The following is a 54504-nucleotide window of genomic DNA, read 5'->3' as shown; positions in this document are numbered from 1 at the left end:
TTCGAGAACCCGCCCATCTGGTGCGTGACCAGCCCGTTCTCGACCGCCTGCAAGGTCAGGTTCGCCACCGCCAGGCCCACGCCGTACTCGGTGTTCGGCATCGGCCCGCGATCATCGGCGGTCACCCGGCACGCCACCAGCAGCACCGAAGCCCGCCCCGCCCACGCCTGGTTGCCCGGCCGCAACGCCTCGAAGATCCGGGTGAACACGGAGTCGCCCCGGAACCCGACGAGGAACCGCGCCGGCTGGGTGTTGCCGTGCGAAGGGGCCCACCGGGCGGCCTCCAGCAACGGCCGCAGGTCGGACCCCGTCAAGATCGCAGCGGGGTCGAACGCGCGAGGGCTCCAGCGCTGGGCGATGTTCGGGTTGAGGTCCATCAGATCGCATACTGCCAAGCCGTGATGGCGTAAGCGCCGAACCACGCGCTGAACACCGCGATCCCCACCAGCACCGCCACCACCGTGGACGTCCGCCGCCGCGCCAAGGCCAGTGCGATGGGCACGAGCAGCGTGAACGCCGGCAGCAGCAGCCTGGCCTTGGAGTTCATCAGCCCGTTCGACCCGAGGTCCATCGCCAGCACCCCGGCCCCGTAGACCACCAGCGGCCACTCCAGCCCCCGCCGGATGCCCAGCACGACGAGGGCGATCGCCACGACCAGGAACCACACGGTCGCCAGTTCCAGCACCGACCGCGGCTCACCCAGGATGAGCAGCGCGAACTTCCAGGTGGCCGCCCCGCCGTCGAACCGGGAGTCCCACCCGCGCTGCTGCACGGCGAACCACCCGTCCCACTGCCCGGTCCGCACGGCCGCGTACGCCAGGTACCCGAGCAGCCCGAGCGGCGCGACCAGGCCGCCGACCCACGGCCGCCACCCGTCCCACCGCCGCACGACCGCCACCACGGCCGCCAGGCACACGGCCAGGATCAGCGCCCCCGCCGTCGGCCGCACCAGCCCCGCCGCCGCGCAGCACAGCCCGGCCAGCACCCACCGCCGCTCGACCACGCCCACCAGCGACCACGCCGCCAACGCGCAGAACGTGGCCTCCGAGTACGCCATCGACAGCACGACCGCCATCGGCGAGGCCGCGAACAGCACCACCAGCACCAGCCCGGCCCGGTCGGACCCGCCGAACACCCGCGACCCCAGCCGCCGCAGCCCGTACGCGCAGAACACGCCGCTGACCAGGCTCACCGCGAACGCCGCGCCGACCGACTCGACGCCGGGCAGCCCGTCCACCCACCGCACCAGGGCCGGGTAGCCGGGGAAGAACGCCAGCGGCGTCTCCGCGCTCCGCCGCCCGAACGCGTCCACCAGGCCCGGCGGCACGCTGTCGTACCCGCCCTCGGCGATGCCCAGGAACCACTGCCCGTCCCACGACGTGAGCACGCGCGTGACGTCCTTGTCCCACCGCGCGGCCATCAGCGCCAGCACCAGCAGCCCGAACTCGCGGACCAGCAGGTAGGCGACGGCCGGCGCCAGGGCCAGGGTGACCCGGTGTCTGGCCGCGCGCGCCAGCCGGTCACGCGCGCTCGGCGCGTCCTCGGGCTCCACGCGAACCGCCTCCAGGGTCGACACAGCAGGAGAGGGTAGTGCCCGTCACGGTGCCCGCTGTCCACTCCTTGGGCCAGGTAGTCTGCCTGCAAGCTGGGGTTTCACGCCCGCGTAACCGGCTCGTGGAACTCCCCTCGCCCGTTGTCGGCTCGGAGGGAGAAGGATCAGTGGCGCTCGTCGTCCAGAAGTACGGCGGTTCCTCGGTCGAGAGCGCCGAGCGGATCAAACGGGTGGCCGAGCGCATCGTCGCGACCCGGAAGGCCGGCAACGACGTCGTCGTGGCCGTCTCCGCGATGGGTGACACGACCGACGAGCTGCTCGACCTCGCGCGCCAGGTGTCCCCGGTGCCGCCCGCCCGCGAGATGGACATGCTGCTGACCTCCGGTGAGCGCATCTCCATGTCGCTGCTGGCGATGGCGATCCACTCGCTGGGCGCCCAGGCGCGTTCCTACACCGGCTCGCAGGCCGGCGTGATCACCACGTCCGTGCACGGCAAGGCGCGCATCATCGACGTGACGCCCAGCCGCATCCAGGACGCGCTGTCCGAGGGGGCCATCGCGATCGTCGCGGGCTTCCAGGGCGTGAGCCAGGACAGCAAGGAGATCACCACGCTGGGCCGCGGCGGCACCGACACCACCGCGGTGGCCCTGGCGGCGGCGCTCAAGGCCGACGTCTGCGAGATCTACACCGATGTGGACGGCGTGTTCACCGCCGACCCGCGCATCGTGCCGAACGCCAAGCGGCTGGAGACCATCACCTACGAGGAGATGCTCGAGATGGCGGCGTGCGGCGCGAAGGTGCTCATGCTCCGCTGCGTCGAGTACGCCCGTCGCTACGGCGTCCCGGTGCACGTCCGATCTTCGTTCAGCAACAAGCCCGGGACCATCGTGTCCGGGTCAGTGGAGGACCTTCCCGTGGAACAGGCGATGATCACCGGCGTCGCGCACGACCGGTCGGAGGCCAAGGTCACCGTGACCGCCGTGCCGGACCACCCCGGCGTCGCGGCCCGCATCTTCCGCGTCGTGGCCGAGGCGGAACTCGACATCGACATGGTCGTGCAGAACGTGTCGCAGGCCGTGTCGGGCCGCACCGACGTGACCTTCACGCTGTCCAAGGACGACGGCCCGCGGGCCGTGGCGGCGCTGAACAAGGCGCGCGAGGAGATCGGCTTCGAGCAGGTCCTCTACGACGACCACGTGGGCAAGGTGTCGCTGATCGGCGCGGGGATGCGCTCGCACCCCGGCGTGACGGCGACGTTCTGCGAGGCGCTCGCGTCGGCGGGCGTGAACATCGAGATCATCTCCACTTCGGAGATCCGCATCTCCGTGATCTGCCGGGACACCCAGCTCGACGACGCGGTCCGTGCGCTGCACGACGCGTTCGAGCTGGGTGGGGACGAAGAAGCCGTGGTGTACGCCGGGAGTGGACGATGAGCCCTGTTCTTGCCCTCGTGGGGGCCACGGGTGCCGTGGGCACCGTCATGATCGACATCATCAACGGCCGGCCGTCCGTGCCGTGGGGTGAGATCCGGCTGATCGCGTCCGCGCGTTCGGCGGGCAAGAAGATCACCGTGCGCGGCGAGGAGCTGACCGTCGTCGCGCTGTCGCCGGAGGCGTTCGACGGCGTCGACATCGCGATGTTCGACGTGCCGGACGAGGTGTCCGCGGAGTGGGCCCCGATCGCGGCGGCGCGCGGCGCCGTGGCGGTGGACAACTCGGGCGCGTTCCGCATGGACCCCGAGGTGCCGCTGGTGGTGCCGGAGGTCAACGCGGACCAGATCTCGGTGCGCCCCAAGGGGATCATCGCGAACCCGAACTGCACGACCCTGTCCATGATGGCCGCCTTGGGCGCGCTGCACCGGGAGTTCGGGCTGCGCGAGCTGGTCGTGGCGTCCTACCAGGCGGCGTCGGGCGGCGGCCAGGCGGCGATCGACCGGCTCTACGGCGAGCTGGAGGCGTTGGCGGGCAAGGAGGTCGGCGTCCGCGCGGGCGACGTGCGGGAGGTGCTGGAGGCCGCGGGCCTGCCGGTGTCGGACTCGCCGTTCCCGGCTCCGCTGGCGCTGAACGTGGTGCCGTGGGCGGGTTCGCTGAAGGACGAGGGCTGGACCAGCGAGGAGCTGAAGGTCCGCAACGAGTCCCGCAAGATCCTCGGCATCCCGGACCTCCGCGTCTCGGCCACCTGCGTGCGCGTCCCGGTCGTGACGACGCACTCGCTGGCCGTGCACGCGACCTTCGCCCGCGAGGTGACCGTCGAGCAGGCGCACAAGATCTTCGAGGCGCAGCCGTCGATCGTGCTCGTGGACGACCCGGCGGCGAAGGAGTTCCCGACGCCGGCGGACGTCGTGGGCGAGGACCCGACCTACGTGGGCCGGGTGCGCCAGGCGCTGGACTTCCCGAACACGCTGGACTTCTTCGTGTGCGGCGACAACCTCCGCAAGGGCGCGGCGCTCAACACCTACGAGATCGCCGAGGAACTGGCCGACCGCCTGTAGGTTCGCCGTCATGGCGGACGTGGTGCTCGCGATCGACCTCGGAACGACGGCGACCAAGGTCATCGCGGTAGACCGGAACGCGGGCGTGGTGGCATCGGCGGAGCACGGCTACCCGATGCGCACCACGCCCTCCGGCGAGGCCACGCACGACCCGGTCGAGGTGTGGGACGCGGCCGTCCGCGCGTTGCGGGAGGTCGCGTCCGCCGGGCACACCGTGCGCGCCCTGTCGTTGACGGGCGCGATGCACACGTTGATGGGCTTGGACGCCTCTCTTTCGCCCATCACGCCGTCCCTGAGCTGGGCGGACAACCGGGCGGTCGCCGAGGTAGCCCGCCTGCGCCGCACCCCCGAGGGCATCGCGCTGCACCGCGCGACCGGCACCCCCGTCCACACCATGTCGCCGCTGGTGAAGCTGGCGTGGTTCGCCGCACGGGGGTTCACGGCGGCGAAGTGGTGCGGCCTCAAGGACTACGTGACCCATCGCCTGACGGGCGTCCTGGCGACCGAACACTCCTCGGCCTCCGCGACGGGCCTCCTGGACCTGGCTTCCCTGTCCTGGCACCCGGACGCCCTGGCCTTCGCCGGCGTGACCGCCGCCGACCTGCCGGACCTGCACGCACCGACCGACACGTTCCCGCTGACGTTCGAGATCCCCGGCATCCCGCTGGGCACCCCGGTGGTCCTGGGCGGCGGCGACGGCCCGATGGCGAACTTGGGCGTCGGTGCGGTAGTGCCCGGCGTGGCGGCGGTGTCGTTGGGCACCAGCGGCGCCCTGCGCGTGGTGCGCGACCGGCCCGCCGTGGACGAGGACGGGCAGGTGTTCTGCTACGCCATCGGCAGCGGCCTGTGGGTGCTGGGCGGGGCGGTCAGCAACGGCGGCGTGGTGGCCCGGTGGGCGTCGGAAACCTTCTCCACGGACCTGCCCACCCTGCTCGACGAGGCCGCGCAGGTCCCCATCGGAGCCTCCGGCATCACCGCACTGCCGTACCTACTCGGCGAACGCGCCCCTTGGTGGGACGCCGACGCGACTTCAGCCCTGATCGGCGTCCGCCGCGACCACGGCCGCGCCGAGATCACCCGAGCGCTGATCGAGGGCGTCGCCCAACAACTGGCCCTGGTCCTGGACGCCGTCCGCTCGGTAGCCGACGTGGAAGCCATCCGCGCGACCGGCGGCGCGTTCCGCAGCGACCTGTGGGCCACCGTGCTGGCGGCGACCCTGGCCCTGCCCTTGGAGATCGCTGAGGACAGCGAGGGCTCGGGCGTCGGCGCGGCCCTGCTGGCGTGGCACGCCCTGGGCGACCTGCCGGACCTGACCGAGGCGTCCCGCCTCATCCGCCCGACCAAGCGGATCGCGGCCAACCTCGAGGCCATCGAGCACTACCACCGCACCCGCCCGCTGGTCGCCAAGCTCTACCGGGCGCTACACGAGCTGCGGTGACCGGCTCGTCTTGAGGGACACCGCCGCGATGACCACCGCGCCGGCGCCCGCCACGACGAATCCCCACCCCGGTGCCGAGTGGTCGATGACGAAGCCGGTGATCGGTGCGCCCAGTGCCGCGCCCAGCGTGAACGCCGAGCCCTGGAGGCCCAGGGCCTCGCCGCGGGCGTTGGGTGGGGTGAGGTCGGCGATGGCGTCGCCGGTGCCGGCGATGGTGGGTGCGCACAGGAAGTTCGTGGGGACCAGCGCGATCGCGAGCGCCCACACCGACCCGGTGAACAGCCCGATCGGCACGGCCAGCAGCCCCATCGCGCCCATCAGCGCCCACACCGGCGGCACGCGGTCCAGTGCGCCGTAGACGAAACCGCCCGCCAGCGACCCGAGGCACATCACGACGACCACCGCGCCCGTCCACGCGGTCAGGTCGAGCCCGCGCATGGACGCCACCACCGCCACCTCGACCCCGGACAGCACGAACGTCGCCCCGCCCGCGGTCACCAGCACGCCGACCAGCCGCCCGGACAGCCACTCCCGCCGCGGCACGCGGTCGCCGGACTCGGTGCGGACCGGCGGGTTCACCGCGTACAGAACCAGTCCGAACAGGACCATCAGCGCGCCGATCGTCCACATGGCGACCCGGCTGGTCCAGTGCGTGGTCAGGAACACCCCCAGCGCCGGCCCCGCCATGAACGCCACCTCGACGGCCATCGAGTCCAGCGCCAACGCCGTGCGCCGCCCCGACTTGTCGACCAGCGCGGTGAGGACCTGCCGGCCCAGCGACATCACCGGGATCGTGCTCAGCCCCGCCAGGAAGCACGTGACCAACAGCACCTCGAAGGGCAGCAGAGGCGCCACGAACCAGAACACACCCTCGGTGACCAGCGACAACGCCAACATCGCGCGCAGCCCCCGCGCGTCGCTGAGCCGCCCCATCAACGGCGACCCGACCGCGATCCCGATCGTCGACATCGCCCCGACCAGCCCCGCCGCGCCGTACCCGCGCTCCAACCCCAGCAGGACGTGCATGGTGATCGTCATGCCCGCCGCCGTGGCCGGTATCCGCGCGAACAGCATCAGGACCAGCGACGACGGGACCCGGGGCGTGCGCAGGACGGCCAGGTAGGGGGCGAGGTTCACACGTCCTATCTTCACCTGTCCGGGCAACGGGTTTACGGGCTGTCAGTCCCGCTGCCACGGGTAGCGGGGCGCGACGATCTCGAACGAGTCCACCAGCCACGTCGTGCGGGCCTCGGGTTCGTCGTCGCGGGGGGCGGGTTTGCTGCCCGACGCGCGGACCCAGCGCGGTTCGCCCGGGTCGGGCAGGCGGACCGCGGGTGGTGCGTCGCCGAGGCGCACCCGGACCCAGAACCCCGATTCCACGGCACCGAGACTACGTTGATCCATAACACGATCGGGTGACCGGGGGAGGGTCGGATGAGTGCGCTGGAGGACATGGCTGCCCGTGCCGAGCGGCGCGAGCAGGCCCGGGACGCCCTCAAGCGGGAGCTGGCCGGCCGGGTCGTCGCCGGGCGGGACGGCAACGGGCTCGTCGAGGTCGGTGTGGACACCTCCGGAAAAGTCGTCGAAGTTGCCGTGAACGCGACGCTCGTCGCGCGCGTCGATCCCAAGGTGCTGGCGAACGCGATCTTGGAGGCCGCGACCACCGCCCAGCGCTCCGCCCGCGACCTGGTCGCGGAGCGGCGGTCCTACTACTTGGGTTCCTGAAGGGGGAGCAGGTGTTCACAGCCGACACCGGGCGCATGCGCGCCTCGGCGAAGCGGTTCCGGCAGGCGGGTGACCGCGTGGAGGTCGCGTCGGGTGCCCTGGCCGGCACGGAGGTGCGCGGCGGGGCGTTCGGCGAGTCCGGCCCCGGCCCGCGCACGGCGGCCGTGCTGGACGCGGCCGTCGCCCGCCGCACCGAGGGCCTGCGCCGCCGGCGGCACGGCCTGGCCGACATCGCCGACCGCATCGAGCGCGACGCCGACAACTACGACAACACCGACAATGCCAACTCCGGCGACATCACCCGGGCAGGTGCGCAGTGAGCCACCCCGCGATCCGCGCGGCGATGGACGCGTGCCGCGACCTCGACGCCGCCGCCGGCAAGTGCGGCGCGGACAGCCCCGTGAAGGCGTTGTCCCTGGTCGACTACGAGCCCGAGGCCGTGCGCGACTACCAGCACCAACTCGCGTCCGCCCGGGACGAGCTGGACAAGGCCATCGCCGAAGCCGAGGCCGCCCGCGCCGAACAGGGCGAGGCGTCCTCCGGCGAGGCTGCCGACGAGGCCGCCGCCGCCACCGACCGCGACCTGAACGAGCTGCGCGCCGAACGCGACCGCCTGGAAAAGATCATCGGCGAGGTCGAGCAGTTGGCGGCCGACCTGGACGGCCTGGCCGTCGCGACCGGCGCGGCGGCGACCGACGTCGCCCGGCGGCCGGAGGTGGTGGACGCGGTCCGGACCGTGCTGGACGGGAGCTGGGTGGAGGACACCTACGGGGCCGAGGAACTCGAGCGGGCCGAGGGGGTCGTGCACGCGGCGGTCGGCGAGATCGTGCGGCTGTGCGTCGAGAACGAGCGCCAACGCGACGCCCTGACCGACCAGCTCGAAAGCAACCTGGAGTCCGCGGAGTCCGGCGTCGGCAGCGGTGGGGCCGAGGCCGGCGGCGCTGAAGCCGGTGTCGGCAGCGGTGGGGCCGAAGCCGGTGCCGGGAGCGGCGGCGCGGAAGCGGGGGTCGGCAGCGGTGGCGCTGAATCCGGTGGCGCGGTGGGCGGCGACCGCGGCCCCCAGCAGGCCAACTGACCAGAGGGGCCGCCCCCACGGGATCGGGGGCGGCCCCTCGCCGGTCCGTCAGGCCGTCTCGGGCACGTCCTGGCGGGCGTTCGCCAAGGCCAGGCCCGTGCGCAGCGCGCCGACGGCCTCCGCCACCGCCTCCCGGAACACCCCGCCCACGCCGAGGATGTTCGCGTACCCGTGGAACAGGCCCTCGTGCCGCCGCAGCACCACCGGCACGCCCTGCTCCGCCAGCTTCGCCGCGAACGCCTCGCCCTCGTCGCGCAGCGGGTCGAAGCCGGCCGTCGCCAGGTACGTCGGCGGCAGGCCGCTGAGGTCCTCGGCCAGCAGCACCGACAGCCGCGGGTCGGCGTGCGAGTCGCGCGAGGGCGCGTAGTGGTCCAGGAACCAGTCCATCTTCTCGTCGGTCAGGAAGAACCCCCGGCCGAACAGCTCGCGCGAACGCCGCCGCACGGTCGCGTCCACCGCCGGGTAGAACAGCAGCAGGAACACGGGCCGGACCTCGCGCGCGTGCAGGGCGGTCACCGCCGCCAGGTTGCCGCCGGCGCTGTCGCCGCCCAGCGCGATCCGCGCCGGGTCCACCTTCAACTCCGAAGCGTTCGCCACGGCCCACGCGAACGCGGTCTGCGCGTCGTCCGCCGCCGCCGGGAACGGGTGCTCGGGTGCCAGCCGGTAGTCCGCCGACAGCACCCGCACCCCGGCCTCCACGGCGAGGAACCGGCACAGGTTGTCGTGGCTGTCCAGGTCGCCGCTGACCCACCCGCCACCGTGGTAGAAGACCAGCAGCGGCGAGCCCTCGGCCAGGCCGTGCGGCGTGTAGAACCGGCCGCGCACGCCGTCCATGTCCACCGCGCGGACCGTCACGCCCTCCACGACCGGGCCGCTGACCAGTGCGGTGCTCCTGGTCAGGGCGCTGCGGTTGGCGGCGGGGGTGGTGGTCGTCCACTCCTCGCCGGACAGCCGCTGCAACCGCAGGATCAGCTGGGCCTCGGGGTGCAGGCGCTGCCCGTCCAGCACGATCGGGCGGCCGATGACCAGGTTGCGCAACGGCCGTGGCAGGGCGAACGCGAACCGCAGGGCGCCGGCGACCAGACCGGTGGGAACCGACTCGGCGAGCTTCGACATGCAACGCACGTTACTAGCGGGTAGGTCCCGAAGCCAGGATTGGACCTCGACCTAGGTCGAGGTGGCAGGATCGGACACCATGACGGTCACGGTGGTGGGCATCGGCGGGTCGCTCCGCCCCAACTCGCAGTCCGAGCGCGCGATGCGCATCGTCCTGGGTGCGGCGGCCGACGCGGGCGCCAAGACCATCGAGGTCGCCGGACCCGACCTGGTGCTGCCGTTCTACGACCCCGCCGTCCCGGACCGCCCCGACAACGCCCGCCGCCTGATCGACGCCCTGCGCATGGCGGACGGCGTGGTGCTGGTCTCGCCCGGCTACCACGGCACGGTGTCCGGCCTGGTCAAGAACGCCCTGGACTACGTCGAGGACCTCCGCGAGGACGAGCGCCCTTACCTGCACGGCCGCGCGGTGGGCTGCGTGGCCGCCGCGCACGGCTGGCAGGCGGCGGTGACCACCCTGACCGCGCTGCGCTCGATCGTGCACGCCCTGCGCGGCTGGCCCACCCCGTTGGGCTCGGCGATCAACTCCCGCCAGGTCGACTTCGACCTCGAAGGCGGCTGCTCGGACGCCACGGTCGCGGACACTTTGCGCACGATCGGGCGACAGGTGGCGGAGTTCGCCGCGTCACAGACCCGTTAAGCGGTTCTACTGGACGGGTACTTCTGCGAGGGGCGTGAGCTGCCACACGAACGGGTGTGGTTCGGCCTCGGCCGGGTGTTGGGGAGATCAGGAAGCCTCAACCACCAGCTCAAAGGAGAGCGTTCACCATGCAGGTGCTCTACACGGCGGAAGCCACCGCGGCGGGCGACGGGCGCAACGGCGAGGTCCGGTCCTCGGACGGCGTGATCGACGAGCAGCTCGCCACGCCCAAGGAGCTGGGCGGCCCCGGCGGCGACAAGACCAACCCGGAGCAGCTGTTCGCGGCCGGCTACGCGGCGTGCTTCCACAGCGCGCTGAAGGTCGTCGCACGGCACGACAAGGTCGCGCTGGGCGAGACCACCGTCACCGCCAAGGTGAACCTCGGGCCCAACGGCAACGGCGGCTACCAGCTGGCCGTCGACCTGCACACGCACATCCCGGGCGTGCCGCAGGACGTCGCCGAGGACCTGGTCGCGAAGGCGCACCAGGTGTGCCCGTACTCCAACGCCACCCGCGGCAACATCGAGGTGGCTCTCACCGCCACCGTCTGAAGGAGGCGTCCATGAGCAAGTCCCCGATCACCAGCCCGCTGACCGAGGCCGACAAGAAGTCCGTCGGCGCGGTCCTCCAGGCGACCCTGGTCGACTTGGTCGACCTGTCCCTGGTGGCCAAGCAGGCGCACTGGAACGTGGTCGGCAAGAACTTCCGCAGCGTCCACCTCCAGCTCGACGAGCTGGTGACCACGGCCCGCACCTACGTCGACGAGGTCGCCGAACGTGCCGCCGCCCTCGGCGTCTCGCCCAACGGCAAGGCGAAGACCGTGGCGGCGGGTTCGGGCGTGCCGGAGTTCCCGGACAACTGGCTCAAGGAGGAGCAGGTCGTGTCGGCGGTCGTCGGCGCACTGGCCAAGCTCATCGAGCGGCTGCGCGCGCGCATCGACGAGACCGACAAGTCCGACCTGGTCACGCAGGACCTGCTGATCGAGATCACCAAGCAGCTCGAACAAGCGCACTGGATGTGGCAGGCCCAACAGGCCTGACCCACCCGCTGGAACGCCCCGCCTCGCAGGACGCCGAACCCGGCGCCCGGCGAGGCGTTCCCGTTCCCTGCTCCGAGTTCCCCGTCCCGAGTTCCGCGCCCCGATCAGCCCCGACTGTCGTACCCCCGTGGGACGATGGAGACGGGGGCCGGAGGCCGCGCCCGAGCGCGCCGCGCCGAGCGCCACGCGCCTGTCGGACGAGCCTCCCGCGCCTGTTGGACGAGCCTCCCGCGCCTCCCACACGAGCCTGCCGCGTCCCTCACACGAGCCACCCGTGCCCTCTCACACGAGCCACCCGTGCGGTCCGACCAGCCCGCCGCGCTGGTCAGAGCACCCGCTGGGCGAACCTGACCTCCGCCGCCGTCTGCCGGATGGTCTCCGCCACCACGAGCGACCCGTGCCCGGCGTCGTACCGGTACACCTCGTACTCCGCCCCGCGCGCGGCCAACCGGTCCAGGTAGTTGTCGATCTGCCGGATCGGGCAGCGCGGGTCGTTCTCCCCGGCCAGCACCAGCACCGGCGCACGCACCGCGTCCACGTAGGTCAGCGGCGAGCACTCGCGGTACCGGTCGGGCACCTCCTCGGGCGACCCTCCGAACAGCGCCCGGTCGAACGCCCGCAGCGGCTCCATCTCGTCCTCGTACGCGGCCAGGTAGTCCGCCACCGGCACGCCCGCGATGCCCGCCGCCCACAGCGACGGCTGCGTGCCCAGCGCGAGCAGCGTCAGGTACCCGCCCCACGACGCGCCGTTGACCACGCACTTCGCCGGGTCGGCGAACCCGGAGGACACGGCCCACTCGTGCACCGCGGCCACGTCCTCCAGCTCGGTCAGCCCCGGCCGGCCCTCGATCGCGTCCCGCCACTTCGAGCCGTACCCGGTCGAGCCGCGGTAGTTCACGTGCACCACGGCGAACCCGGCGTCCAGCCACACCGCCCGGTAGGCCGAGAACCGGTCCTCGTCGGCCGCGTGCGGACCACCGTGCAGGCTGAACACCGTCGGCAGTGGACCGTCACCGGCGCCTTCCGGGCGTGCGACCAGCGCGTGGACGTCACCGACGAACACGTCCTCGAGCCCCACCGACGGCGGCGCCTTGTGCCCCTGCGGCGACAGCAGCACGCGCTCGTCGCCGTCGACGTCCAGCACCCGCACCACGCCGGGCTGCGCGGCGGAGGACCACGAGTACTCCACAGCGCCATCCGGGCGGACGTTCGCCGAACCGACCGTCCCGTGTGGAGTGTCCAAAGCGGACAGCGTGCCGATGGTCAAGTCGTAGCGGTGCAAGGTGTTCCGGGCCTGGAACGTGTGCACGACCAGCAGTGCCGACGCGTCCTCGTACCAGTCGGCGCTGATCTCGCCGGGCAGGTCGATCGCGATCTCGGTCTCGGTGTCCGCCGCGACGTCCCAGATCAGCAGCTCCTCCCGGCCGCGCCGCTCGTGCAGCACCAGCAGCCGGTTGTCCCCGCGCACCGGGCTGAACGCGATCGCGTCGAGGCCCTTGCCCGGCCCGTCCCACTTCTCGGCGACCTTGGTGCCGTCCGGGGTGACGACCCGCAGCGCGGCGTGCCGGTTGTCGCCGTGCTCGGAGTGCGCGAGCGCGACCAGCGTCTCGTCCTTGGACAGCGCGGCCACGCCGCCGTCGTTCTCGTGCTGGTAGATCACGGCCGCCGGCCCGCCGGACCGGGACACGTACACCGTGGTCCCGTCGTCGGTGGACGTGCCGACGACGACCACCTCGTGCCCGATCTCCAGCCCCGCCGGGTACGCGGCGGGCACGCCCTCGACGGCGTTCTCGGCGGTCCCGCCGGGCTTGAACGGCTCCCGCACCCAGACGCCGAACTCGTCGCCGTCGGTGTCGTTGAACCACCAGATCTGCTCGCCGTCCGGGCTCAGCGCCGCGTGGGACGTGCCGTTCGGGCGGTCGGTGACCTTGCGGTGGGTGTCCGCGCCGCGGTCCCACGCGTAGATCTCCCACACGCCGCTGGAGTTCGACAGGTACAGGCTGCGGTCCGGCGCGTCGTCCGCCCAGCCGGGCAGGCTCACGCGCGGCGCGGTGAAGCGGTCCCGCCAGCGGGTCTCGGCTTCGGGGTCGTCGAACAGCGGCTCGGGGACTTCGGCGGTCGGGTGCGTCGTCACCCCTCCGATCCTGCCGGCTGCCGCGCGGTGACCAGGTGGTAGTCCAGGAGACCGCGCCGCGCGGCACGCAGCCAGTTGCGGTCCCAGTGGTCCCGGTGCGGCCCTTGCGCGAGCCACCGGTCCAGGCCTTCCCACACGTGCGCGCCGATGCTCTCCGCCCGCACGTCCACGAACCCGGCCGCCCGGAGGTCGTCCAGGAAGCCCTCGACGGTGTGCGCGAGGTCCATCCCGTTCTCGAACGTCACCAGCAGCTCGCGCAACTCGGCCTCGGCACCGGGGGCGGCGAAGAACGTCGTCACCGCGAGCCGCCCACCCGGCACCAACACCCGCGCGCACTCCCGCGCGAACCCGGCCAGGTCCTCGAAGTGCTGCGCCGCCTCCACGGACAGCACGCGGTCGAAGGTGTCGTCACCGAACGGCAGGTCGTCCGCCGCGCCGACGGAGAAGAGGGCTTCGGCGTTGTTCCGCTTCGCGCGCTCGACCTGCTCCGGCACGAGGTCCACACCGTGCACGAGCCGCGGCCCGCGTCCGGCGATAGCCCGCGCCCCGATCCCCTGGCCGCAGCCGACCTCCAGGACGCGGTCGGTCGGGGTGACATGCAGGGTGTCCAGGACGGTGTCGTAAAGGGCCTGTTGGGCCGCGATGCGCTGGTCGACGGTCAGGGGGCCGTCGAGCGGGACGTCCCGCCAGTACCCGAAGTTGATGAACCCGCCCGCGAAGACGTGCAGGGCGGCGAGGTCACGCTCTCCGTAGGTCCGGCGGCGGACCTCGGCGCGGGTCGAGTGGTCTCCCATGCCACCGATCGTGCCGGGGTTTCAGTCCAGCTCTTCGGTGAAGATTCGGTCCAGGGTGCGGGACGCGCGCCCGAGGGCGTTCAGCGCGACCCCCAGGACGGCGACGGCAAGCCCGGCGACCACCCCGACCACGGCGTTCGAGACCACGGCCACGAGCCCGACGACGAGGAGGCAGACAACGGTCGAGGCGACGAAGCGCACCCAGCCGGTGGAGGTCGGTTTGGCCGCGGAGACGGTGCTCATGGGTGACTCCTCGCTGGAAGCGTCCGGGACCGATGCGTTGTCTCGGTGTCGCGTCGCCCCCGGCGGGTTGTTACGTTCCGTGAGTTGAACCGTCAACCTTCACTCGTATGGATTAACAGAAAGTGACCGATGCTCGGATAGTCACTACTTTACGTCAGTATGCGGCTACTAGGCCGAAAGTTCACTCCATCGCGTGGCCGTACCCCAGCGACCGCCTTGCGTTGTAACGCGATTACGGAGGGTCTCGACGCCGAAGTCAAAACCAAAAGGATCTCTTCCCGAGCTTCGCCACCACCGGGAACGACAAAAGGGCTGCCCGATGATCTCGGACAGCCCCTTCGACTGGTCGGGGTGACAGGATTTGAACCTGCGACCTCTTCGTCCCGAACGAAGCGCGCTACCAAACTGCGCCACACCCCGGTCTCGCCCGGCCTCCCGTGGGGGCCGAACGAGGAGAACTCTACCTGACGTTCCCACCCACTCCGAACCGGGTATCCCTTTCCGCCGCCGAACCGCTCTGACCTGCGTCGACAGGGCGCGGCACGAGGGTGAGCAGGCTGGCCTCCGGTGGGCACGCGAAGCGGACCGGGGCGTACGGGGACGTGCCCAGGCCGGCGGAGACGTTGAGCCACATGTGCGCGCCCCAGCGGGAGACGCCGCGGGCTCGGGAGCGGTCCAGGTCGCAGTTGGTCACGATCGCCCCGTAGCCGGGCAGGCGGAGTTGGCCGCCGTGCGTGTGGCCGGCGAGGACCAGGTCGTAGCCGTCGGCAGCGAACGGGTCCAGGACGCGCGGTTCCGGTGAGTGCGTGACGCCCAGGCGCAGGGCCGCCTCCGGGGCCGGGCCGGCGATGTCGGCGTAGCGGTCGCGCTTGAGGTGCGGGTCGTCCAGGCCGGCGGCGAAGATCTCCTGGCCGGCCACGGTGAACGTGTGGCGCTCGTGCGTCAGGTCCAGCCAGCCCCGCTCCACCATCGCGGCGCGCAGGTCGCGCCACGGCAGCGGGATGCCGTGGATGCGCTTGGTCTTCGCCGACGGCAGCAGGTAGCGGGCCGGGTTCTTCGGGCGCGGCGCGTAGTAGTCGTTGCTGCCGAACACGAAGACGCCCGGGCGGTTCAGCAGCGGGCCGAGTGCGCGGATCACCGCGGGGACGGCCTGCTTGTGCGCCAGGTTGTCGCCGGTGTTCACGACGAGGTCCGGTTCCAGCTCGTCGAGCGCGGCGACCCAGCGCTGCTTGGACCCCTGCCCCGGCATCATGTGCAGGTCCGACAGGTGCAGCACCCGCAGCGGCGCGGAGCCGGGCGCGAGGACCGGCACGGTGGCCTGGCGCAGCGTCCAGTGCCGGCGCTCGATGCCCGCCGCGTAGGCGAGCGTGGCCGTGCCGAGGGCGGTCGTGGCGAGCAGCGTTCGGCCGAGCTTGTTCACGACGTCGAGGGTAGGGGGTTGACCGGTTCGGGGTGCAGACCGGTGCCCGGTAACGTTTGCGCACATGGCGGAGCTCAAGGCGCGGTTGCAGGCGGATCTGACGGCGGCGATCAAGAACCGGGAGACGGTCCGGGCGGGTGCGCTGCGCATGACGCTGGCCGCGATCACCACGGAAGAGGTCTCCGGCAAGGCGGCGCGCGAGCTGTCCGACGACGAGGTGCTGAAGGTCATCACCCGCGAGGTCAAGAAGCGGCGCGAGGCGGCGGAGGCGTTCGCGGGCGCCGGGCGCGCCGAGCAGGCCGAGCTGGAGCGGTCCGAGTCGAAGGTGCTGGAGGACTACCTGCCGGCCCAGCTGTCGGACGACGAGCTCGCGGCGCTGGTGGCCGAGGCGGTCGCGGAGGTCGAGGCGGCGCTGGGCGACAAGCCGGGGCCGAAGCAGATGGGCCAGGTCATCAAGGCCGCCAACGCCAAGGTCGCCGGGCGGGCCGAGGGCGGCCGGGTGGCGGCGGCGGTGAAGGCCTCACTCGCCGGCTGAGCGTGAGGGCACGCAGCCTGCCGGCGCGGAGCCTGCCCGGCTGGGCGTGAGAGCTACGGAGCCTGCCGGCTGGGCGTGAGGGTCGAGCCGGGCTGCTGAGAGGCGAGCCCCCAGCTGGGTGGAGGTTGAGCCTGCCGGTTGATTCGCGGCGCCGGCCTCCGGCCCCCGGTTTCCATTGTCCCACGGGGGTACGACAAAAAGGGCACGACGGGAGCGGGGCGCGGCCAGTGGCTGCGCCCCCCTGTCATAGCCGGCGGACCGGGGTGGTCAGCGGCGTGGTGGGTCTGTGGGCAGGGTGATTTGGGGTGGGTCGGTGGGCCTGCCGTTGCCCGGTGGTTGTGGGTCGCCCGGGGCCGGTGGGTTTTGGGAGCTCGTCTCCGTCGGGGCCGGCGGCGGCACGTAGCCCGTCGACACCAGCAGGGTCACCACCGTCCCGCGCAGTGCCGAACCGCGTGGTGTCTGGCCGACCACCGTGCCCTTCGGCTGTTCCGAGTTCCGGTTCGACACCGTCACCTTGTAGCCGGCTTCCTCCAGGATCCTGGTGGCGTCGTTGACGTTGCGGCCGACCACCTCGGGGATCTGGATCTCCTTGCCGCCCTTGCGGTAGCGCTCGTCCACCGGGGGCAGCTCGCGGCGCGGCAGGCCCTCGTGGACCTTGGTCATGGTGGCGAACCACGTCCTCGCCGGGACCGTGCCGCCGTAGATGTCGCCCTCGCCGCACAGCCTGGGCGGGCCGCCGTTGACGCAGATGCCGCGGGGGGCGGTGCCGTCGTTGAAGGTCTGCACCGCGCCGGCGAAGTCGGGGGTGGCGCCGATGAAGGCCGCCGACTTGTAGTCCTCCGTGGTGCCGGTCTTGCCGATCACCGGGCGGTCCCACTTGACGCCCTTGGCCGCCGCCGCGGCGGTGCCCTGGCCCTGGTCGTCCTTGCTCAGGCCGACCGCCAGGCCGTTGGCCAGGCCCTCGGCCACGACCTGCTCGCACGGCGCCTCGTTCACCGGCACCGGCTGGCCGTTGCGGTCGGTCACCTTGCCGATCGGGGACGGCGGGCACCACATGCCGCCGCTGATGATCGTCGCCGCCACGTTCGCCAGCTCCAGCGTGCTCACCGGCGCGGGGGACAGGGTGAACGACGCGTTGCCGCCGTTGGCCTTGTAGAACTCCGTCTGCGACACCCGCAGCCCGTTCTCCTTGGCCTTCGGGTTGGGCCGCTCGCCGGCGAGGTTGGTCGCCATCGTCTCGCGCATGCCCAGCCGGGACGCCATGTCCACGACCGGGTCCATGCCCAGCTGCTCCTCCAGGATCACGAACCCGGTGTTCGGCGAGGTCTGCAACGCGGTCTGGAGGTTCATCTGAGGCGGGTAGTTCGACGACGCGTTGCCCAGGCAGTACCACCGGGTGCCGGGCTCGCCGGTGGACGGGCACTTGTCGCCGCCGCCCTTGAACACCCGCGACACGTGCGAGTTCGGCGTGGCCATCGTGTTCTCGATGCCCATGCCCTTCTCCAGCGCCGCCGCCGCGGTGAACACCTTGTAAACACTGCCCGCGCCGAACTTGTTCTCCACCCCGGACGGGAGGTCGTAGGTGGTCTGGAACTGGTCCGCCTTCAGGCCGTAGTCCCGGTTCGCGACCAGCGCCAGCACCTCGTGCCGCTCCCGGCCCGGCCGCACGACCGCCATCGTGTTGGCGATGCCCTCGGTGTCCTTGGCGACCTGCCCCTCGGCGGCGGCCTTGGCGTGCGAGGTGATCGTGCGGTCCAAGGTGGTCTGGATCGTGTAGCCGCCGGTCTTGAGCTGTTCGAGGCTGAAACCGTTGCGCTGCAAGTAGGTCACCACGTACGAGCAGAAGAACCCGTTCTCCGGGCCGGCCCCGACGCACCCGTTGGGCGGGGTGCGCACGGGCGTCGCCAGGCCCAGCGGCTCCTTCTTCGCGGCCTCGGCGGCGTCCTTGGACAGCTTGTCGTTCTCGACCATCTTGTCGATGACCTGGTTGCGCCGCTCCAGCGCCTTCTCCGGGTACGCCTCGGGGTTGAGCGCCGACGGGCTGTTGACCATGCCCGCGAGCACCGCCGCCTGCGGCACGGTCAACGCGTCCGGCGTGGTGTTGAAGTACGCCTGCGACGCCGCCGCGATGCCGTAGATCGTCGAACCGAACGGCACGACGTTCAGGTACCGGGCGAGGATCTCCTCCTTGCCCAGCTTGCGTTCCAACTGGAGTGAAATACGCGCCTCGCGGGCCTTGCGCGCAATGGTCTGCTCTTGGGCTTTTTGGGCCTCGACCTGGTTGTTCCGCGCGACCACGTGCACGAGGTAGTTCTTCACGTATTGCTGGGTGAGCGTGGAGGCACCCTGCGTGACCGCGCCGCTGACCTGGTTGGTCAACCCGGCCCGGATCGTGCCCCGCCAGTCGACGCCCTGGTGCTCGTAGAACCGCCGGTCCTCCACGGAGACCAGCGCGGCCTTCATCGTGGGCGAGATCTTCTCGGGCGGGACGAGCACGCGGTACTGGTCGTAGAGGTACGCGATCGGCGCGCCGTCCTTGTCCGTGATCGTCGTGATCAGCGGCGGGTCGGTGGTGACCAGGTCGGCCGAGATGCTGTCGACCGTGTCACTGGCTCTGTTGGACACCAGGCCCAGCGAGCCCACGACGGGGAACATCATGCCCGCGAGGAGCACCCCCGCGAGCAGACACAGGCCGAGCAGTTTGAGCACGCCGTTCCTGGCCCTCATGCAGGTCAGGTTACCCAGGCCACGTCCAGGTGAGACGGGTCGCGGGGCATTCATTACCCAGGATGAGTACGAGTACTCAAGACAGGTAACAGGTGGGCAACCCAGGGTTGGAGGTGGAACCGGAAGGCTCTACAGTCCGTCACTGTCCAAGACAGCAGCCGACGGCGGAACCACTCGATGGTGAGCCTACGGCATCCGCGGCAGGGGTGTGGCGGATTTTTGAAGAGTCTGGGCACTGTGTGAACTGAGGTGGGGGTTATGCAACAGGGGGATTGGCGGATCAAGGCCTCGTGCCGTGATGAAGAGCCGGACCAGCTCTTCGTCCGAGGCGCGGAGCAGCGCAAGGCCAAGGTGGTGTGCCTCGGGTGTCCCGTGCGCACCGAGTGCCTCGCGGAGGCCCTGGACAACCGGATCGAGTTCGGCGTCTGGGGCGGCATGACGGAACGGGAGCGTCGCGCGCTCCTGCGCCGGCGGCCGGACGTCACGTCGTGGCACGAGCTCCTGGACACCGCGCGCCAGGAACACCGGGAAGCGAAGGTCGGGTAGTCACTCGCCCGCGAGCCGCCGGCCGATCTCGTGCAGGCCGTCCAGGTCGTGCACGTCGGTCGGCAGCGCGGGCACCCCGACCAGGGGTACCGCCGGGTGCGCGCGGGTGAACCGCGCGAGCAGTCGCCGCTCCCGATCGGCGACCGCGACGCGGTCCGCGTGCACCCGCAAGACCGCAGCCGCCAGGGGGGCGTCTCCCGAACGCTCCAGCTTCTCCGCGGCGGCCAGCGCGCCCGGTGCCGGCAGGGACGCCAGCACCGGGTGCGTGCGGTTGGCCACCAGGCCGGTGACCGGCATGTCCTCCGCGGACAGCCGGTCCACGAAGTAGCCGGCTTCCCGCAGCGCGTCCGGCTCGGCCGCCGCGACCACCAGGAACCCCGTCCCGGGTGAGCGCAGCAGGTCGTAGGTGGCCTGGGCGCGCTGCCGGAAGCCGCCGAACATGCTGTCGAAGGCCTGCACGAACGTCGACGCGTCCTGGAGCAGCTGGCCGCCGACGATGGTCGACACGGCCTTGGTGAACAGGCCGAACCCGGCCCCGACGATCTTGCGCAAGCCCAGCCCGCCGGCCCGCGCGGGCGCGGACAGCAGCCGGATCAGCTTGCCGTCCAGCACGGTCGACAGGCGCTGCGGCGCGTCCAGGAAGTCCAGGGCGCTGCGGCTGGGCGGGGTGTCCACGACGATCAGGTCCCACTCGTCGCGGGCCACCAGCTGGCCCAGCTTCTCCATCGCCATGTACTCCTGCGTGCCGGAGAACGACGTGGAGATGGTCTGGTAGAAGGGGTTGGCCAGGATCTGCTCGGCGCGTTCCCGGCCCGCGTGCTGCCACACCATGTCGTCGAACGTGCGGCGCATGTCCAGCATCATCGCGTGCAGTTCACCCTTCGGGGTGAACCCCTCGACCTTGACCTCGCGCGGGTGGTTGTCCAGTTCGCGCAGGCCCAGCGACTGGGCCAGCCGCCGCGCCGGGTCGATGGTGAGCACGACCGTGCGGCGGCCCCGTTCGGCGGCCCGCACGGCCAGCGCCGCCGCGGTCGTGGTCTTGCCGACCCCGCCGGAGCCGCAGCACACCAGGACCCGGGTCGCCGGGTCGTCCAGCAGCGCGTCCACGTCGAGCTTGTTCACCGCACACCCCGCTCGACCAGCACCTCGGCCAGCTCGTACAGCGCGGCCACGTCCACCCCGTCGGTCAGCTCGGGCAGCTCGACGCTGGGCAGGTCCGCCTCGGCGAGCAGCTCCTTGGCCTGCTGCTCCATCCGCACCCGCGCCGCGTGCTCGACGGTCTGGTCGACCAGGCCGAGCAGCACGTCCTCGTCCACGTCCAGCCCGGCGGCCTCCAGCCCGGCGCGCAGGCGGGCCTCGTCGACCCGGCCCCCGGCGGCGGAGGTGATCGAACGGGCGGGCAGGCGCGGCGGGCGGACCCGGTTGACGAACACCGCGCCCGGCCGCAGGTCGGCCGCGTCGAGGTCGGCGACCGCGTCCAGCGTCTCCCGCACCGGCATCTCCTCCAGCAGGGCGACCAGGTGCACGGCGGTGTCGCCGGAGTGCAGCAGCTGCACCACGCCGTCGCTCTGGCCCTTGATCGGGCCGACCTTGGCGAGGTCGGCCATCGCCCGCGTGACGTCGAGGAACCGCACCACGCGGCCGGTGGGCGGCGCGTCCAGCACGACCGCGTCGTACTCGTGCCGACCGGTCTTGCCGGCGCGCCGCACGCACTCCTTCACCTTGCCGGTGAGCAGCACGTCCCGCAGCCCGGGGGCGAGCGTGGTGGCGAACTCGATCGCGCCCATCCGGCGCAGCGTCCGCCCCGCGAACCCCAGGTTGTAGAACATGTCGAGGTACTCCAGCAGCGCCGCCTCGGGGTCGACCGCCAGCGCGCGCACCTCGCCGCCGCCGGGCGCGGACGCGATCCGCTCCTCGGCGTAGGGCAGCGGCGCCCGGTCGAAGAGCTGGGCGATGCCCTGCCGGTTCTCGACCTCGACGAGCAGCACCCGCCGCCCGCCGGTGGCCAGCGCCAGCGCCAGGGCGGCGGCGACGGTGGTCTTGCCCGTGCCGCCCTTGCCCGTGACGACGTGCAGGCGGGCTCGGGTCAGCTCGTCGGTCCAGCCGTTCACCGGGCCAGCGTATGCGCGCGCCGCTGAGAACCGCCTGACACGGTCAGTCCATCAGCGTGATGAAGGCCACCGCCATAGCGGTCGCGGCGACGGTGCCCCAGGCCGCCACGGAGGGCAGCCAGTACGCGATGAGCACCGCCACGAGGCCGACGAGGGCGAGGCCGAGGAGGCCGGCCCGCCACACGTCGGCCCCGCGCGCGTGCTTGCGATCACGGGCCTGCGCCATCGCGACGAGCACCAGCACGAGCCCGCCCAGCACGAAGGCGCCCGTCGCCACGACCCGCCAGGTCTCCACTCGATCAAGGTAGCGCCGATCTGCCCGGCGGGGCAGGGTCGACCCACACCAGGGTGGTGCGGACGTCGAGCCCTTCGTCGAAGTACTTCAGGGACCCCGCCGCGGCGGGCACGAGCATCCGGAAGTCACCGGACACCGCGGCCACCTCGGCGTGGTCCTCGAACTCCATGCCCCACGCGGCGACCCACTGCTCCTCGTCGTCCCCCTGCACCACGGCGAACAAGCGCGGCGCAAGCCCACTCACGTCAATACTGCTCACGCCACCCCCTCACCACCCTCCGGCGGCAGGTCGATCACGATGAACCCGCGCGCCTCCGCCCACTCCGCAGCCTGCCGCCCGATGGCGAACAGCATGTGGGCGAGCTTCCCGGCCCACGCCTCGACCGGCTCTGTGTACTCGGTGGTGCTCATCCCCGTGGACTCGTCCATGACCCGAGCGATGAACCTCTTGCACTCGTCCAACGCCCGCCCGGCGCCCGACACCATCTCCAACTCGTCCCGATCCATCTGAACCCGTCCTACCCCCTTGGCGAAGCCGGCAGTCCTGAGCGCGCAGCGTCCGTAGCGCGCAACGCCACGATAGCAGCGGTGCAGTGTTCCGAGGGGTCACCGATCGGGTGGTTGTCGCAACACGGCGAGGACGCCACCGCCCACCCACCGCGCGAGGTCGTCGGCCTCGTGGTCCTGGTCGGTGCGGCGCTGATCGGCGACGTGCCGGAGCTGGGACTGGACCGGGACGCCGAGGTGCTGGTGGAGCGGTTCGTCGCCGTGCCGGCCGCTCGTCCGAGCGGTCGGTCGTCGGCTACGAGAACGTCGACAACGGCCGCCGCGTCGGGCGAGCGCGGGCGTGGCGGCGGTCCAGCGGGAGCGGGGGCGGCTGAAGGGGCCGGCGGTGGCGGGCGGGGGAGGGATGCCGTGCTCGCGGCGGTGCGCGGCGGGCCGGTGGAGTTGGTGATCGGTTCGGTTGGCCGGACCTGACGCACGGGGCCGAGCGGTCCGGCTAGGCTCCCCCGCATGCAGAAGTGGGAGTACGCGACCGTCCCGCTGTTGATCCACGCCACCAAGGCGATCCTGGACCAGTGGGGTGCGGACGGGTGGGAGCTGGTCACCGTCCTGCCCAACCCGAGCGGTGAGCAGCACGTCGCCTACCTGAAGCGGCCCAAGGCATGAGCTGGCGGGCTCGGCTCGCCGAGTTGGGCGTCGAGTTGCCGCCGGTCGCGGCGCCGGTCGCGGCCTACGTGCCGGCCGTGCGGTCCGGGAACCACGTCTACACGTCCGGCCAGCTGCCGTTCGTGGACGGGGCGCTGGCCGCCACCGGCAAGGTCGGCGGGGACGTCAGCCCCGAGGAGGCCAAGGCGCACGCCCGGACCTGCGCGCTCAACGCGCTCGCCGCGATCGACGACCTGGTCGGCGTCGACGCGGTCGTCCGCGTGGTGAAGCTCACCGGGTTCGTGGCGTCCGCCGAGGGGTTCACCGGGCAGCCGGCCGTGATCAACGGCGCGTCGGAGCTGCTGGGCGAGGTCTTCGGTGACGCGGGCAAGCACGCGCGTGCTGCGGTCGGCGTGGCCGAGTTGCCGCTGGGCGCGCCGGTCGAGGTGGACCTGATCGTCGAAATCGGGGAGTGAGATGTCGGACACGTGCCACGAGCTGTTGCTGCGGCTGGCCGGCCGCCTGCCCGACGACGTCCTGTGGCGGTTCCGCGACTGGGCCGCCACCGACGCCGTCGTGGTGCTGGCCCGCACCCTTCCGCGCACGCTGCTGCACGACCGGATCGGGCTGACCGACCACGAGCAGCGCCTGCTCGCGGAGGCCCTCGTGCCGCACGGCGCCGATCTTTCGTCGATCAGTTCTGTCAAGGGACTGGACGAGGAGCCCGATCCCGGTTACACATTCACCCCGGAATCACCCGAACGGGTGCTGATGGGTGATTCCGCGACCGTAGTGCTCGGCGCGACCCTGCGCGGGCGCCCCGGGGTCGGCGAAGTCCGGTCCACGTGGCGTCGGGGTCCGGGCGGGACCAGGAGGGTGATCCTGGTCGCGGCCACCTCCGGGCACGCCCGCCTGGCGGGCGAGCTCCAACGGGTGCTGCGGGCGCTGGGCGAGCACGACCCCTGTGTGGAGGTCCTGCCCGCCGGAACGGACCTGCCGCCCTACCACCGGGCGGCTCTGGCGGCATCGGAGCTGGTGTGCACCGGCGCCGAGGCCGACGGGCACCTGGTGCCCGTATAGACCCGACGCTGCCGCGCGGGCCGGAAGGAGAGCAGGCGTGACGAACGACGGAGTGGGGCTTCCCGTCCGTTTACACGACCTCCTGTTGGCGTTGGCCGGACGCGTTGACGACGACGCGCTGACCCAGGCTCGGGAGCTGCTGGCGGTCGCCGAGCTCGACCGCGCGGTCGAGCTCCTGGTGGGCTGCCTGCTGGCGGGGCGGATTCCGGTGTCCGTGGACGAGAGACGCGAGATCGGCTGGCTGCTCGGCGAGGTCCGCTCGGACGTCGCCCTGGCGGACCGGCTGTTCGCGGTCGAGCAGGTGCCCGTGCCGCGGCACCGGTTCACCGTCGAGTCGGACCCGGCGGACGGGCTGGCCGAGGTGCTGGGCAAGACGCTGTCGGTGCTGCCGGACGTGCGCTCCGTGCGGGCGACGTGGCGGTCGAGCCCGGCCGGCGCGACGCCCGGACCGCTGCCGCAGCGGGTCGTCCTGGTGGACATCGGCCCGTCCGGGTTCGCGCCCGCGACGGCGTACCGGGTCGACGGCGTGCTGCGCCGTGCGGGCATCCGCGCGGTGGTCGAGGTGCTGACCGTGGGCACGCCGCTGGGCGAGTACCACGCGGCGGCCACGTCGACGGCCCGCGAGGTCTTCTACCAGTCGGCCGCTTCGGTGCCACCGCCCTCGGCGGCCGGCGCCACGTGGTTCGACGGCCAAGTCCGGGACGGGGCACCGGTGGTCGAGCCGGAACCGGTGCCCGCGGATCCCGAACCCGGCTCCAAGCCGAGGCGCGCCCGCGCGGAGTCCTTCGAGGGCGCGCAGCCGTTCCCGCCGAAGCCGGTCAAGCGACTGCCGGTGCGCGAGGTCGAGGAACCGGTGGCGGAGGAGCCCGTCGAGGCCCCTTCGGCCCAGGTGACGCCCCTCGCGCCCCCGGCACACCCGTCGCCCGCGCCGTCCACCGAGCCGTCGGTCCCGCCGTCGACTCCGGCTCAAGCGTCGGCTCCGGCACCGGCTCCGGTGGAGGAACCCACACCGGAACCGGAGGCACGCCCCGAGCTGCCGACCCGCTCGTCCGCCCGCCCCGACCCGCTCCCGACCCGCGGCTCCCGCGCCGACAAGCGCAACCGCGTCGAGGAGCCGCCGGTGTCGCGGTCGGAGGAGACGACGGAGCTGAACCCGGACGACCTGGCGGCCCTCCAGGCGGCCTTGGCGGACGGCGTCGCACCGGCGTCGGTCCACCTGCCGCCGACCGTGGACGCCAAGCTCAGCGACCGCGAGCGGGCGTTGTTGCAGCAGCTGCACGAGGAGCTGGCGCAGCGGGAGCAGCAGTCGTGGCCGGGCGGCGGGCCGGAGTACGTCAACGGCGTGCCCAAGCCGAACAACGGCAAATACCCGGGCTGATCACGGGGGGGTCGCCGGACCGCTCAACGGTCCGGCGACCCGACCGAATTCCCCACTGCCCCGCAGCCGTGGGTTTGTCGGTGCCCCGTGCGATGATCGAGACGGGGGCCGGAGGCCGCCGGCCGGGTCAGACGCCTGCCTTGCGGCGGGCCTCCGCGATGATCCGTTGCAGGTGCAGGCCGCGCCGCACGTCGCAGCGGTGGGTGGTGGTGCCGCTGTCGACCATCGCCACGAAGTCGTCCAGCAGGTTGGTGTAGCACTGCTGCGCGGTCGTCCCTCGGTCCGCGAGCTGGCGGTAACCGTGCTCGCCGAACACGCTCACCTCGACCACCGGCGGCGACAGCGGCAGGGTCATGGTCAGGGTCGCCGTGCTCGTCGCGCCGCCCTCGTGGCCCAGCGACAGCTGCCACAGGCCCGCCGCGGACACGTGTGCGCTGAGCACCTCGGTGATCGTGCCCAGGGCCGCGTCCAGGATGTCGAACGCGTGCGGCCCGATGTCGTCGATCGGACCCCGCTCGTGCCGCCACGGCGAGGCCGAGAACGGGCCGTCCAGCAGCGCGCCGGTCAGCCAGCGGGCCGTGCCGCCGACCCAGCCGCCGGTCTGCCGCAGCTGCTCCAACTGCTCCTCGGTCTCCGGTGCGAACCGCCTGGTCAGCACGACCAGCGACGCCACCCCGGCATCGGACACGGCGTCCGCCAGCCGCTCGGCATCCTCCACAGTGGACGCGATCGGCTTCTCCAGGACGAGGTGCTTGCCCAGTCCGGCCGCCTTGATCGCGATCTCGGCCTGCACCTCCGGCGGCACGGCGAACGCGACGGCGTCCACCGAGGACAGCAGCTCGTCGGGGTCGGCGGCCACGGTCGCGCCGTACGACTCGGCCAGCCCGGCGGCGGCCTCGGGGCGGCGGGCCCAGACCGAGGTCAGGCGGGTTCCGGGGTGGTCGGCCAACCCGGGCGCGTGCACGCGCTCCGCCCACGGTCCGGCCCCGACGAGTCCCACGCGCAACTGTTCGTCCACGACACCCATACTTTCATCGGCCGCCTACGTAAGTCGAGGCGGGCACGAAGATCCGACCGCCGTTGGCGAACCGCAGCTCGACGCCGTCCGCCGACCGCACCACCTCCGGCTCGTGCCCCCACCCCGCCGGGATCTCCACGACGTGCCCGTGGTCCTCCGACGCGCCCAGCCACACCTCGTACTCCGGCGCGCCGAGCAGGGTGTCGACCTCCTTGACCCAGACTCCCGGATCGCCGGGGTTCGCGCTGGTCGTGTCGCGGCTCGGCAGGAACACGAGCACGACGAGCACCGCCGTCATGCCGGTGCCCACCACCGCCCCCAGCACGAACAGCAGCACGTTGAGCAGGCAGCCCCTCTTCGCGGTGTCCACGGCGGATCATCCTCGTCGTAGGCTCGGGCCGTGCGCGAACTCCCCGAGGAACTGGTCCTGCCGCCCGGCATGGTGCCCGACGTCGTGCCCGAGGTCCCGGTGACCCCGCGCGACGCCGCGACCGTCGTGCTGGTCCGCGAGCGCGACACCGGGTTCGAGGTGTTCCTCCAGCGCCGGGTCCTGGGCATGGCGTTCGCGGGCGGGATGACGGTCTTCCCCGGCGGCGGCGTCGACCCGCGCGACGCGGACACGTCCGTGGCGTGGACCGGACCCGAGCCGGACTGGTGGGCGCAGCGGTTTGCCTGCTCGACCGACCTCGCGCGCGCACTGGTGTGCGCGGCCGTGCGGGAGACGTTCGAGGAGTCCGGTGTGCTGCTGGCCGGGCCGTCGCCGGACACCGTCGTCGCCGACACCTCCACCTACGCCGACGCCCGCGAGGCGCTGGTGCGGCGGGAGGTGTCGTTCGCGGAGTTCCTGGCCCGCGAAGGGCTGGTGCTGCGCGCCGACCTGCTGCGGCCGTGGGCGAACTGGGTGACGCCCGCCGAGGAACCCCGCCGGTACGACACGCGGTTCTTCGTCGCCGTCCTGCCGGTCGGGCAGAAGGCGGACGACGTCACATCGGAGGCTTCGGACGCCGGCTGGCAGCGGCCGGCGGAGGCGTTGCAGGATTGGCAGGAGGGCCGGCGGTTGCTGCTGCCGCCCACGTGGGTGACGTTGTCGGAGCTGGCCGAGTTCCCGGGGGTGGCGGACGTGCTGGCGGCGCCGCGCGAGGTGGAGAAGATCATCCCGAAGCTGGTGCGGGACGGCGACCAGGTCCGGGTGGTCGTGCCGTGACGCCGCTCTACGGGCAGTTGCGCGAGGTCACGCCGTTCGCGTCGGTCGTGCTCGCGGAGAACCCCGGCGTGATGACCCTCGAAGGCACGAACACGTGGGTGCTGCGCGCGCCCGGCGCCCGGTCGTGCGTGGTGGTGGACCCCGGTCCGCTCGACCCCGCGCACCTGGACCGGGTCGCCGCGCACGGGCCGGTGGACGCCGTCCTGCTGACCCACGGGCACCACGACCACTCGGAGGGCGCGGCGGAGTTCGGCCGGCTGGTCGGCGCGCCCGTGCGGGCGGGCAACCCCGAGCTCGGCACCGAGGGCCTCGCGGGCGGCGAGGTCGTGGTCGGCGGCGGGCTGGAGATCCGCGTCGTGGCCACGCCCGGCCACACCGACGACTCGCTGAGCTTCCTGGTCGAGAACGCCGTGCTGACCGGCGACACCATCCTGGGACGCGGCACCACCGTGCTGGACGGCAAGCTGCGGGACTACCTGGCGTCGCTGAAGGTCCTCGCCGGCCTGCCCGCCGGGACGGTCGTCCTGCCCGGTCACGGTCCCGAGCTGCCCGACGCCGGCGCGGTGGCGCGCGCGTACCTCGTGCACCGGCAGGAGCGGTTGGCGCAGGTGCGGGCGGCGGTCGAGCGGCTCGGCGGCGACCCGACCGCGCGCCAGGTGGTCGAGGTCGTGTACGCGGACGTCGACCCGTCGCTGTGGCCCGCCGCCGAGTGGTCGGTGCAGTCCCAGCTGGACTACCTACGCGACGCCTGACGGGTTGTCGATCACGTACCGCCAGCCGTCGGGACCCCGGCGGGCGACGTCGGTGGCGGTGCCGGTGATCCCGCCCAGCCGCCAGTCCACGACCAGCAGGGCGATGTCGCCGTTGACCAGGACCTTGCGCGGGTGGACCTCCATCCTGGCGTCGACCCCGAGGTGGCCTTCGAGGACCTCGGGCTCGGCGCCGGGTTCGTAGAGGGACGACGGGTCGCCCCGGTTGAACAGCTCGGCGAACAGGGCGGGCAGTTCGTGCGGTGTCTTCGCGGGCACGGCATCGAGGCTAGGGAGGCGTTGCGTGGCCAACCAAACGGTGAGTCACCTGGAGGTGGACCGGCCGACGCCGGATTGCCCGGTCGAGATCACCCTGCACGCGCTGCGCGGGCGGTGGACGACGCTGGTGGTGCGGGAACTGCTGGGCGGCGCCCGCACCTACAGCGAACTGGCGGCGGCGCTGGCCGTGTCGGACAAGGTGCTGGCCGACCGGCTGGCGCAACTGGTCGAGTGCGGAGTGGTGGAGCGGTCGCGGGTGGCCGGGTGGCCGCCGCGCGTCAGCTACTCCCTGACCCCGCGCGGGCAGGCGTTGCGCGGGGTGCTGGACACGTTGTGGGAGTGGGGTTCACACGACTGTTCGTAGCGGGACGACCAGGTACTTCAGCTCGATGCCGTCGGCGGCGGGCGGCGCTGTCAGGACGGTGGAGCGCAGGCCGTCCTGGATGCGCAGTTCGACCCGTCGGCCGCTGAACGCCTTGAGCGCGTCGGCCAGGTAGCGGGCCTGGAAGGTCTTGGTCACCCGGTTGCCCTCGGTGGTGGCCTTGACCGACTCCTCGGACTCCCCGGTCTGCGGGTCGCTGCCGCGGACGCGCAGCTCGGAGTCCTCCACGTGCAACGTCACGGACCCGTGCGGGCCGGAGTAGGGGGTCGCCCTCCTCACGGCGCCGGCGAGGGCGTCCGCCTCCACAACCACGGTGCTGTCGATGACTGCCTCCAGCAGTGTGCGGGCTCGGTCGTCGGGGAACGGGGCGGCCAGGAGGGCGGTGCTGACGCTGCCGCCCGGCCAGGACAGGGCGATGCGATCTTCGTCGGCGTGGATGGTCACGACAGTGTGCTGCGGAAGGCGCGACACGTCAGCCATCAGGGCGGCCGGCGCTAGGACGTTCAGGGAACCTTCAGGCGTCCACGGGACGGTCGCGTACGCCATCCGGTAGCGGTCCGTGGCGATCAGCTCGACGCGGTGGTCGGCGCTGGTCATCCGGATGCCGGTGAAGATCGGGAGGACGTCGTCCTTGGAGGTGGCGCTGGCCACCGGGACGAGCGCGGCTTCGAGGACGTCGGAGGGGATCTCGCCGGCTTTCGGGGGCAACGCGGGGATGCCCGGGTGGGTGGCGAGGTCGAGCAGCGGGAGGGCGAAGCGGGCTGTCGTGGTGCGGATCGCCAGCCGTGAGCCCTCGACGACCAGCCGGACCTGCGGGTCGTCCAGGCCGCGCAGGGTGTCGGCGAAGGGCTTGGCGGGGACGAGCGCCGCGCCGTCGGTGTGGGTGGTGGCGGGCCGGTGCAGCCGCACGGCCCGCTCGCGATCACTGCCCGCGAGCTCCACCCCTGTCCCGTCGGCGCGCAGCACGAGGCCCGCGAGGACGGGGTTCAGCACCCGGGTGGGCAGCAGGCGGGCCACCTCGGTGGCGGCGGCGGCCAGGTCGGCGGTGGTCGCGGTCAGGTCCATGCCCGGGACCGTAACGACGGGGTACGACAATTCCGGGCGACCTCCGGCGGAGGAAATCCAGCTCCGCCGAAGAACCCGGAATTGTCGTACCCACCTGGGACGATGGAGACGGGGGCCGGAGGCCGCACGTCAGCGCGACACCAGCTCCAGCTCGTCCTGCCGAGGCAGGGGAGCGCCCGCCGCCACGGTGCCGCGGAACACCCACACCAGGGCGGCGATCAGCAGACCCGCGCCGGCCGCCGCCACGAAGGCCGTGCCGGTGCCGTGCGACTCCACGAGCTGACCGCTGACCGACTGGCCGATCGCCAGCCCCACGGTCACCGCCGTCACGACCCACCCGAACGCCTCGGTGGCCGTCCCCACCGGTGCGACCTGTTCGATCGCCGCCGAGTGGGTGGTGGCCTGGGGCGTGATCAGCGTGCCCACGACCAGCAGCGCCGCGCCCAGCCCGATCAGCGTCGTCGGCACCGCGAGCAGCAGCGACAGCAGCGCGAACCCGCCCAGCAGCACCGGCAGCCGCAGGTGCATGGCCCGCGGGAACGGCCGCATCGCGTACAGCACGCCGAACAGCACCGAGCTGACCGACCACAGGCTCAGCAGCAGACCGCCCAGCCCCACGTGACCGGCGTCGGCGGCGGCGGCCGGGACGGCGACCTCGATGAACCCGATCGTCACACCGAACCCGAGCGCGGCCAGCGCGACCGTCCGCATGCCCGGCGACGCCAGCGCGCCGAGCAGGCTGCGCTTCGCCGGCGAGGGCCGGACGCCGCGCACGGTCGGGTTCAGGGCGAACCACAACGCGCCGACGACCATCGACACCGCGCCCACGACCACACCGGTGCCCGCCCACGGGGCCGCGACCAGCAGACCGGACAGACCCGGCCCGAGGATGAAGAAGACCTCCATGCTGATCGCCTCGTAGGCGTAACCGGCGTGCCGCGCGGACCCCGGCGGCAGCATCTGCGACCACAGCGCCCGGGACGCGGAGCCCACCATCGGCTCGGTGAAGCCGACCGCGAACGCCAGCGGCACCAGCAGCGGCAGCGGCGCGCCGACCTCGACGGCCGTCACGGCGAGGGTCACGAACACCGCGAACAGGCCCACCGCGGTGACCAGCGGTCGGGTGGGGCCGAGGCGGTCCATCAGCCTGCCCTGCACGATCGACCCCACCGCGACACCGATCAGCGACGCCGCGGACACCAGACCGGCCGCCGCGAACGAGCCCGTCATCCGCTGCACGTAGAGCAGCAGCGACAGGCCGACCATCGCGATGGGCAGCCGGGCGAGCAGCGACGCGACCACGGGGCCGCGCATGCCGGGGGTGGTCAGGGCGGTGCGGTAGTCGGAGAGGCGGGCAGAGTGGGACATGTGTACCAGTATGCCGTCTTTGGTACGCCCGTACCAGCTTTTTACCGGTTAGGTCCGTCACCGGGGGCACGGAATGTTGCGGTTCGGTCACAACAATGGGATGACCGGGTGAAACCATGCAACGGAACCGCTGAACAGCGGGTCCTTGAGGGTGAATGCGCTTGAGTTCCGGGGGGACCGCCGTGCGATCGTGGACGAAGAGCCCGCCGACCGGTTTCGATCGAGGTCAGCGGGGGTAACCAGACCTCCTTCCGGTGCCTGAGGGTCGGGGCCTGCGGTACCGGATGTGTGGAGAGGCGTGGTCTGTCGGGGGATGGGCCGCGCACACGACAAGACCGGTGCGCCGCGTCGGGGGCGGCGCCCGGTCTTGTTGGTTCCCAGCGGTCCACAAACCGAAGCGGCCCTCGCGGGACCCGCCGCACGGGGCGACAGGGGTCTCTCGAGGGCCGCGTGTGCCTACTAGCTGCCGGCGCGCGCTAGCTGCACTTCGTCGGGATTCATCGAGCTCGGCGGGCCAGGCGCTCCGGGTCCAGGATCAGGACGCTCTTGCCCTCCAGGCGGAGCCAGCCGCGGTGGGCGAAGTCGGCCAGGGCCTTGTTCACCGTTTCGCGGGACGCGCCCACGAACTGGGCGATCTCCTCCTGCGTCAGGTCGTGCGTGACCCGCAGCAGGCCCGCCTCCTGGCTGCCGAACCGCTGCGCCAACTGGAGCAGGGCCTTCGCCACGCGGCCGGGCACGTCGGTGAAGATCAGGTCCGCCAGCATGGAGTTCGTCCGCCGCAGGCGGCGCGCCAGGGCGCGCAGCAGCTGCTCGGCGATCTCCGGCCGGTTGGTGATCCACTGCCGCAGCGCGGGGCGGTCCATGCTCACCGCGCGCACCTCGGTCACCGTCGTCGCGGTGGACGTGCGGGGGCCCGGGTCGAAGATCGACAGCTCGCCGAACATGTCGGAGGGTCCGAAGATCCCCAACAGGTTCTCCCGGCCGTCGGGCGACTTGCGGCCGATCTTCACCTTGCCGGACTGGATGATGTAGAGCCGGTCGCCCGGCTCGCCTTCCGCGAAGATCACATGGCCACGCGGGAATTCAACGGACTCCAGCGTCTGCGCCAGTGCCTCCGCTGCCGCCGGTTCAACCCCTTGGAAGATGCCCGCGCGGGCCAGGGTCTCGTCCACCTCGTCCCTCCTGTCGACGCGACGGTCGAGTGCGTTCCGCCTTCTGGCGGATCGGCGCGCTGCCGTCGATCACTGAGTGCAGTCTAAGGGCTGTGTCGTGGATCGCCTCCCGGCGCGCCGGTCGACCAGCCCCGGACAGCCCGATAAGGCCCGCCGGGTGGTGCCCCGCGGGCCTCGCCGGTCCTATCCCCGCTAGCGGCGGGTGCGCCGCTGACGCAGGTTCCTGGCACGACCGCCCAGCCGGCGCAGCCGGAACAGCTCCAGCGCGCGGCCGATGCCGTGCCCGTAGAGCGCCCTGACCTCGTCGGGGCGCGCCGACTCCAGGAACTCCTCGACCTCGTCCTCCTGGACGGCGACGTGGCGGAGACGAGCTTCCACGCGCTCCATGAAGAGCGCGAAGAACATGATCACGATCGGAACGGCGATGACGAACCAGGCAGTCATGATGGCTCCGATCCTTGCGCATCCCCCAGGACGCGCGTGCGAGGGGGTCACTACGGCGTGTTGAGCTCGTCGTTGTATGTGGTGGACGTGCGCCCGGCCCCGCCGGTTGCGTCCCTCTTGCGCTTCGCCTATCGACTACCCAAGGTTCCGTTCGGCCAACCGGCTCCACTATGAGACGCAGTAGCCTTTCTCGCATGGCGGCGCGTAGCACGGCGAAGAAACCCGAGACCCAGCTGGGCCGCACGCGGCGGGCGCGCAAGGTGGTCCGACTGCTGGAGATCGGGTACCCCGACGCCCACTGTGAGCTGGACTTCACCAACCCGCTCGAACTGCTGGTCGCGGTCGTCCTCTCCGCGCAGACCACCGACGTCCGGGTGAACCAGGTCACGCCCGCCCTGTTCCAGCGCTACCGCAAGGCCGCCGACTACGCCTCCGCCGACCGCACCGAGCTGGAGGAGTTCATCCGGCCCACCGGCTTCTACCGGAACAAGGCGACCTCGCTGATCGGGCTCGGCTCGGCGCTGGTCGAGCGGTTCGGCGGCGAGGTGCCCGGCAAGCTCACCGACCTGGTCACGCTGCCCGGTGTCGGCCGCAAGACCGCCAACGTGGTGCTGGGCGACGCGTTCGGCGTGCCCGGGATCACCGTGGACACCCACTTCGGCCGCCTGGTCCGCCGCTGGGGCTGGACCGAGGAGGAGGACCCGGTCAAGGTCGAGCACGCCGTGGGCGGGCTCGTCGAACGCCGCGACTGGACGCTCCTGTCGCACCGCACGATCTTCCACGGCCGCCGCGTCTGCCACGCCCGGACGCCCGCGTGCGGCGCGTGCTTCCTGGCGCCGCAGTGCCCCTCCTACGGCATCGGCCAGGTCGACCCCGTGAAGGCCGAGAAGCTGGTCAAGGGCGAGGAAGCGCCGCACCTGATCGCGCTGGCGGAGCGGGTGCGGTCGGGGGAGAAGTTGGCGTGAGCCGGGTAGCACGGTGGGCGGTAGTCGTCCTGGTCCTCGCGGTCGCCGGCGCGGTGGCGCTGTGGCCGCGCGACGACGAGCAGACCGCGCCGCCCCGGACGGCCGCCGTGAAGGACCTGGGGCAGGCGCGGGAGAAGGCCGCGCTGGACCCGTGCCCGCGCGGTGAAGGCGGTCCGGCGGTGCTGCGCGGTGTGGCGGCCACGTGCCTGGGCGACGGGCAGCAGGTGGACGTGGCCGCGGCCCTGCCCGGCAAGGCGCTGGTGAACTTTTGGGCCACCTGGTGCGTTCCCTGTCACGAGGAGCTGCGGGTGCTGGACGCGTACGCGCGGGAACCCGGAGCGGTCCCGGTGCTGATCGTGCTGGTGCAGAGCAAGGAGGGGGACGGGCTGGAGCTGCTGACGAAGCTGGGGGTGCACCTGCCCGCGGTGTTCAGCGAGGCCGACGCGGTGCGCAAGGCGTTCGGCGCGCCGCCCCAGCTGCCCAAGAGCTATGTCGTGGGCGCGGACGGGTCGGTCGCCGAGGTGACCCGGCACCCGCTGCTCACGAGCGTCGAGCAGGTGCGCGAGGTGGTCGGATGACCGCCCTGGTGTCGCCGGAGGACGTGCCGGAGTGGATGAGCGGGTTGGTCAAGGCGACCGCCGAGATCGACCACCGGGCCTTCACCCGGATCTCCCCTCCGCCGGACGGCACGGGCCGCGAGGCCGCCGTGCTGATGCTGTTCGGCGACGGCCCGAACGGCCCGGACGTGCTGCTGCTGCGCCGCGCCGACACGCTCGGCTCGCACCCCGGCCAGGTCGCCTTCCCGGGCGGCGCGGCCGACCCGACCGACGACGGACCGGTGGACACGGCGCTGCGCGAGGCGTTCGAGGAGACCGGCGTGCTGCGCGAGGGCGTGCGGCCGGTCGCGACGCTGCCGAAGCTGTACGTGCCGGTGTCCGGCTTCGTGGTGACGCCGGTCCTCGCGCACTGGGACGAGCCGTCGCCGGTCGCCCCGGTGGACCCGGCGGAGACCGCGGCCGTGGCGCGGGTGCCGATCGCGCACCTCGCCGACCCGGCCAACCGGTTCCGGGTGACCCACTCGTCGGGGTTCGTCGGACCGGCGTTCTCCGCGCCGGGCATGTTGGTGTGGGGGTTCACGGCGGGCCTGCTCAACGGCCTGCTCGCACTGGGTGGCTGGGAAAGGCCGTGGGATGCCACCGATGTGCGCGACCTTGAGCTAGCGTTGCGCGCTACGTGACGGAGGGTTGAGCGGCGTGAACTGGGTTGACCTGCTGGTGCTGGCGCTGGCCGCCTTCGCGGCGGTCTCGGGCGCCCGGCAGGGCATGGTCGTCGCGCTGCCCGCGTTCGTCGGCGTCCTGGTCGGCCTGGTGCTGGGCACGCAACTCGCCCCGCTGGTCGTGTCGCAGTTCGAGAACGTCGTCACCAAGGTCGTGTTCGCGGTCGGCATCGTCGTGCTGCTGGTCGCGCTGGGCGAGACGCTCGGCGTGTACGTGGGCCGGATGCTCAAGGCCCGGGTCAACTCCAGCCCGCTGCGCGGCGCGGACAACGCGCTGGGCGCGATCGTGCAGGGCGCGGTGGTGTTCGTGGTGGCGTGGATGATCGCGCTGCCGCTGACGATGGTCGCCGGGCTGCCTTCGCTGGCCAAGGCGCTCAACCAGTCGGTGATCCTGTCGACGGTCAACGACACCATGCCGCAGGCGGCCCGGACGCTGTCCGAGGACCTGCGCAACCTGTTCGACGTGTCGGGGTTCCCGGCGGCGATGGACCCGTTCAACCGGACCCCGTTGGCCGAGGTCGGCCCGCCGGACCCGGCGCTGGCGGCCAACCCGGTCGTGCAGAGGCTTCGCCCGTCGGTGTTGAAGGTGCGCGGTCGTGCGCCGTCGTGTTCGCGGGCGCTGGAGGGCACCGGGTTCGTGATCTCCCCCGAGCGGGTGATGACGAACGCGCACGTGGTCGCCGGCACCACGGAGGTGACCGTGGAGGTGGGCCGCGGGCAGTTCGACGCGACTGTCGTGCACTACGACGCCCAGACCGACATCGCGATCCTGGCCGTGCCGGACCTGGAGGCCGCGCCGCTGGACTTCCGGACCGACGAGATCAAGCAGGGCGAGGACGGGATCGTGCTCGGCTACCCGCTGGACGGCCCGTACACGGCGTCCGAGGCGCGGGTCCGGGAGCGGATCAAGATGCTGCGCGGTCCGGACATCTACGACGCCACCACCGTGACCCGGGACGTCTACACGGTCCGGGCGAAGGTCCGCAGCGGCAACTCCGGCGGTCCCCTGGTGGACCCGCAGGGCCGCGTGATCGGCGTCGTGTTCGGCGCGGCCGTGGACGACCAGGAGACCGGCTTCGTGCTGACCGCGCAGGAAGTGGCCGACGAGGTCGCGAAGGCCCCGACGATGGTCCGCCGCGCGTCGACCCAGACCTGCGCTTCCTGAATCAGGGCTGCACTGCGGCCAGGAACCCGGTGATCAGCCCGTTGGTCGTGTTCGGCGCTTCCTGGTGCGGGAAGTGGCCGACCTCGGGCAGGGCGCGGAACCGCGAGCCCGCACCGACCCAACGGCCCGAGTCGGCCGCCGTGGACTCCAACATCACCGGGTCCTGCGCCCCGTGCAGCTGGAGCACCGGCACGTCCAGCCGCCGGTCCACGGCCTCGGCGAAGCGCCGGCCGTCGCCGCGCAGCTGGGAGCGCACCGCCCACCGGAAGTACTCCATCGCGGAGTGCGCGACGCCGGGCACCAGCACCGCCTCCCGGTTGCGCCGCACCACCTCGTCGAACTCCGGCGACACCGTCCACTTCGGACCGGACCACGCGGTGAGCAGCCGGGCGACCGCCGCGCCGCCGTCGGCGGTGAGCCACCGCTCCGGGTACACCGGGAGCTGGAACCGGAAGACGTGCCCGCTGGCCCGGCCCTGCCCGCGCGGGTGGCGGCGGATCGCGTGGCGCAGCGCCAGCGGGTGCGGTGCGGCGATGGTGGTGATCGAGTCGACCAGCCGCTGGTGCATCGAGGCGACCGTCCACGCGAGCATGCCGCCCCAGGCGTGCCCGACCAGGTGGGCGCGGGCCGCGCCGAGCGCCTTCACCAGTCCCGCGATGTCGCCGGCGAGGGTGAACCCGTCGTAGCCGCGCGGCGGTTTGTCCGAGTCGCCGTAGCCGCGCAGGTCCACGGCGACCGCCCGGTACCCGGCCTCGGCCAGCGCCACGAGCTGGTGCCGCCAGGTCCACCAGAACTCCGGGAACCCGTGCAGCAGCAGGACGAGCGGGCCGTCGCCCAGTTCGGCCACGTGCAGGCGGATGCCGTTGGCGGACACGTCCCGGTGGGCCCAGGGTCCGGCGACCCGGGCGGTGGACGGGTCCGGCGGCAGCCGCACGGCGCGGCTCAGGACCCGTCGCCGCGGTGGCGGAGGGCCGCGACGGTGTCCTTGGCCGAGTCGATGGTCCGCTGCGGCGCCCTGATCTTCCGCACCTTGCGGTAGCCCAGGAACCCGAACGCGACCGCCGTGAGGAACATCAGGCCGAAGACGATCAGGAACGACCAGCCCAGCCCCAGCCCGAACAGGTCGTGCAGGCCGAAGCCCAAGGCCATGAACAGGAAGAACATGCTGAACGCCAGCACGGTGAGCGCCAGGACGAAGAAGACGCTGCCCTTGAGGCCCTTCTTCACCTCGCCGGCGATCTCCGACTTGGCCAGCTCGACCTCGGCACGCACCAAGGTGGACAGGTGTGCCGTGGCGTCCCGGACCAACCCGCCGATGGACGTTTCCTCCGCGATCTTCGCCGCGCTCTCCGCGGTCAACGGGATCGACGGAACAGGTGGCAGCCCGCTGCCGTTGGTGTTCTCCCGAGCGCTGGTCACGACGTCATCGTGCCATGCACGCTCCGACCCGGCCGTCCGACCCGCGAGGCCGCGTCGGCTTGTCGTGCCGTCTTCCGCTCCGATCAGCTCTTCCGATCGGAGCGGAAGACGGCACGACGAGCCGACTACCAGGCGGCCGAGCCGCGACGCCGGAGGCGGCGCCGTTCAACACAGCTCTATGCGTCTTCGTCTGAGCGCTGATGCACGCGACTGCGCCTTACCAACAAAACCGCTGCCAACAAGGAAGCGGTCATGGAGGCGATTAGTACTGCGGCTTTCGCCTGTTCAGCCGCTGCACCGTCCAACGCGAGATCGGCGATCAACAGGCTCACCGTGAACCCGACCCCGCCGAGCATCGCGACGGCGATGATGTCCCGCCACCCCGCGCCGTTGGGCCACACGGCCGCCTTGAACCACACCGCCAGCGCGGACGCCCCGACGATCCCGACCAGCTTGCCCACCACCAGCCCGAGCATCACGCTCAGCGCCAGCTTGTCCGAGAACAACGCGCCCAACGCCTCGCCGTTCACCGGCACACCCGCCGCGAACAGCGCGAACACCGGCACCGCCACCCCGGCCGACCACGGCTGCAACCGGTGTTCCAGCCGCAGCGCGGGCGCCTCGTGCTCGTAGTGGTCCTTGCGGACGCGGGTCAGCAGGGCCAGTGCCACACCGGCGATGGTCGCGTGCACACCGGCTTCGTGCACCGCGACCCAAGTCCCGACCGCGAGCGGCACGTACAAGAACGGCGACGTGACCCGCTTGTGCTGCAAGAACGCGTACAAGCCCAACAACGCCACCGCGATCAGCGCCGCCACCACGTTGAAGGAAGCGGTGAACAGCACGGCGATGAGGAAGATCGCGCCCAGGTCGTCCACCACGGCCAGGCTCAGCAGGAACACCCGCAGGCTGCTCGGCAGCCCGGACGCGGTGATCGCCAGGACGCCCAGCGCGAACGCGATGTCCGTCGCCACCGGGATCGCCCACGCCCGCTCGATCCCCGGCTCGCCCCACCCGATCCCGAGGGCGACCACCGCGGGCACGACCATCCCGCCGACCGCCGCCACCACGGGCAGGATCGCGGCCTTGAAGTTGTTCAGCTCGCCGATCACCAGCTCGCGCTTGAGCTCCAGCCCGGCGACGAAGAAGAAGATCGCGAGCAGACCGTCCTTGGCCCAGTCGCCGACGCTCAGGCTCAAGTGGAGCGACTCGGGTCCGATGTGGAAGTCGCGCAACGCCTCGTACGCCCCGCTGAACGGGGAGTTGGCCCACAGCAGCGCGACGGCGGTGGCGGCGAGCAGCACCATGCCGCCGACGGTCTCGGTGCGCAGGTAACGGGCGAACTCGGCGACGACTTGGCGCTTGCGGTTCATGCGGACTCCGGGGCGATCGGCTACAGGTCATCCTCGTGCCGACCAGACTTCCCGGCTCACCAATGCGGAACCTTAACACGAACGTGGGTGCCGCCAACGAAAGAAGGGCTGTGTTGAATAGCGCCGCCTCCGGCGTCGCGGGCGAGGCCGCCTGGTAGTCGGCTCGTCGCGCCGCCTTTCCCGCCGATCGGAAAAGCTGATCGTCGGGAAAGCCGACGCGACAAGCCGACGCGGCCTCGCTGGTCAGTCCTCCGAAGCGCCCGACTTCAGGCCGCTGGAGATGAGGTCCATCACCGACGAGTCGGCCAGCGTCGTCACGTCGCCGATCGCCCGGTTCTCCGCCACGTCGCGCAGCAGGCGGCGCATGATCTTGCCGGACCGCGTCTTGGGCAGCTCCGGCACGACCATGATCTGCCGCGGCTTCGCGATCGGGCCGATCTCCTTGGCCACGTGGTCGCGCAGCGCCTTGATCGCGTCCGCGCCGGACGCCTCGTCGGCCACCCCGCCGCGCAGGATGACGAACGCGACGATGCCCTGGCCGGTGGTCGGGTCGGTCGCGCCGACGACCGCCGCCTCCGCCACGGTCGGGTGGGAGACCAGCGCGGACTCGACCTCGGTGGTGGAGATCCGGTGCCCGGACACGTTCATCACGTCGTCCACGCGGCCCAGCAGCCAGATGTCGCCGTCGTTGTCGTACTTCGCGCCGTCGCCGGCGAAGTAGTAGCCCTGCTCGCCGAACCGCGACCAGTAGGTGTCGCGGTAGCGCTCGTCGTCGCCCCAGATGCCGCGCAGCATCGACGGCCACGGCTCGTCCAGCACCAGGTAGCCGCCACCGCCGTGCGGCACCTCGACACCCTGGTCGTCGACGACCTTCGCGCCGATGCCGGGCAGCGGGCGCTGCGCCGAACCGGGCTTGGTCGAGGTCGCGCCGGGCAGCGGCGAGATCATGATCGCGCCGGTCTCGGTCTGCCACCACGTGTCCACGACGGGCGTCTTGCCCGCGCCGATGGTCTCGCGGTACCAGATCCACGCCTCGGGGTTGATCGGCTCGCCGACGCTGCCCAGCACGCGCAGCGACGACAGGTCGTACTTGGCGGGGATGTCCGCGCCCCACTTCATGAACGTGCGGATCAGCGTGGGCGCGGTGTAGTAGATGGAGACGCCGTACTTCTGCACGATCTCCCAGTGCCGGCCCTCGTGCGGGGTGTTCGGCGTGCCCTCGTAGACGACTTGGGTGACGCGGTTGGACAGCGGGCCGTAGACGATGTAGCTGTGGCCGGTGACCCAGCCGATGTCGGCGGTGCACCAGTAGACGTCGGTGTTCGGCTTGAGGTCGAACACGTTGTGGTGCGTGTAGGACGCCTGCGTCAGGTAGCCGCCGGACGTGTGCAGGATGCCCTTGGGGCGGCCCGTGGTGCCCGACGTGTACAGGATGAACAGCGGGTGCTCGGCGTCGAACGCCTCCGGGGTGTGCTGGTCGGACTGCTTGTCGACCAGGTCGTGCCACCAGACGTCGCGACCTTCGGTCCACTCGACGTCGGTGTTGGTCCGCTTGACCACCAGGACGTGCTCGACGCTCCCGGCGTTGGCGACGGCCTCGTCCACGGCGGGCTTGAGCGCGGCCGGGTTGCCGCGGCGGTACTGGCCGTCGGTGGTGATCACCAGCTTGGCCTGCGAGTCCTCGATGCGGGTGCGCAGCGCCTCGGCGGAGAAGCCGCCGAACACGACGCTGTGCAGCGCGCCCAAGCGGGCGCAGGCGAGCATCGAGAAGATCGCCTCGGGCACCATCGGCATGTAGATGGCGACCCGGTCCTCGGCGCCCACACCCAGCTCGATCAGGGCGTTGGCGGCCTTGGACACCTCACGCTGGAGCTCGGCGTAGGTGATGGCGCGGCTGTCGCCGGGCTCGCCCTCCCAGTGGATGGCGACCTGGTCGCCGTGGCCGGACTCGACGTGGCGGTCCACGCAGTTGTAGGCGACGTTGAGCTTGCCGCCCACGAACCACTTCGCGTAGGGCGCGTTCGACCAGTCCAGCACCTGGGTCCACTTGGTGTCCCAGCTCAGCCGCTCCGCCTGCTTCGCCCAGAACGCCTCGCGGTCGGCCTTCGCCTCCTCGTACAGCTCGGCGGTGGCGTTCGCCTGCGCGGCGAACTCCGGGCTGGGCGGGAACGTCCGGTTCTCCGTCAGCAGGTTGTCCAGGGCTGGTCCCTGGGCTTGCGGCTGGGTCATGGTGGGCGGACCTCCTGAATCCGAGGGGTGCGCACTGAAAGGTAGTGCGATTCAGCTCACTGCGCACCCAAAAGGTTCAGACCAATTTCGACGGGTTCGAAACCTGTTGGCAACTGTGTAACCGGTGGCCGGTCCGCTGACCACGGTTTATCCGCCGAACGACACATGCCTTGCGACCAGCGGCACCACCCGTGACCCGCGTCACGCGCTCAAGCGCGCCTTGGCGGCCGGCCACTCGGCGGCGGTCATCGAGTAGACAACGGTGTCACGCAGGGTCCCGTCCGGTCGGATCTTGTGCACCCGGAGCACGCCTTCGCGGGTGGCGCCGAGCCGTTCGATGGCCCGCTGCGACCGCTCGTTGCGCCCGTCGGTGTGCCAGCCGACGCGGTGGGCGCCGAGCACCTCGAAAGCCCTGGTCAGCAGCAGGAGCTTGGCATTGCGGTTGAGGGCGGTGCGCTGCCAGCGCGCGCCGATCCACGTGTAGCCGATGTAGAGGCCGCGGTTCTTGGGGTCGATCTCGTAGTACGAGGTCGTGCCGGCGACCTCCTCGGTGTGGGTGTCGATCTGCGCCCACGCGCGGCGGTTCGGGTCGTTGATGGCGGCGGCGACCATGTCCCGCGCCTCCTGGAGGCTCTGCGGCTGGCGGACGCTGAGCCAGCGGAAGATCTCCGGGTCCTTGCCGGCTTCCAGCAGGCCTTCGGCGTGGTGGAGGCCGAGCGGTTCGAGGCGGACGTGCTCACCGGTCAGCGTGGGGCGGTCGTACCAGGTCATGCTTCGGACGGTAGGGCCTGTAGTGGCTATGTGACATGGCCAATTCTCGGCAATTTCAGATAGCCACTTACCGGCGAGTAGTGTTTCCCGGCGTGACCGATCCGCTCGCCCCGCTGCTGGACCTGCCCGGTGTGCCCGAGGCCGTCCAGACCGCCCGCGACGCCGTCTTCCAGGTGCACCGCCACCGCGTCAACCTGCGCGGCTGGGCGACCACCGCCGCCGAGGCCTCCGTGCGCGCCGCCCGCGCGTCGGCGGCGCTGGACGGCGGGCCGACCGAGATCCCCACGGACGGGTCGGTGTCCGACCCCGTGCTGGCGGGGGCGCTGCGGGTGGCCGAGTCGCTGGGCACCATCCTGCCGACGTGGCAGCGCGCGCCGTTGCAGGCGCTGGCGAAGCTGCACGTCCTGGCGGGGGCGGACCTGGGCGCCGAACTCGGGCGTCCGCGGGTCGCGCCGGGCATCTCCGAGCGGCTGGACCTGCTGGCCGGGTTGGTCACCGGCGGGACGTCCGTGCCGGGGCCGCTGGTGGTGGCCGTGGTGCACGGCGAGCTGATGGCGTTGTCGCCGTTCCCGACCGCCAACGGCGTGGTCGCGCGGGCGGCCTCGCGGCTGGCGTCGATCGCCACCGGGTTGGACCCGAAGTCGCTGGGTGTGCCCGAGGTCCACTGCCTGCGGCGGCAGAACGACTACGCGGTGGCCCTGCACGGGTTCTCCACCGGCGACCCCGAGGGCGTGGCGCAGTGGATCACGTTCTGGTGCTCGGCGTTGGAAGCCGGCGCCCGCGAGGCACGGAGCATCGCGGACGCCGCCGCTTCGTAGCACTTCCGGCTTCGTTGGAGCAGTTCCTTAGAGCAGTTCCTTGAGGGTCGTCGCCGCGCGGTCGGCGTCCTCGAAGGTGTTGTAGAGCGGGGCGAAGCCGAAGCGGAGCACGTCCGGCGCGCGGAAGTCGCCGATGATGTTCCGCTCGATCAGCGCGTCCATCAGCGCGCCGGCCCTCGGGTGGCGCAGGGACACCTGGTGGCCGCGCCACTCGTCGGCGGGGGTCAGGACCTCGATACCGGGCAGGTCCCGGACGAGGTCCATGAAGTGCGCGGTGAGCGCGAGGCCCTTGGCGCGGACGTCCTTGAGGTCGACCTGGTCCCAGACGTCCAGTGCCGCGTCGAGGGCCAGCATGGACAGGATGTCCGGCGTGCCGACCCGCGCCCGGGACACGCCGGGGTCGGGGGTGTAGTCCGGCTGCATCGCGAACGGCACCTGGTGGCCCGTCCACCCGGTCAGCGGCTGGTGGAACCCGTGCTGCGCCTTGGTCGGCACGTAGATGAACGCGGGCGAGCCGGGACCGCCGTTGAGGAACTTGTAGGTGCAGCCCACGGCGAGGTCCACGCCCAGCGCGTCCAGCTCGATCGGCAGCACGCCGGCGCTGTGGCACAGGTCCCAGACGACCTTCGCGCCCACCGCGTGCGCCTGCTCGGTCAACGCGGCCATGTCGTGGAGGCGGCCGGTCCGGTAGTCGACGTGGTTGAGCAGCACGGCCGCCGTGGTGTCGCGCAGGTCCAGGCGGTCCGGGTCGGCCGGGCGCAGGGCCAGACCGGTCAGCTCCGCCACGGACTGCGCGATGTAGCCGTCGGTGGGGAACGTGCCGGCGTCCACGACGATCTCGGACCGGTCGGTGCTGCGGACCGCCGCCATCAGCGCCTTGAACAGGTTCACGCTGGTCGAGTCGCACACGACGACCTGCCCGGCCGCCGCGCCGACCAGCCGCCCGACCCGGTTGCCGACCCGCTCCGGCGCCTCCCACCAGCCCTCGGACCAGCTGCGGATGAGCCGCGCGCCCCACTGGTGCTTGACGACCTCCTGGACGCGTTCGGCGACGTTCTTGGGCGGTGCGCCGAGCGAGTTGCCGTCGAGGTAGACGACGTCGTCGTCCAGGTCGAACAGGTCGCGCACATGCGCCAAGGGGTCTCGGTTCACACGTAGCTCCTCGCGGTCCACAGTTCCGGGAAGATCGAGCGTTGCGTGCGCTTCTCCAGCCACGCAACCCCCGCGGAGCCGCCGGTGCCGACCTTCGAGCCCATCGAACGGCGGGTGGCCAGCAGGTGGTCGTAGCGCCAGCGGGCGAACTCCTCGGCGATGTCGGTCAACGCCTCGCCGAGTTCGAGGAGGTCCCGCGACCCGGACCGGTAGATCTCGGTCCACACCCGCTCGACGTCGGCGTTGGGCTGGTAGGGCTCGCTGAAGTCGCGGTCGAGCACCTCGGCGGGGATGTCCAGGCCCTGGCGGTGGAGGGCGGCGAGGACGTCGTCGTACAGGCTCGGCTCGGCCAGCAGCGCCTCCAGGGCGTCGTGCTGGGCGGGCACCGCGCGGTGCGGGACGAGCATCGAGCGGGACTTCTCGCCGAGCAGGAACTCCACCTCGCGGTAGCGACCGGACTGGAAACCGGACCCCTCGCCGAGGGCGTCCCGGAAGGCGTTGAACTCGCCGGGCGTCATCCGGGCGATCGGCCGCCACGCCGCGTTGAGCGCCTGCATGTGCAGGTCGCTGCGGTGCAGCGTGCGCACGGCGGCCCGCAGGTCGTCGGCCCGCAGCTCCTTCTGCGCCTGCCGCCACTCGAAGCACAGCAGGCCGAAGTACAGCTCCATCACCTGGGTGATCACCAGGAACGACATCTCCCGCGGGTCCTTGGACCACTGCTGTTGGAGCGAGTGCAGGACCGAGGCGTGCACGTAGTCCTCGTACGGCGTCGTGCCGCCGAAGTCCAGTTTGGGGGCGACCGGGCAGTTCATGCCCTTCATGATGGCTGCCCGAATAGGTGATCTGAATGGGCGTTGACCTGCTCTGATCCACATTCTTCTTGTGGTCGTGAGCAGTTTCGCGGTTTAGGTTTACAGACGTGAGCATCGACTTGGACGGCGTCGACTGGGCCCTGCTGGAGGCTCTCCAGGAGGACGCACGGCTGTCGTACAACGAACTGGCCCGACGCGTGCACGTGTCACCGCCGACCGTGGCGCAGCGAGTGCGTCGACTGGAGAACGCCGGGGTGATCACCGGCTACCGAGCGACCGTGGACCCCACGGCGGTAGGACGGACCGTCGTGGCCCTGGTCCGCATGAAGTGCTACGGGCCACGCTGCATCACCGTGCACCCGGAACTGCTGGACGACTGCCCCGAGGTGGTCGAGGTACTGCGGCTGACGGGGGACATCTGCTCGGTGGTCAAGGTCGTGACCACGTCGATCACCGAGCTGGAACGCCTACTGGTCCGCCTCGCGGGCTACGGCGAGACGTCCTCGGCAATGGTCCTGTCCACCCCGATCCCGTGGCGCCCCATCACCTCCTGACCACGGCACACGCCCAACTTTGTCGGTCCCCCGTGGGACAATGGAGACGGGGGCCGGAGGCCGCGCGCCCAGCGCGCGGTGGGCCGTCTGAGGCGGTCGGCAGGGCCAGTGCCCAGCGCGCGGTGGGTCAGCGCCTAGCGCGCCGTCAGCAGTGTCAGTGCCTGGCGGACGTAGCCCTGGGCGGTCTCCAGCGCTTCGGCGGCCTGCGCGATCGGCACCCCGGACAGCAGGTGCACCAGCGCCACCTTCAGATCGCCACCCGCGTCCGCCAGGGCCGTCGTGCACTCGTTCTCGGCCAGCCCGGTCGCCTCGCGCAAGATGCGCACCGTCCGGCCGCGCAGCTTGGCGTTGGTGGCCCGCATCGACACCATCAGGTTCGAGTACGTGCGCCCCAACCGGACCATCACCGCCGTCGAGAACGAGGTGAGCACCAGCTTCTGCGACGTGCCCGCCTTCATCCGGGTCGACCCGGCGATCGCCTCCGGCCCCGTGTCGACGGTGATCAGGACGTCCACGTCCACGCGCGGCGCGCTCGGGTTGTTGGAGACCAGGACCGTGCGGGCGCCCAGCGTGCGGGCCTCGTTGAGGGCGGCCACCACGAACGGCGTCCGGCCCGAGGCGGTGACACCCAGCACCACGTCGCCCGCCGTCGCGTGCCTGCGGATCTGCGCGGCACCGCCGGCGGCCTCGTCCTCGACGTCCTCCACCGCTTTGACCAGCGCTTCCGGGCCGCCGGCGTGGTGGGCGACGAACCAGTCGGGCGGCGCGTTGAACGTCGGCACGATCTCGGCGGCGTCCAGCGTGGCCAGCCGCCCGGACGTGCCCGCGCCCACGTAGTGCACGCGGTGACCTGCGCGCAGGGCGTTCACCGCGAGGTCGGCGGCCTGCGCCAGCTCCGGCAGCACGGCCTCGACCGCGTCCGGCACCCGGTGGTCCTCGGCGTTGATCAGCCGCAGCACGTCCAGCGTGGACAGCACGTCGATGTCCAGCGTCCGCGGGTTGCGCGCCTCCGTCGGCGAGTCCACCCGGACCGCGACCCCCTGCCGGGGCGGGGTCATTTACCGGTCTCCCGGCGCCGCCTGCCGTCCGGCCGGGCACCGAGGCGGTGTCCCGAGACCGCGTCGTAGGTGGCCTCCAGCGCCGTCTTGGCGGTGTCGACGTGCTTCTGGGCGACCCCGATGAACAGGCAGTCGATGACCGTGAGCTGCGCGATCCGGCTGGCCATCGCACCCGAGCGGAACGTCGTCTCGCGGGCGGCGGTGGTCAGGACGTGGTCGGCGACCTCGGTGATCGGCGAGCGCGGGAAGTTCGTCAGCGCCACCGTGGTCGCACCGTGCTCCTTGGCGACCCGCAGCGCCTCGACCGTCTCGGACGTGGACCCGGTGTGCGAGATGCCCACGGCGACGTCGTTGCCGGTCAGGACCGCAGCCGAGGTGAGCGCGATGTGGGTGTCGTTCCAGGCGAAGCACGTGCGGCCGATCCGGTGCAGCTTCTGCTGGAGGTCGAACGCGACGAACGCGCTGGCCCCGAACCCGTAGACGTCCACCCGCCGCGCCCCGGCGACTGCCTCGACGACCGCCTGGAGTGTTTCGACGTTGAGCTGCTCGGCGGTCTCCTCGACCGCGCGGGCGTCGGCGAAAGCGACCTTGCCGACGACCTGGCGCAGGTCGTCACCAGGGCCGATGTCGCCGCCGAGGTCCCGGTCGGTGCGGGCGGCGGTGCGTGCGGTGTCGGCGGCCAGCGCGATGCGCAGCTCCGGGTAACCGCCGACGCCGATGGCCTTGCAGAACCGGGTCACCGTCGTCTCGCTGGTGCCCGCGGCCTCGGCGACCTCGGTGATGCTGCGGTGGGCGACGGTCGCGGGGTTGTCCAACACGACCTTCGCCACCCGCTGTTCCGCGCGGGCGAGGCCGGGGAGCAGTGACCGGATCCGGACGAGGGGACTGGCGTCGGAGATTTCGGTGGACACGTGGGAAACTTACTAACCGCCCAACGGAAAATCAACGGAGGGTGCGACCAAGACCGCCCGACCGTGGCGGATTGCCACCCGCTGGCCGCCCCCGTTGCGCCAAAAGCCCACACACAGTTGCCCGAACGCCCCTCTGAGCGACGACATACCCGCCACCCACCCACCCGAACCGCCGCCCAACCCCCGAACCGCCCGTCAACCACACCCGCGCGCCAACCAGCACCCCGCCGGCTAACCGCCCACGGGCAACCCTGCACTGCGCGCCGCGCAGCCCGGCCCGCCCCGCCGCCGCGCTCAGCCCGCCGTGCTGCTGGCAGCCCGGCGCTGCCGGCCCGCCGTGTCCCCCCAGCCGCGCAGCACTGCCTGCCGCGCAGCTCCGCACTGCCCGCCACCGGCACCTGTCTGCCGATCGCGGGCTGGTGTCAGCGGTTGGCTGTTCGCCAACCGTCGGCACGCAGGCCGTCCCGCTCGCCGTCCACCAGGACGCCCTGGTCGTCCGCGACCCGGACCGCGTCGACGTACGCGCCGCGCCCGCCGTAGCCCGAGCCCTTCACGTACCGCCACCGGTAGAGCTTGGCGGGTTCCGTCTCGACCTCCACCCGATGCCAGCGGCGGTCGCCGTACCCCGTCAATGTCTTCAGGTCGCTCCACGCCGTGCCGTCGTTACTGGTCTCCAGCACGACCTTGTCCGAAGGATCCAAGTCGACAAAGGCACTGAACGACACGGTGTGCCGGCCGCCGGTCGTGCGCAGGTCCGGTGTGGTCAGCGTCCCGCCGGCGGTGGTGGGTGTCCAGCTCGTCGGACCGCGGCGCGGCGGGATCGCCAGGGCCTGGGCCAGTCCGTTGGCGACCACCCGGCGGGCCGGGTTGATCGACCCCCAGTTCCGGGTCGGGTGGACGCGGTTGGTCAGCAGGACCGCGATCGAGTTCGACAGCGGGTCCAGCACCAGGCTCGTGCCGGTGAACCCGGTGTGGCCAGCGGTCTTCGGGGAGGTCAGCGCGCCCATGTACCACCGCTGGTCCAGCTCGAAGCCCAGGCCGTGCGCGTTGCCCGGGAAGCCCGGGTTGAAGTCGGTGAGCATCAGCTCGACGGTGTCCGGCCGCAGGATGCGCGCGGACCCGTACCGGCCGCCGTTGAGGATCGCCTGGCCCAGGGTCGCCAGCTCCCGCGCGGTGGAGAACATGCCCGCGTGCCCGGCGACGCCGCCCAGCGACCAGGCGTTCTCGTCGTGCACGACACCCCGCACCAGCCCGCGCCCGGTCTGGAACTCGGTGGCGGCGATCCGGTCCAGCTTGGCCGCCGGCGGGTTGTACCCGGTGTCGACCAGGCCGAGCGGGTCGGTGATGCCCTCCTTCACCAGCACGTCGAGCTTCTCGCCGCTCAACCGCTCGGCGAGGACGCCCAGGGTGATCAGGTTCAGGTCGGAGTAGGTGTAGACGGTGCCGGGCTTGTTCTTCGGGGCAACGTCCATGACGGCTTTGATGCGTGTGGGGATGTCCGGGTAGCGCGACCACAGCGGCAGCCACGGCTCCAGCCCCGAGGTGTGGGTGAGCAGCTGGCGGACCGTGATGACGTCCTTGCCGTTGACGCCGAACTCCGGCAGGTAGCGGGCGACTGGCGCGTCCAGCTCGAACGCTCCGCGCTCGTGCAGGCGCATCACCACGATCGACGTGAACAGTTTCGAGATCGAGGCCAGGTCGAAGATCGTGTCGGGTGTCATCGGCACCCGGTCGGCCTCGGGCAGCTCCGTCCCGGCGGCGTCGGCGTACCGGACGGCCCACCCGACCGTCTCGTGCGTGGCCACCACGCCGTCGTGCACCAGCAGCGTCACCGCGCCGGAGAACAGCGGGTGCCCGGTCGCGTCCGGCACGGTGTAGCGCTCGACCTGGTCGAGGGCGGCGCTGATCGGACCCGGATCCAGTCCCACACGCTCCGGTGTACCCGATCGCAGCACGTCGTTCGCCCAGCCGTGCCGCGGCGCGTCGAACCGGCCGCGCAACCCCTGGGCGTCGACGGTCTGGTCGTCGACTGTGTCGGCGTGCGCGGTCGCCAGGGGAGCCGCGGCGATAGCCACGGCCAGCAGGGCGGTCAGTAGGGTGCGCATCGTGGGTCCCCTCACCGGTAGTGGAGGTACGGTCGGCGGAGGCGGGTGAACTCGGCCAGCTCGGCGGACCACGCGCCCACCACCTCGTCGGTGCCCGCGCCCGCGTCGACCATCCGGCGCAGGCGGTCGGAGCCGGTGAGCTTGTCGATCCAGAAGTCCGGCCGCCACGCGAACACCTGCGGGTACCGGGCTTTCGCGGTCACGATCATGGCCACCGCCGCCCGGATCGCGTCGAACTCGCCCGGCGAGGTCACGTGCAGCGCCACCCCGCCGCACGCCTTCCCGACGAACTTGTTGAACGTGGGCGTGAAGTGCGATTCCCGGAACCTCACCCCCGGCAGGCCCAGCGCGTTGAGGTCCTCGGCCCACCGCCAGTCGATGCCGGGCGCGCCCACCGTCTCGAACGGCCGGGTGGTGCCGCGCCCCTCGGACAGCACCGTCCCCTCGAACAGGCACGTCCCGGGGTAGACCAGCGCGGTGTCGCGGGTCGGCATGTTCGGGCTCGGCGGCACCCACGGCAGCCCTGTGTCCAGCGAGTCCCGCTTCCACCCCTTCACCCACACGGTCCGCAACGACACCCGCCCGCCGTCCGACGGCAGGAACTCCCCGTTGAAGAAGGCCGCCAGCTCACCGACCGTCATGCCGTGCTGCTGCACGATCGGCTTCTTGCCCACTCCGGTCGCGTACGCCAGGTCGAGTTGAGGCCCGCGTGCCCACCCGCCGACCGGGTTTGGCCGGTCCAGCACCAGGAACTCGGCGCCGGTCGACGCCGCGGCCTGCATCGCCGTGTACATCGTCCAGATGTAGGTGTAGAACCGCGCGCCCACGTCGGCGATGTCGAACACCACCGTGTCGACACCGGCCTTGGCGAACATCCCGGCGAGCTTGGTGGCCCCGGCGCCGTACGCGTCGTACACCGGCACACCCGTGCGCGGGTCCAGGAAGTCGCCCTCGGACCCGCCCGCCTGCGCGGTGCCCCGGAACCCGTGCTCCGGACCGAACGCCGCGGCCGGGGTGTGGCCCGCGGCGGCCATCGAGTCCACGACGTGCGTCTGGTCCCGGAGCACGCCGGTCGGGTTGGTGACCACGCCGACCTTGCGGCCAGCGAGGACCCGCCACCCGTCCTCGGCCGCCAGTTCGGCGCCGGTGGCGAGCTTCCGGTCCGCGACCGCCGGGGTCGCGGTGGTCAGCACGGGGACCGCCAGCGCGCCCCCGATCAGCAGCTGCCTGCGTCGCACAGCCCTCACCAGCCCAGACCGTGGCCGAACGGGTACGTCGTCGGACCCGGCACGGCCACCGGCAGCTTGCCGGACGGCCGCACGTCGCCGGTGATCACGCGCGCCAACGCCGACATGGACACCGCGCTGTAGGAGTAGGTGGCCAGCCAGTTCGGCGCGGCGGTGTGGGCCACGTCGTACGGGTTCTGCACGGCCACCGCCACCACGGTCTTGCCGGTGGCCAGCAACCTGGTCACCAGCGCCTGCTGCGCGGGCTGCCGGGACAGGGCGTTGGTGAGCACCACGACGAGGTCGGCGCTGCCCGCGGCCTGCACGGCAGCGGCGATCTGTGTCTCTGTCGGAGCGCTGGCGGTGGGCAGTGCTGTGCCGCCGAGGATCCCGGCGAGAGTGCGTGTGGTGGTCTCGCCCCACCCTGTGACCAGCGCGGACGTCGGCTTGGCGGCCAGCGGCAGGTCCCGGTTGCGCACGGCGGTGACCGTGCGGTCGGTGATCGCCTGCGCGGTGGCCAGGTGCTCGGGTGTGCCGATGGCCGAGTCCACCTTGTCCTCGTCGACGAGCGGGCCGGTGAGGATGCCGCGCAGGAACTTCATGCGCAGGATCCGCAGCACGCTCTGGTCGATGCGCTGCTCGGTCAGCTCACCGCTGCGGACGGCGGCGAGCACGCTCTCCACGGCGACGCCCAGGTTCATCGGCATCAGCAGCTGGTCGACGCCCGCCTTCAGCGCCAGCACCGGGATCTCCGCGTCGGAGTGCAGCTGCCGCACGCCCGCCATCTGGAGCGAGTCGGTGATGATCACGCCGTCGTAGCCGAGTTCGCGGCGCAGCAGGTCGAGGGCCGGCTTGGACAGGGTGGCCGGCTCACCGGACGGGTCGATCTTCGGCACCTTGATGTGCGCGGTCATGATCGAGTCGACGCCCGCGTCGACGGCGGCCTTGAACGGCGGCGCGTCCAGCTGCCGCCACTGCTCGACCGTCCGGTCGACCTTCGGCAGGGTGGTGTGGCTGTCCTCGTCGGTGTCGCCGTGGCCGGGGAAGTGCTTGGCGGTGGCGGCGACGCCGTGGCGGGACAGGAACCGCTGCTGGTAGCCGCGGACCTGGGCGGCGGCGAGTTCGGCGGCCAGCGCCGGGTCGCCGGAGTAGGAGCGGACGCCGATCACCGGGTTGGCCGGGTTGGAGTTGACGTCCGCGTCCGGCGCGAAGTTCTGGTTGACGCCCATCGCCCGAAGTTCACGCGCGGTGATGGCGGCGGCCCGTTCGGCGTCGGCGGCGCTGCGGCCCGCGCCGAGGGCCATGTTGCCGGGGAACTGGGTGGCGGGCGTGCCGATGCGGGTGACGATGCCCATCTCCTGGTCCGTGGCGATGGCCAGCGGGATGCGGCTCGCGCGCTGGAGGCCGTTGGAGAGGCGGGCGATCTGGCGCGGGGTGTCGATGTTGTCGCGGCTGGAGTTGTTGAAGTAGATGACGCCGCCGGGCTGGTACTTCGCGACCACCTCGGCGGGCGTGTCGACGCCGAAGTCCTTCTGGTTGTTCGGGTGGGCCTCGTCGGGCGCCTGGCCGTTGAGGTGGGTGACGAACAGCTGGCCCACCTTCTGCTCCAGGGTCAGCCCGCGCAGGAGCGCGCCGACGGACTGCGCCTGGGCCGGATCGGCGGTCGCCGGCGGCACGACGAGGGTCGCCGCCGCCAGGGCGGCGAGCGCGAGCGGTCGGAGCACGGTGGCCTCCCCACTTCTGGCAATCTTCCACCAACAGGTGGACGCATGCGGAAAGTTACTCACGTCACAGGGACGGGTCAACGGGTTGCGCTGCGTGGCCATCATGCGGAGGGGCACCGACAAAAACCGGCCCCCGGCGAGTCACTCGATCGGGGGTTCTTGGCGTAGAAACAGGCCGTGGCCCCTCCCGGAGGAGAGGCCACGGCCGGCGGCGCGGGCTTTCGAGTTACCAAGCGTGCAACTCGTGTCGTACAACCCTGGCCTCGGCGTCCGGCGTCCCGATACGCAGGCCCTAGACGACAAGCCTCCCGCGGCGTGCTGCGCGTGGGTGCTCGAAGTCCGCGCACGGAGCCCTGTCGGGGAGAACGGTGCTTCTCTTCTGCTCCGTCCCTGGCCGACCCGAGGTCCGCACTTCCTTTGTAATCCGTGTTCGCCGCCACATCAAGGGCTCGATGGGGTGCACCGGTCAAGCCACCGAAAGTAGCGGATCTTCTTGTCTGACAGCGTTTTCGAACCGGACAGCATGGTCGGTACCGCTGTACGGGGCACTCGGGGGTGAATCAGCTCCGACGACGCCGGCGCAAGCCGTACCAGGCCACGCCCGCGGCCGTCGCCGCGCCCAACCCGATCGCGGTCACGGCGACCGCCGTGCCCGAGGGCCGGGGGATGCGGGCGCGCAGCGACACGGGGTCGGAGAAGGTCAGGACCGGCCAGCCGCGCTGGGCGGCGACCTTGCGCAGCGCGCGGTCCGGGTTGACCACCGTGGGGTGGCCGACGGCCTCCAGCAGCGGGAGGTCGGTGATCGAGTCCGAATACGCGTAGCAGCGGGTGAGGTCGTAGTCGTGCTCCTCGGCGAGCTGCTTGGCGGCGACCGCCTTGTTCTCGCCCGCGCAGTAGAAGTCGACATCGCCCGAGTAGCGGCCGTCCGTGACGACCATCCGGGTGCCCACGCTGTGCGTCGCGCCGACCATTGTGGAGATGGGTGCGACCAGTTCCTCTCCGGACGCGGAGACGACGACCACGTCGTGGCCTTCGGTCTTGTGGTCGCTGATGAGCTGCGTGGCTTCCTTGTAGACCAAGGGGTCGACGATGTCGTGCAGGGTCTCGTCCACGATCGAGCGAACCTGCTCGACGTCCCAGCCCGCGCACAGCGCGGTGATGTGCGAGCGCATCCGGTCCATCTGGTCGGCGTCGGCGCCGGCCAGCATGAAGACGAACTGCGCGTAGGCGCTTTTCAGCACCGCACGCCGGTTGATCAAACCCTCTTGGAAGAAGGGTCGGCTGAACGCCAGCGTGCTCGACTTGGCGATGACCGTCTTGTCCAGGTCGAAGAACGCGGCGACTCGGCTGCCTTCGGTGGCGTCCTCGGTCACGGCACCAGCTTAAGGGCGCGTCCGACCGGGTGGTCGGCCACCATCGTTCGCCGGTTTACGAACCTGACGTGGTGGCGGTCTACCGAATTTCTCGTGTCCCTCTAACGGAAGACACGCAAGACCCTGTCCCGTGGGGATACAGTAGACGGGTCCGGCGCGACCGGACGGGTTCAGTCCGACCCCCCGGGACTGAACCATCGACGACCCCCGTCCCTCCCCCCTGGCGGGGGTCGTCCCATGTCCGGGGTCGGTTCCAAGATCCTTTCCGCTGTACCTCCGCCCTGTTCCGGGCGTCTTCCGCGACTTCGTGCGCGCCTTCCCCTCGGCGGCTCCGATTCCGCAACCGTGCGGCTCTGGAGTTGTCCACAGGCCTCCAGTTGTCCACAGATCGAGCAACCGGCGTT

60 protein-coding genes and 1 tRNA gene (1 of these 61 cut by a window edge) are annotated in these 54504 nt (G+C 71.8%); 25 read left to right on the top strand and 36 right to left on the bottom strand.

What is annotated here, in order from left to right; all coding sequences use genetic code 11:
• Both WBN91_RS04905 and WBN91_RS04900 read right to left on the bottom strand, forming a co-directional pair.
• A protein-coding gene (locus WBN91_RS04905) for a nitroreductase family protein (RefSeq protein WP_337722720.1) crosses the window boundary here: on the bottom strand, nucleotides 1–377 show its 5' portion. 217 nt of this gene lie to the left of the window's left edge; only the first 377 of its 594 coding nucleotides appear in the window; its start codon is at nucleotides 375–377; its stop codon lies off the left edge, out of view.
• Nucleotides 377–1576, bottom strand: a complete 1200-nt coding sequence (locus tag WBN91_RS04900) for a hypothetical protein (RefSeq protein WP_337722719.1) — start codon at nucleotides 1574–1576, stop codon at nucleotides 377–379. Before WBN91_RS04900 ends, WBN91_RS04905 begins: the two co-directional genes overlap by 1 nt.
• Nucleotides 1577–1719: 143 nt before the next feature.
• Between WBN91_RS04900 and WBN91_RS04895 the strand changes: the two genes are divergently transcribed.
• From WBN91_RS04895 to WBN91_RS04885, 3 genes are read left to right on the top strand one after another with little or no spacing between them, the layout of a single operon-like run.
• Nucleotides 1720–2985: an aspartate kinase gene (locus WBN91_RS04895; protein ID WP_121223638.1), complete on the top strand. Its 1266-nt coding sequence runs from the start codon at nucleotides 1720–1722 to the stop codon at nucleotides 2983–2985.
• Nucleotides 2982–4043 (top strand): aspartate-semialdehyde dehydrogenase, encoded by a 1062-nt coding sequence (locus WBN91_RS04890; RefSeq protein ID WP_337722718.1) that lies wholly within the window; start codon nucleotides 2982–2984, stop codon nucleotides 4041–4043. The genes WBN91_RS04895 and WBN91_RS04890 overlap by 4 nt, the downstream gene beginning before the upstream one ends.
• A gap of 10 nt (nucleotides 4044–4053) precedes the next feature.
• Nucleotides 4054–5481 carry a gluconokinase gene (locus WBN91_RS04885; protein ID WP_337722717.1) on the top strand — a complete coding sequence of 476 codons (1428 nt, stop codon included), beginning with the start codon at nucleotides 4054–4056 and terminating at the stop codon, nucleotides 5479–5481.
• Here WBN91_RS04885 and WBN91_RS04880 read toward each other — a convergent pair.
• Entirely contained in the window at nucleotides 5464–6618 is a 1155-nt protein-coding gene (locus WBN91_RS04880) for an MFS transporter (protein WP_337722716.1), read from the bottom strand. The two genes, WBN91_RS04885 and WBN91_RS04880, sit on opposite strands and share 18 nt — an antisense overlap.
• Nucleotides 6619–6660: 42 nt before the next feature.
• Nucleotides 6661–6861 carry a hypothetical protein gene (locus tag WBN91_RS04875; RefSeq protein ID WP_337722715.1) on the bottom strand — a complete coding sequence of 67 codons (201 nt, stop codon included), beginning with the start codon at nucleotides 6859–6861 and terminating at the stop codon, nucleotides 6661–6663.
• A 54-nt stretch (nucleotides 6862–6915) separates the two neighbouring features.
• Here WBN91_RS04875 and WBN91_RS04870 point away from each other — a divergent pair, with 54 nt between their 5' ends.
• Genes WBN91_RS04870 through WBN91_RS04860 form a run of 3 tightly spaced genes read left to right on the top strand, consistent with a single transcriptional unit; the run spans nucleotide 6916 to nucleotide 8281 of the window.
• A complete protein-coding gene (locus WBN91_RS04870; RefSeq protein ID WP_337722714.1) occupies nucleotides 6916–7206 on the top strand; it encodes a YbaB/EbfC family nucleoid-associated protein in 291 nt (96 codons plus the stop codon).
• Between the two features lie 11 nt (nucleotides 7207–7217).
• Nucleotides 7218–7526, top strand: a complete 309-nt coding sequence (locus WBN91_RS04865; protein WP_337722713.1) for a type VII secretion target — start codon at nucleotides 7218–7220, stop codon at nucleotides 7524–7526.
• Nucleotides 7523–8281, top strand: coding sequence for a hypothetical protein (locus WBN91_RS04860; RefSeq protein ID WP_337722712.1), 759 nt, complete (start codon nucleotides 7523–7525; stop codon nucleotides 8279–8281). Before WBN91_RS04865 ends, WBN91_RS04860 begins: the two co-directional genes overlap by 4 nt.
• Before the next feature lie 48 nt (nucleotides 8282–8329).
• On the opposite strand, the gene WBN91_RS04855 is transcribed toward WBN91_RS04860, so the two are convergent.
• Nucleotides 8330–9397: an alpha/beta hydrolase gene (locus tag WBN91_RS04855; RefSeq protein ID WP_337722711.1), complete on the bottom strand. Its 1068-nt coding sequence runs from the start codon at nucleotides 9395–9397 to the stop codon at nucleotides 8330–8332.
• A gap of 79 nt (nucleotides 9398–9476) precedes the next feature.
• On the opposite strand from WBN91_RS04855, the gene WBN91_RS04850 reads away from it, so the two are divergent.
• The 3 genes from WBN91_RS04850 to WBN91_RS04840 all read left to right on the top strand — a co-directional run bounded on the left by WBN91_RS04850 (nucleotide 9477) and on the right by WBN91_RS04840 (nucleotide 11076).
• Nucleotides 9477–10037 carry an NADPH-dependent FMN reductase gene (locus WBN91_RS04850; RefSeq protein WP_337722710.1) on the top strand — a complete coding sequence of 187 codons (561 nt, stop codon included), beginning with the start codon at nucleotides 9477–9479 and terminating at the stop codon, nucleotides 10035–10037.
• A 128-nt stretch (nucleotides 10038–10165) separates the two neighbouring features.
• On the top strand, nucleotides 10166–10588 hold the full coding sequence (locus tag WBN91_RS04845; protein WP_337722709.1) for an organic hydroperoxide resistance protein: 423 nt from the start codon (nucleotides 10166–10168) through the stop codon (nucleotides 10586–10588).
• An 11-nt stretch (nucleotides 10589–10599) separates the two neighbouring features.
• On the top strand, nucleotides 10600–11076 hold the full coding sequence (locus tag WBN91_RS04840) for a Dps family protein (RefSeq protein ID WP_337722708.1): 477 nt from the start codon (nucleotides 10600–10602) through the stop codon (nucleotides 11074–11076).
• A gap of 325 nt (nucleotides 11077–11401) precedes the next feature.
• On the opposite strand, the gene WBN91_RS04835 is transcribed toward WBN91_RS04840, so the two are convergent.
• From WBN91_RS04835 to WBN91_RS04815, 5 genes are all read right to left on the bottom strand, one after another.
• On the bottom strand, nucleotides 11402–13210 hold the full coding sequence (locus WBN91_RS04835; RefSeq protein WP_337722707.1) for a S9 family peptidase: 1809 nt from the start codon (nucleotides 13208–13210) through the stop codon (nucleotides 11402–11404).
• Nucleotides 13207–14004 (bottom strand): class I SAM-dependent methyltransferase, encoded by a 798-nt coding sequence (locus WBN91_RS04830; protein ID WP_337722706.1) that lies wholly within the window; start codon nucleotides 14002–14004, stop codon nucleotides 13207–13209. Before WBN91_RS04830 ends, WBN91_RS04835 begins: the two co-directional genes overlap by 4 nt.
• Nucleotides 14005–14025: 21 nt before the next feature.
• Nucleotides 14026–14247, bottom strand: coding sequence for a hypothetical protein (locus tag WBN91_RS04825; RefSeq protein ID WP_337722705.1), 222 nt, complete (start codon nucleotides 14245–14247; stop codon nucleotides 14026–14028).
• Nucleotides 14248–14590: 343 nt separating this feature from the next.
• Nucleotides 14591–14667, bottom strand: a tRNA-Pro gene (locus WBN91_RS04820).
• 40 nt (nucleotides 14668–14707) lie between these two features.
• Nucleotides 14708–15667 carry a metallophosphoesterase gene (locus WBN91_RS04815; RefSeq protein WP_337722704.1) on the bottom strand — a complete coding sequence of 320 codons (960 nt, stop codon included), beginning with the start codon at nucleotides 15665–15667 and terminating at the stop codon, nucleotides 14708–14710.
• Nucleotides 15668–15731: 64 nt separating this feature from the next.
• Between WBN91_RS04815 and WBN91_RS04810 the strand changes: the two genes are divergently transcribed.
• Nucleotides 15732–16202, top strand: coding sequence for a GatB/YqeY domain-containing protein (locus WBN91_RS04810; protein WP_337722703.1), 471 nt, complete (start codon nucleotides 15732–15734; stop codon nucleotides 16200–16202).
• A 267-nt stretch (nucleotides 16203–16469) separates the two neighbouring features.
• Here WBN91_RS04810 and WBN91_RS04805 read toward each other — a convergent pair whose 3' ends face one another.
• On the bottom strand, nucleotides 16470–18929 hold the full coding sequence (locus WBN91_RS04805; protein ID WP_337722702.1) for a transglycosylase domain-containing protein: 2460 nt from the start codon (nucleotides 18927–18929) through the stop codon (nucleotides 16470–16472).
• Nucleotides 18930–19187: 258 nt separating this feature from the next.
• Between WBN91_RS04805 and WBN91_RS04800 the strand changes: the two genes are divergently transcribed.
• On the top strand, nucleotides 19188–19475 hold the full coding sequence (locus tag WBN91_RS04800) for a WhiB family transcriptional regulator (protein ID WP_121223621.1): 288 nt from the start codon (nucleotides 19188–19190) through the stop codon (nucleotides 19473–19475).
• Here WBN91_RS04800 and WBN91_RS04795 read toward each other — a convergent pair whose 3' ends face one another.
• The 5 genes from WBN91_RS04795 to WBN91_RS04775 are packed head-to-tail and all read right to left on the bottom strand — an operon-like array spanning nucleotide 19476 to nucleotide 22388.
• Complete coding sequence (locus tag WBN91_RS04795) at nucleotides 19476–20597, bottom strand: ArsA family ATPase (RefSeq protein WP_337722701.1); 1122 nt, start codon at nucleotides 20595–20597, stop codon at nucleotides 19476–19478.
• Nucleotides 20594–21586 (bottom strand): ArsA-related P-loop ATPase, encoded by a 993-nt coding sequence (locus WBN91_RS04790; protein WP_337722700.1) that lies wholly within the window; start codon nucleotides 21584–21586, stop codon nucleotides 20594–20596. The genes WBN91_RS04795 and WBN91_RS04790 overlap by 4 nt, the downstream gene beginning before the upstream one ends.
• Before the next feature lie 43 nt (nucleotides 21587–21629).
• Nucleotides 21630–21881: a hypothetical protein gene (locus WBN91_RS04785; protein ID WP_337722699.1), complete on the bottom strand. Its 252-nt coding sequence runs from the start codon at nucleotides 21879–21881 to the stop codon at nucleotides 21630–21632.
• Nucleotides 21882–21885: 4 nt separating this feature from the next.
• Nucleotides 21886–22140 (bottom strand): hypothetical protein, encoded by a 255-nt coding sequence (locus WBN91_RS04780; protein ID WP_337722698.1) that lies wholly within the window; start codon nucleotides 22138–22140, stop codon nucleotides 21886–21888.
• A complete protein-coding gene (locus WBN91_RS04775) occupies nucleotides 22137–22388 on the bottom strand; it encodes a hypothetical protein (protein ID WP_337722697.1) in 252 nt (83 codons plus the stop codon). The genes WBN91_RS04780 and WBN91_RS04775 overlap by 4 nt, the downstream gene beginning before the upstream one ends.
• An 81-nt stretch (nucleotides 22389–22469) precedes the next feature.
• Between WBN91_RS04775 and WBN91_RS04770 the strand changes: the two genes are divergently transcribed.
• The 5 genes from WBN91_RS04770 to WBN91_RS04750 all read left to right on the top strand — a co-directional run bounded on the left by WBN91_RS04770 (nucleotide 22470) and on the right by WBN91_RS04750 (nucleotide 25488).
• A complete protein-coding gene (locus WBN91_RS04770) occupies nucleotides 22470–22859 on the top strand; it encodes a hypothetical protein (RefSeq protein ID WP_337722696.1) in 390 nt (129 codons plus the stop codon).
• A 36-nt stretch (nucleotides 22860–22895) separates the two neighbouring features.
• Complete coding sequence (locus WBN91_RS04765) at nucleotides 22896–23051, top strand: DUF4177 domain-containing protein (protein ID WP_141979599.1); 156 nt, start codon at nucleotides 22896–22898, stop codon at nucleotides 23049–23051.
• Nucleotides 23048–23506, top strand: a complete 459-nt coding sequence (locus WBN91_RS04760; RefSeq protein WP_337722695.1) for a RidA family protein — start codon at nucleotides 23048–23050, stop codon at nucleotides 23504–23506. Before WBN91_RS04765 ends, WBN91_RS04760 begins: the two co-directional genes overlap by 4 nt.
• Before the next feature lies 1 nt (nucleotide 23507).
• Complete coding sequence (locus WBN91_RS04755) at nucleotides 23508–24110, top strand: hypothetical protein (RefSeq protein WP_337722694.1); 603 nt, start codon at nucleotides 23508–23510, stop codon at nucleotides 24108–24110.
• A gap of 91 nt (nucleotides 24111–24201) precedes the next feature.
• On the top strand, nucleotides 24202–25488 hold the full coding sequence (locus WBN91_RS04750) for a hypothetical protein (protein WP_337722693.1): 1287 nt from the start codon (nucleotides 24202–24204) through the stop codon (nucleotides 25486–25488).
• A 127-nt stretch (nucleotides 25489–25615) separates the two neighbouring features.
• On the opposite strand, the gene WBN91_RS04745 is transcribed toward WBN91_RS04750, so the two are convergent.
• On the bottom strand, nucleotides 25616–26515 hold the full coding sequence (locus WBN91_RS04745; protein WP_337722692.1) for a Gfo/Idh/MocA family protein: 900 nt from the start codon (nucleotides 26513–26515) through the stop codon (nucleotides 25616–25618).
• A gap of 4 nt (nucleotides 26516–26519) precedes the next feature.
• Nucleotides 26520–26876 carry a hypothetical protein gene (locus WBN91_RS04740; protein ID WP_337722691.1) on the bottom strand — a complete coding sequence of 119 codons (357 nt, stop codon included), beginning with the start codon at nucleotides 26874–26876 and terminating at the stop codon, nucleotides 26520–26522.
• Between the two features lie 69 nt (nucleotides 26877–26945).
• Between WBN91_RS04740 and WBN91_RS04735 the strand changes: the two genes are divergently transcribed.
• Both WBN91_RS04735 and WBN91_RS04730 read left to right on the top strand, forming a co-directional pair.
• Nucleotides 26946–27710, top strand: coding sequence for an NUDIX hydrolase (locus WBN91_RS04735; protein WP_337722795.1), 765 nt, complete (start codon nucleotides 26946–26948; stop codon nucleotides 27708–27710).
• Nucleotides 27707–28462, top strand: coding sequence for an MBL fold metallo-hydrolase (locus WBN91_RS04730; protein WP_337722690.1), 756 nt, complete (start codon nucleotides 27707–27709; stop codon nucleotides 28460–28462). The genes WBN91_RS04735 and WBN91_RS04730 overlap by 4 nt, the downstream gene beginning before the upstream one ends.
• Here WBN91_RS04730 and WBN91_RS04725 read toward each other — a convergent pair.
• Entirely contained in the window at nucleotides 28448–28738 is a 291-nt protein-coding gene (locus WBN91_RS04725; protein WP_337722689.1) for a YybH family protein, read from the bottom strand. The genes WBN91_RS04730 and WBN91_RS04725 overlap by 15 nt on opposite strands.
• Nucleotides 28739–28763: 25 nt before the next feature.
• Between WBN91_RS04725 and WBN91_RS04720 the strand changes: the two genes are divergently transcribed.
• Nucleotides 28764–29102, top strand: a complete 339-nt coding sequence (locus WBN91_RS04720) for a winged helix-turn-helix transcriptional regulator (protein WP_337722688.1) — start codon at nucleotides 28764–28766, stop codon at nucleotides 29100–29102.
• Here the strand turns inward: WBN91_RS04720 and dnaN are convergent.
• The 4 genes from dnaN to WBN91_RS04700 form a co-directional block, all read right to left on the bottom strand.
• On the bottom strand, nucleotides 29085–30185 hold the full coding sequence (dnaN, locus tag WBN91_RS04715) for a DNA polymerase III subunit beta (protein WP_337722687.1): 1101 nt from the start codon (nucleotides 30183–30185) through the stop codon (nucleotides 29085–29087). The two genes, WBN91_RS04720 and dnaN, sit on opposite strands and share 18 nt — an antisense overlap.
• Nucleotides 30186–30314: 129 nt before the next feature.
• Nucleotides 30315–31553, bottom strand: a complete 1239-nt coding sequence (locus WBN91_RS04710) for an MFS transporter (protein ID WP_337722686.1) — start codon at nucleotides 31551–31553, stop codon at nucleotides 30315–30317.
• A gap of 497 nt (nucleotides 31554–32050) precedes the next feature.
• The gene (locus WBN91_RS04705) at nucleotides 32051–32725 is read right to left on the bottom strand and encodes a Crp/Fnr family transcriptional regulator (RefSeq protein ID WP_015097742.1); all 675 of its coding nucleotides are present in this window, start codon (nucleotides 32723–32725) and stop codon (nucleotides 32051–32053) included.
• A gap of 192 nt (nucleotides 32726–32917) precedes the next feature.
• On the bottom strand, nucleotides 32918–33169 hold the full coding sequence (locus tag WBN91_RS04700) for a hypothetical protein (protein WP_015097743.1): 252 nt from the start codon (nucleotides 33167–33169) through the stop codon (nucleotides 32918–32920).
• 194 nt (nucleotides 33170–33363) lie between these two features.
• Between WBN91_RS04700 and nth the strand changes: the two genes are divergently transcribed.
• From nth to WBN91_RS04680, 4 genes are read left to right on the top strand one after another with little or no spacing between them, the layout of a single operon-like run.
• On the top strand, nucleotides 33364–34134 hold the full coding sequence (gene nth / locus WBN91_RS04695) for an endonuclease III (RefSeq protein ID WP_337722684.1): 771 nt from the start codon (nucleotides 33364–33366) through the stop codon (nucleotides 34132–34134).
• Nucleotides 34131–34712, top strand: a complete 582-nt coding sequence (locus tag WBN91_RS04690; RefSeq protein ID WP_337722683.1) for a TlpA family protein disulfide reductase — start codon at nucleotides 34131–34133, stop codon at nucleotides 34710–34712. Before nth ends, WBN91_RS04690 begins: the two co-directional genes overlap by 4 nt.
• Entirely contained in the window at nucleotides 34709–35371 is a 663-nt protein-coding gene (locus WBN91_RS04685; RefSeq protein ID WP_337722682.1) for an NUDIX hydrolase, read from the top strand. The genes WBN91_RS04690 and WBN91_RS04685 overlap by 4 nt, the downstream gene beginning before the upstream one ends.
• Before the next feature lie 16 nt (nucleotides 35372–35387).
• Nucleotides 35388–36575 carry a MarP family serine protease gene (locus WBN91_RS04680; protein ID WP_337722681.1) on the top strand — a complete coding sequence of 396 codons (1188 nt, stop codon included), beginning with the start codon at nucleotides 35388–35390 and terminating at the stop codon, nucleotides 36573–36575.
• A 1-nt stretch (nucleotide 36576) separates the two neighbouring features.
• On the opposite strand, the gene WBN91_RS04675 is transcribed toward WBN91_RS04680, so the two are convergent.
• The 5 genes from WBN91_RS04675 to WBN91_RS04655 all read right to left on the bottom strand — a co-directional run bounded on the left by WBN91_RS04675 (nucleotide 36577) and on the right by WBN91_RS04655 (nucleotide 42367).
• Nucleotides 36577–37509, bottom strand: coding sequence for an alpha/beta fold hydrolase (locus WBN91_RS04675; protein WP_337722680.1), 933 nt, complete (start codon nucleotides 37507–37509; stop codon nucleotides 36577–36579).
• An 8-nt stretch (nucleotides 37510–37517) separates the two neighbouring features.
• Nucleotides 37518–37994 (bottom strand): phage holin family protein, encoded by a 477-nt coding sequence (locus WBN91_RS04670; RefSeq protein WP_337722679.1) that lies wholly within the window; start codon nucleotides 37992–37994, stop codon nucleotides 37518–37520.
• Between the two features lie 176 nt (nucleotides 37995–38170).
• Entirely contained in the window at nucleotides 38171–39367 is a 1197-nt protein-coding gene (gene nhaA / locus WBN91_RS04665; protein WP_337722678.1) for a Na+/H+ antiporter NhaA, read from the bottom strand.
• A gap of 243 nt (nucleotides 39368–39610) precedes the next feature.
• Nucleotides 39611–41596, bottom strand: coding sequence for an acetate--CoA ligase (gene acs / locus WBN91_RS04660; RefSeq protein ID WP_337722677.1), 1986 nt, complete (start codon nucleotides 41594–41596; stop codon nucleotides 39611–39613).
• 201 nt (nucleotides 41597–41797) lie between these two features.
• The gene (locus tag WBN91_RS04655) at nucleotides 41798–42367 is read right to left on the bottom strand and encodes a GNAT family N-acetyltransferase (protein WP_337722676.1); all 570 of its coding nucleotides are present in this window, start codon (nucleotides 42365–42367) and stop codon (nucleotides 41798–41800) included.
• A 92-nt stretch (nucleotides 42368–42459) separates the two neighbouring features.
• Here WBN91_RS04655 and WBN91_RS04650 point away from each other — a divergent pair, with 92 nt between their 5' ends.
• A complete protein-coding gene (locus WBN91_RS04650) occupies nucleotides 42460–43185 on the top strand; it encodes an oxidoreductase (protein ID WP_337722675.1) in 726 nt (241 codons plus the stop codon).
• Nucleotides 43186–43212: 27 nt separating this feature from the next.
• Here the strand turns inward: WBN91_RS04650 and kynU are convergent, their stop codons facing one another.
• Together kynU and WBN91_RS04640 are read right to left on the bottom strand one after the other, a co-directional pair.
• Nucleotides 43213–44337 carry a kynureninase gene (kynU, locus tag WBN91_RS04645; RefSeq protein ID WP_337722674.1) on the bottom strand — a complete coding sequence of 375 codons (1125 nt, stop codon included), beginning with the start codon at nucleotides 44335–44337 and terminating at the stop codon, nucleotides 43213–43215.
• Nucleotides 44334–45149: a tryptophan 2,3-dioxygenase gene (locus tag WBN91_RS04640; protein WP_337722673.1), complete on the bottom strand. Its 816-nt coding sequence runs from the start codon at nucleotides 45147–45149 to the stop codon at nucleotides 44334–44336. The genes kynU and WBN91_RS04640 overlap by 4 nt, the downstream gene beginning before the upstream one ends.
• 107 nt (nucleotides 45150–45256) lie before the next feature.
• Here WBN91_RS04640 and WBN91_RS04635 point away from each other — a divergent pair, with 107 nt between their 5' ends.
• A complete protein-coding gene (locus WBN91_RS04635) occupies nucleotides 45257–45703 on the top strand; it encodes an Lrp/AsnC family transcriptional regulator (RefSeq protein ID WP_337722672.1) in 447 nt (148 codons plus the stop codon).
• 134 nt (nucleotides 45704–45837) lie between these two features.
• Here WBN91_RS04635 and WBN91_RS04630 read toward each other — a convergent pair whose 3' ends face one another.
• The 6 genes from WBN91_RS04630 to WBN91_RS04605 form a co-directional block, all read right to left on the bottom strand.
• Complete coding sequence (locus WBN91_RS04630) at nucleotides 45838–46761, bottom strand: N-acetylmuramic acid 6-phosphate etherase (protein ID WP_337722671.1); 924 nt, start codon at nucleotides 46759–46761, stop codon at nucleotides 45838–45840.
• Nucleotides 46758–47672, bottom strand: a complete 915-nt coding sequence (locus WBN91_RS04625; protein WP_337722670.1) for a MurR/RpiR family transcriptional regulator — start codon at nucleotides 47670–47672, stop codon at nucleotides 46758–46760. Before WBN91_RS04625 ends, WBN91_RS04630 begins: the two co-directional genes overlap by 4 nt.
• 422 nt (nucleotides 47673–48094) lie before the next feature.
• A complete protein-coding gene (locus tag WBN91_RS04620; protein WP_337722669.1) occupies nucleotides 48095–49777 on the bottom strand; it encodes a serine hydrolase domain-containing protein in 1683 nt (560 codons plus the stop codon).
• Between the two features lie 11 nt (nucleotides 49778–49788).
• Nucleotides 49789–51024 (bottom strand): exo-beta-N-acetylmuramidase NamZ family protein, encoded by a 1236-nt coding sequence (locus WBN91_RS04615; protein WP_443217661.1) that lies wholly within the window; start codon nucleotides 51022–51024, stop codon nucleotides 49789–49791.
• Nucleotides 51021–52727 (bottom strand): glycoside hydrolase family 3 protein, encoded by a 1707-nt coding sequence (locus tag WBN91_RS04610; RefSeq protein ID WP_337722668.1) that lies wholly within the window; start codon nucleotides 52725–52727, stop codon nucleotides 51021–51023. The genes WBN91_RS04615 and WBN91_RS04610 overlap by 4 nt, the downstream gene beginning before the upstream one ends.
• A gap of 560 nt (nucleotides 52728–53287) precedes the next feature.
• Nucleotides 53288–54100 (bottom strand): HAD-IB family hydrolase, encoded by an 813-nt coding sequence (locus WBN91_RS04605; protein WP_337722667.1) that lies wholly within the window; start codon nucleotides 54098–54100, stop codon nucleotides 53288–53290.
• Nucleotides 54101–54504 lie beyond the last annotated feature (404 nt).

It is taken from the genome of Saccharothrix sp. CCNWYY140, from assembly GCF_037401995.1.
Taxonomy (GTDB): domain Bacteria; phylum Actinomycetota; class Actinomycetes; order Mycobacteriales; family Pseudonocardiaceae; genus Actinosynnema.
Note: the sequence above shows the minus strand (reverse complement) of the source record. Positions and strands in the feature narration are given on the sequence as shown.

What these genes read in the sequence shown, in the direction of transcription:
- WBN91_RS04890 (WP_337722718.1), top strand. Translation starts at nt 2,982, where the DNA reads ATGAGCCCTGTTCTTGCCCTCGTGGGGGCCACGGGTGCCGTGGGCACC.
- WBN91_RS04760 (WP_337722695.1), top strand. Translation starts at nt 23,048, where the DNA reads ATGAGCTGGCGGGCTCGGCTCGCCGAGTTGGGCGTCGAGTTGCCGCCG.
- WBN91_RS04700 (WP_015097743.1), bottom strand. Translation starts at nt 33,169, where the DNA reads ATGACTGCCTGGTTCGTCATCGCCGTTCCGATCGTGATCATGTTCTTC.
- nth (WP_337722684.1), top strand. Translation starts at nt 33,364, where the DNA reads ATGGCGGCGCGTAGCACGGCGAAGAAACCCGAGACCCAGCTGGGCCGC.
- WBN91_RS04630 (WP_337722671.1), bottom strand. Translation starts at nt 46,761, where the DNA reads ATGACCCCGCCCCGGCAGGGGGTCGCGGTCCGGGTGGACTCGCCGACG.
- WBN91_RS04685 (WP_337722682.1), top strand. Translation starts at nt 34,709, where the DNA reads ATGACCGCCCTGGTGTCGCCGGAGGACGTGCCGGAGTGGATGAGCGGG.
- WBN91_RS04830 (WP_337722706.1), bottom strand. Translation starts at nt 14,004, where the DNA reads ATGGGAGACCACTCGACCCGCGCCGAGGTCCGCCGCCGGACCTACGGA.
- WBN91_RS04710 (WP_337722686.1), bottom strand. Translation starts at nt 31,553, where the DNA reads ATGTCCCACTCTGCCCGCCTCTCCGACTACCGCACCGCCCTGACCACC.
- WBN91_RS04640 (WP_337722673.1), bottom strand. Translation starts at nt 45,149, where the DNA reads ATGAACTGCCCGGTCGCCCCCAAACTGGACTTCGGCGGCACGACGCCG.
- WBN91_RS04745 (WP_337722692.1), bottom strand. Translation starts at nt 26,515, where the DNA reads ATGGGTGTCGTGGACGAACAGTTGCGCGTGGGACTCGTCGGGGCCGGA.
- WBN91_RS04655 (WP_337722676.1), bottom strand. Translation starts at nt 42,367, where the DNA reads ATGACCTGGTACGACCGCCCCACGCTGACCGGTGAGCACGTCCGCCTC.
- nhaA (WP_337722678.1), bottom strand. Translation starts at nt 39,367, where the DNA reads ATGAACCGCAAGCGCCAAGTCGTCGCCGAGTTCGCCCGTTACCTGCGC.
- WBN91_RS04735 (WP_337722795.1), top strand. Translation starts at nt 26,946, where the DNA reads ATGGTGCCCGACGTCGTGCCCGAGGTCCCGGTGACCCCGCGCGACGCC.
- dnaN (WP_337722687.1), bottom strand. Translation starts at nt 30,185, where the DNA reads ATGGACCTGACCGCGACCACCGCCGACCTGGCCGCCGCCGCCACCGAG.
- WBN91_RS04850 (WP_337722710.1), top strand. Translation starts at nt 9,477, where the DNA reads ATGACGGTCACGGTGGTGGGCATCGGCGGGTCGCTCCGCCCCAACTCG.
- WBN91_RS04855 (WP_337722711.1), bottom strand. Translation starts at nt 9,397, where the DNA reads ATGTCGAAGCTCGCCGAGTCGGTTCCCACCGGTCTGGTCGCCGGCGCC.
- WBN91_RS04775 (WP_337722697.1), bottom strand. Translation starts at nt 22,388, where the DNA reads ATGGATCGGGACGAGTTGGAGATGGTGTCGGGCGCCGGGCGGGCGTTG.
- WBN91_RS04845 (WP_337722709.1), top strand. Translation starts at nt 10,166, where the DNA reads ATGCAGGTGCTCTACACGGCGGAAGCCACCGCGGCGGGCGACGGGCGC.
- WBN91_RS04800 (WP_121223621.1), top strand. Translation starts at nt 19,188, where the DNA reads ATGCAACAGGGGGATTGGCGGATCAAGGCCTCGTGCCGTGATGAAGAG.
- WBN91_RS04620 (WP_337722669.1), bottom strand. Translation starts at nt 49,777, where the DNA reads ATGCGCACCCTACTGACCGCCCTGCTGGCCGTGGCTATCGCCGCGGCT.
- WBN91_RS04825 (WP_337722705.1), bottom strand. Translation starts at nt 14,247, where the DNA reads ATGAGCACCGTCTCCGCGGCCAAACCGACCTCCACCGGCTGGGTGCGC.
- WBN91_RS04805 (WP_337722702.1), bottom strand. Translation starts at nt 18,929, where the DNA reads ATGAGGGCCAGGAACGGCGTGCTCAAACTGCTCGGCCTGTGTCTGCTC.
- WBN91_RS04840 (WP_337722708.1), top strand. Translation starts at nt 10,600, where the DNA reads ATGAGCAAGTCCCCGATCACCAGCCCGCTGACCGAGGCCGACAAGAAG.
- WBN91_RS04810 (WP_337722703.1), top strand. Translation starts at nt 15,732, where the DNA reads ATGGCGGAGCTCAAGGCGCGGTTGCAGGCGGATCTGACGGCGGCGATC.
- WBN91_RS04870 (WP_337722714.1), top strand. Translation starts at nt 6,916, where the DNA reads ATGAGTGCGCTGGAGGACATGGCTGCCCGTGCCGAGCGGCGCGAGCAG.
- WBN91_RS04755 (WP_337722694.1), top strand. Translation starts at nt 23,508, where the DNA reads ATGTCGGACACGTGCCACGAGCTGTTGCTGCGGCTGGCCGGCCGCCTG.
- acs (WP_337722677.1), bottom strand. Translation starts at nt 41,596, where the DNA reads ATGACCCAGCCGCAAGCCCAGGGACCAGCCCTGGACAACCTGCTGACG.
- WBN91_RS04765 (WP_141979599.1), top strand. Translation starts at nt 22,896, where the DNA reads ATGCAGAAGTGGGAGTACGCGACCGTCCCGCTGTTGATCCACGCCACC.
- WBN91_RS04885 (WP_337722717.1), top strand. Translation starts at nt 4,054, where the DNA reads ATGGCGGACGTGGTGCTCGCGATCGACCTCGGAACGACGGCGACCAAG.